Annotated in this window: 55 protein-coding genes (1 of these 55 cut by a window edge); 30 read left to right on the plus strand and 25 right to left on the minus strand. The window is 73.8% G+C overall.

The genetic code is table 11. The annotated features are described in order from the left end of the window. Positions 1-262, plus strand: a 262-nt coding sequence (locus MUE36_12475) for a hypothetical protein (GenBank protein MCU0311742.1), incomplete at its 5' end; no start/stop codon positions are given. Between the two features lie 24 nt (positions 263-286). Here the strand turns inward: MUE36_12475 and MUE36_12480 are convergent. Further along, positions 287-982, minus strand: coding sequence for a YcnI family protein (locus tag MUE36_12480; GenBank protein ID MCU0311743.1), 696 nt, complete (start codon positions 980-982; stop codon positions 287-289). A 28-nt stretch (positions 983-1,010) separates the two neighbouring features. Then, complete coding sequence (locus tag MUE36_12485) at positions 1,011-2,852, minus strand: copper resistance protein CopC/CopD (protein MCU0311744.1); 1,842 nt, start codon at positions 2,850-2,852, stop codon at positions 1,011-1,013. A gap of 166 nt (positions 2,853-3,018) precedes the next feature. Between MUE36_12485 and MUE36_12490 the strand changes: the two genes are divergently transcribed. After that, positions 3,019-4,626, plus strand: coding sequence for an MFS transporter (locus MUE36_12490; GenBank protein ID MCU0311745.1), 1,608 nt, complete (start codon positions 3,019-3,021; stop codon positions 4,624-4,626). Here the strand turns inward: MUE36_12490 and MUE36_12495 are convergent. Beyond that, positions 4,608-5,408 carry a hypothetical protein gene (locus tag MUE36_12495; protein MCU0311746.1) on the minus strand — a complete coding sequence of 267 codons (801 nt, stop codon included), beginning with the start codon at positions 5,406-5,408 and terminating at the stop codon, positions 4,608-4,610. The genes MUE36_12490 and MUE36_12495 overlap by 19 nt on opposite strands. Before the next feature lie 57 nt (positions 5,409-5,465). Between MUE36_12495 and MUE36_12500 the strand changes: the two genes are divergently transcribed. Both MUE36_12500 and MUE36_12505 read left to right on the plus strand, forming a co-directional pair. Continuing rightward, positions 5,466-6,761, plus strand: coding sequence for a cytochrome P450 (locus MUE36_12500; GenBank protein ID MCU0311747.1), 1,296 nt, complete (start codon positions 5,466-5,468; stop codon positions 6,759-6,761). Beyond that, on the plus strand, positions 6,758-7,180 hold the full coding sequence (locus MUE36_12505; protein ID MCU0311748.1) for a hypothetical protein: 423 nt from the start codon (positions 6,758-6,760) through the stop codon (positions 7,178-7,180). Before MUE36_12500 ends, MUE36_12505 begins: the two co-directional genes overlap by 4 nt. On the opposite strand, the gene MUE36_12510 is transcribed toward MUE36_12505, so the two are convergent. Genes MUE36_12510 through MUE36_12520 form a run of 3 tightly spaced genes read right to left on the minus strand, consistent with a single transcriptional unit; the run spans position 7,167 to position 9,008 of the window. After that, positions 7,167-7,778, minus strand: coding sequence for a hypothetical protein (locus MUE36_12510; GenBank protein ID MCU0311749.1), 612 nt, complete (start codon positions 7,776-7,778; stop codon positions 7,167-7,169). The two genes, MUE36_12505 and MUE36_12510, sit on opposite strands and share 14 nt — an antisense overlap. A gap of 18 nt (positions 7,779-7,796) precedes the next feature. Next, the gene (locus tag MUE36_12515; GenBank protein MCU0311750.1) at positions 7,797-8,381 is read right to left on the minus strand and encodes a hypothetical protein; all 585 of its coding nucleotides are present in this window, start codon (positions 8,379-8,381) and stop codon (positions 7,797-7,799) included. A gap of 6 nt (positions 8,382-8,387) precedes the next feature. Then, positions 8,388-9,008 carry a nitroreductase gene (locus MUE36_12520; GenBank protein ID MCU0311751.1) on the minus strand — a complete coding sequence of 207 codons (621 nt, stop codon included), beginning with the start codon at positions 9,006-9,008 and terminating at the stop codon, positions 8,388-8,390. A gap of 159 nt (positions 9,009-9,167) precedes the next feature. Here MUE36_12520 and MUE36_12525 point away from each other — a divergent pair, with 159 nt between their 5' ends. From MUE36_12525 to MUE36_12545, 5 genes are read left to right on the plus strand one after another with little or no spacing between them, the layout of a single operon-like run. After that, on the plus strand, positions 9,168-10,424 hold the full coding sequence (locus MUE36_12525) for a M15 family metallopeptidase (GenBank protein ID MCU0311752.1): 1,257 nt from the start codon (positions 9,168-9,170) through the stop codon (positions 10,422-10,424). A gap of 45 nt (positions 10,425-10,469) precedes the next feature. Continuing rightward, positions 10,470-10,706 (plus strand): DUF3039 domain-containing protein, encoded by a 237-nt coding sequence (locus tag MUE36_12530; GenBank protein MCU0311753.1) that lies wholly within the window; start codon positions 10,470-10,472, stop codon positions 10,704-10,706. Then, the gene (locus MUE36_12535; GenBank protein MCU0311754.1) at positions 10,661-11,752 is read left to right on the plus strand and encodes a glycoside hydrolase family 76 protein; all 1,092 of its coding nucleotides are present in this window, start codon (positions 10,661-10,663) and stop codon (positions 11,750-11,752) included. The genes MUE36_12530 and MUE36_12535 overlap by 46 nt, the downstream gene beginning before the upstream one ends. Before the next feature lie 58 nt (positions 11,753-11,810). Continuing rightward, the gene (gene prmA / locus MUE36_12540) at positions 11,811-12,698 is read left to right on the plus strand and encodes a 50S ribosomal protein L11 methyltransferase (protein ID MCU0311755.1); all 888 of its coding nucleotides are present in this window, start codon (positions 11,811-11,813) and stop codon (positions 12,696-12,698) included. A 9-nt stretch (positions 12,699-12,707) separates the two neighbouring features. Then, positions 12,708-13,085, plus strand: coding sequence for an FKBP-type peptidyl-prolyl cis-trans isomerase (locus MUE36_12545; protein MCU0311756.1), 378 nt, complete (start codon positions 12,708-12,710; stop codon positions 13,083-13,085). On the opposite strand, the gene mftF is transcribed toward MUE36_12545, so the two are convergent. The 6 genes from mftF to MUE36_12575 all read right to left on the minus strand — a co-directional run bounded on the left by mftF (position 13,072) and on the right by MUE36_12575 (position 20,141). Then, entirely contained in the window at positions 13,072-14,532 is a 1,461-nt protein-coding gene (gene mftF / locus MUE36_12550) for a mycofactocin biosynthesis glycosyltransferase MftF (GenBank protein MCU0311757.1), read from the minus strand. The two genes, MUE36_12545 and mftF, sit on opposite strands and share 14 nt — an antisense overlap. Continuing rightward, on the minus strand, positions 14,529-15,215 hold the full coding sequence (gene mftE / locus MUE36_12555; protein MCU0311758.1) for a mycofactocin biosynthesis peptidyl-dipeptidase MftE: 687 nt from the start codon (positions 15,213-15,215) through the stop codon (positions 14,529-14,531). Before mftE ends, mftF begins: the two co-directional genes overlap by 4 nt. Before the next feature lie 40 nt (positions 15,216-15,255). Then, positions 15,256-17,334, minus strand: coding sequence for an acyltransferase (locus MUE36_12560; protein ID MCU0311759.1), 2,079 nt, complete (start codon positions 17,332-17,334; stop codon positions 15,256-15,258). A gap of 70 nt (positions 17,335-17,404) precedes the next feature. After that, the gene (locus tag MUE36_12565) at positions 17,405-18,220 is read right to left on the minus strand and encodes a VWA domain-containing protein (protein MCU0311760.1); all 816 of its coding nucleotides are present in this window, start codon (positions 18,218-18,220) and stop codon (positions 17,405-17,407) included. Positions 18,221-18,363: 143 nt separating this feature from the next. Then, on the minus strand, positions 18,364-19,326 hold the full coding sequence (locus MUE36_12570; GenBank protein MCU0311761.1) for a MoxR family ATPase: 963 nt from the start codon (positions 19,324-19,326) through the stop codon (positions 18,364-18,366). After that, entirely contained in the window at positions 19,323-20,141 is an 819-nt protein-coding gene (locus MUE36_12575) for a mycofactocin-coupled SDR family oxidoreductase (GenBank protein MCU0311762.1), read from the minus strand. Before MUE36_12575 ends, MUE36_12570 begins: the two co-directional genes overlap by 4 nt. A 131-nt stretch (positions 20,142-20,272) precedes the next feature. Between MUE36_12575 and MUE36_12580 the strand changes: the two genes are divergently transcribed. Next, positions 20,273-21,679, plus strand: a complete 1,407-nt coding sequence (locus MUE36_12580) for a site-specific DNA-methyltransferase (protein ID MCU0311763.1) — start codon at positions 20,273-20,275, stop codon at positions 21,677-21,679. 77 nt (positions 21,680-21,756) lie between these two features. Further along, on the plus strand, positions 21,757-22,212 hold the full coding sequence (locus tag MUE36_12585; protein MCU0311764.1) for a hypothetical protein: 456 nt from the start codon (positions 21,757-21,759) through the stop codon (positions 22,210-22,212). Positions 22,213-22,226: 14 nt separating this feature from the next. Here MUE36_12585 and MUE36_12590 read toward each other — a convergent pair whose 3' ends face one another. After that, a complete protein-coding gene (locus tag MUE36_12590) occupies positions 22,227-22,724 on the minus strand; it encodes a nuclear transport factor 2 family protein (protein MCU0311765.1) in 498 nt (165 codons plus the stop codon). A 120-nt stretch (positions 22,725-22,844) separates the two neighbouring features. On the opposite strand from MUE36_12590, the gene MUE36_12595 reads away from it, so the two are divergent. Beyond that, on the plus strand, positions 22,845-23,954 hold the full coding sequence (locus MUE36_12595; protein MCU0311766.1) for a hypothetical protein: 1,110 nt from the start codon (positions 22,845-22,847) through the stop codon (positions 23,952-23,954). Here the strand turns inward: MUE36_12595 and MUE36_12600 are convergent. Then, entirely contained in the window at positions 23,944-25,104 is a 1,161-nt protein-coding gene (locus tag MUE36_12600) for a DUF1214 domain-containing protein (protein MCU0311767.1), read from the minus strand. The genes MUE36_12595 and MUE36_12600 overlap by 11 nt on opposite strands. A gap of 208 nt (positions 25,105-25,312) precedes the next feature. Between MUE36_12600 and mftD the strand changes: the two genes are divergently transcribed. Then, positions 25,313-26,488: a mycofactocin biosynthesis FMN-dependent deaminase MftD gene (mftD, locus tag MUE36_12605; GenBank protein MCU0311768.1), complete on the plus strand. Its 1,176-nt coding sequence runs from the start codon at positions 25,313-25,315 to the stop codon at positions 26,486-26,488. Between the two features lie 57 nt (positions 26,489-26,545). Here mftD and mftC read toward each other — a convergent pair whose 3' ends face one another. Genes mftC through MUE36_12625 form a run of 4 tightly spaced genes read right to left on the minus strand, consistent with a single transcriptional unit; the run spans position 26,546 to position 29,197 of the window. Further along, a complete protein-coding gene (gene mftC / locus MUE36_12610) occupies positions 26,546-27,679 on the minus strand; it encodes a mycofactocin radical SAM maturase (protein ID MCU0311769.1) in 1,134 nt (377 codons plus the stop codon). Beyond that, positions 27,676-27,990, minus strand: a complete 315-nt coding sequence (gene mftB, locus MUE36_12615; protein ID MCU0311770.1) for a mycofactocin biosynthesis chaperone MftB — start codon at positions 27,988-27,990, stop codon at positions 27,676-27,678. The genes mftC and mftB overlap by 4 nt, the downstream gene beginning before the upstream one ends. A 28-nt stretch (positions 27,991-28,018) precedes the next feature. Continuing rightward, the gene (mftA, locus tag MUE36_12620; protein ID MCU0311771.1) at positions 28,019-28,183 is read right to left on the minus strand and encodes a mycofactocin precursor MftA; all 165 of its coding nucleotides are present in this window, start codon (positions 28,181-28,183) and stop codon (positions 28,019-28,021) included. A 48-nt stretch (positions 28,184-28,231) separates the two neighbouring features. Continuing rightward, positions 28,232-29,197: an NAD-dependent epimerase/dehydratase family protein gene (locus MUE36_12625; protein ID MCU0311772.1), complete on the minus strand. Its 966-nt coding sequence runs from the start codon at positions 29,195-29,197 to the stop codon at positions 28,232-28,234. Between the two features lie 124 nt (positions 29,198-29,321). Here MUE36_12625 and MUE36_12630 point away from each other — a divergent pair, with 124 nt between their 5' ends. Both MUE36_12630 and MUE36_12635 read left to right on the plus strand, forming a co-directional pair. Continuing rightward, positions 29,322-30,023 (plus strand): TetR/AcrR family transcriptional regulator, encoded by a 702-nt coding sequence (locus MUE36_12630; GenBank protein MCU0311773.1) that lies wholly within the window; start codon positions 29,322-29,324, stop codon positions 30,021-30,023. A gap of 63 nt (positions 30,024-30,086) precedes the next feature. Further along, entirely contained in the window at positions 30,087-30,998 is a 912-nt protein-coding gene (locus tag MUE36_12635) for an amidohydrolase family protein (protein MCU0311774.1), read from the plus strand. A gap of 9 nt (positions 30,999-31,007) precedes the next feature. On the opposite strand, the gene MUE36_12640 is transcribed toward MUE36_12635, so the two are convergent. Continuing rightward, positions 31,008-31,808 carry a hypothetical protein gene (locus MUE36_12640; protein MCU0311775.1) on the minus strand — a complete coding sequence of 267 codons (801 nt, stop codon included), beginning with the start codon at positions 31,806-31,808 and terminating at the stop codon, positions 31,008-31,010. Between the two features lie 62 nt (positions 31,809-31,870). On the opposite strand from MUE36_12640, the gene MUE36_12645 reads away from it, so the two are divergent. Next, the gene (locus tag MUE36_12645) at positions 31,871-32,590 is read left to right on the plus strand and encodes an SDR family oxidoreductase (protein ID MCU0311776.1); all 720 of its coding nucleotides are present in this window, start codon (positions 31,871-31,873) and stop codon (positions 32,588-32,590) included. 44 nt (positions 32,591-32,634) lie between these two features. Next, a complete protein-coding gene (locus tag MUE36_12650; protein ID MCU0311777.1) occupies positions 32,635-33,804 on the plus strand; it encodes an epoxide hydrolase in 1,170 nt (389 codons plus the stop codon). Between the two features lie 2 nt (positions 33,805-33,806). Here MUE36_12650 and MUE36_12655 read toward each other — a convergent pair whose 3' ends face one another. Both MUE36_12655 and MUE36_12660 read right to left on the minus strand, forming a co-directional pair. Further along, positions 33,807-34,220 (minus strand): nuclear transport factor 2 family protein, encoded by a 414-nt coding sequence (locus MUE36_12655; GenBank protein MCU0311778.1) that lies wholly within the window; start codon positions 34,218-34,220, stop codon positions 33,807-33,809. A 7-nt stretch (positions 34,221-34,227) separates the two neighbouring features. Continuing rightward, positions 34,228-34,572 (minus strand): hypothetical protein, encoded by a 345-nt coding sequence (locus tag MUE36_12660; protein MCU0311779.1) that lies wholly within the window; start codon positions 34,570-34,572, stop codon positions 34,228-34,230. Positions 34,573-34,814: 242 nt separating this feature from the next. On the opposite strand from MUE36_12660, the gene MUE36_12665 reads away from it, so the two are divergent. The 7 genes from MUE36_12665 to MUE36_12695 all read left to right on the plus strand — a co-directional run bounded on the left by MUE36_12665 (position 34,815) and on the right by MUE36_12695 (position 43,059). Next, the gene (locus tag MUE36_12665; GenBank protein MCU0311780.1) at positions 34,815-35,114 is read left to right on the plus strand and encodes a Dabb family protein; all 300 of its coding nucleotides are present in this window, start codon (positions 34,815-34,817) and stop codon (positions 35,112-35,114) included. 82 nt (positions 35,115-35,196) lie between these two features. Continuing rightward, positions 35,197-37,602: a CoA transferase gene (locus MUE36_12670; protein ID MCU0311781.1), complete on the plus strand. Its 2,406-nt coding sequence runs from the start codon at positions 35,197-35,199 to the stop codon at positions 37,600-37,602. Between the two features lie 31 nt (positions 37,603-37,633). Continuing rightward, the gene (locus MUE36_12675) at positions 37,634-38,830 is read left to right on the plus strand and encodes an amidohydrolase (GenBank protein MCU0311782.1); all 1,197 of its coding nucleotides are present in this window, start codon (positions 37,634-37,636) and stop codon (positions 38,828-38,830) included. Position 38,831: 1 nt separating this feature from the next. Next, a complete protein-coding gene (locus tag MUE36_12680; protein MCU0311783.1) occupies positions 38,832-39,623 on the plus strand; it encodes an enoyl-CoA hydratase/isomerase family protein in 792 nt (263 codons plus the stop codon). A gap of 121 nt (positions 39,624-39,744) precedes the next feature. Further along, on the plus strand, positions 39,745-40,143 hold the full coding sequence (locus MUE36_12685; GenBank protein ID MCU0311784.1) for an SHOCT domain-containing protein: 399 nt from the start codon (positions 39,745-39,747) through the stop codon (positions 40,141-40,143). Positions 40,144-40,220: 77 nt separating this feature from the next. Next, positions 40,221-42,782, plus strand: coding sequence for a glycoside hydrolase family 3 C-terminal domain-containing protein (locus MUE36_12690; protein ID MCU0311785.1), 2,562 nt, complete (start codon positions 40,221-40,223; stop codon positions 42,780-42,782). A 61-nt stretch (positions 42,783-42,843) separates the two neighbouring features. Further along, a complete protein-coding gene (locus MUE36_12695) occupies positions 42,844-43,059 on the plus strand; it encodes an RNA-binding S4 domain-containing protein (protein ID MCU0311786.1) in 216 nt (71 codons plus the stop codon). A gap of 23 nt (positions 43,060-43,082) precedes the next feature. On the opposite strand, the gene MUE36_12700 is transcribed toward MUE36_12695, so the two are convergent. Next, a complete protein-coding gene (locus tag MUE36_12700) occupies positions 43,083-46,238 on the minus strand; it encodes a DUF4981 domain-containing protein (GenBank protein MCU0311787.1) in 3,156 nt (1,051 codons plus the stop codon). Positions 46,239-46,321: 83 nt separating this feature from the next. On the opposite strand from MUE36_12700, the gene MUE36_12705 reads away from it, so the two are divergent. Next, entirely contained in the window at positions 46,322-47,497 is a 1,176-nt protein-coding gene (locus tag MUE36_12705) for a hypothetical protein (protein ID MCU0311788.1), read from the plus strand. Here MUE36_12705 and MUE36_12710 read toward each other — a convergent pair. Continuing rightward, on the minus strand, positions 47,488-48,033 hold the full coding sequence (locus MUE36_12710) for a DUF6328 family protein (protein ID MCU0311789.1): 546 nt from the start codon (positions 48,031-48,033) through the stop codon (positions 47,488-47,490). The two genes, MUE36_12705 and MUE36_12710, sit on opposite strands and share 10 nt — an antisense overlap. A gap of 35 nt (positions 48,034-48,068) precedes the next feature. Between MUE36_12710 and MUE36_12715 the strand changes: the two genes are divergently transcribed. The 4 genes from MUE36_12715 (at position 48,069) to MUE36_12730 (ending at position 53,141) form a co-directional block, all read left to right on the plus strand. Then, the gene (locus MUE36_12715; protein ID MCU0311790.1) at positions 48,069-50,171 is read left to right on the plus strand and encodes an FAD-dependent oxidoreductase; all 2,103 of its coding nucleotides are present in this window, start codon (positions 48,069-48,071) and stop codon (positions 50,169-50,171) included. Between the two features lie 149 nt (positions 50,172-50,320). After that, on the plus strand, positions 50,321-51,829 hold the full coding sequence (locus MUE36_12720) for a DEAD/DEAH box helicase (GenBank protein ID MCU0311791.1): 1,509 nt from the start codon (positions 50,321-50,323) through the stop codon (positions 51,827-51,829). 30 nt (positions 51,830-51,859) lie between these two features. Then, positions 51,860-52,825 (plus strand): patatin-like phospholipase family protein, encoded by a 966-nt coding sequence (locus MUE36_12725; protein MCU0311792.1) that lies wholly within the window; start codon positions 51,860-51,862, stop codon positions 52,823-52,825. Positions 52,826-52,883: 58 nt separating this feature from the next. Further along, positions 52,884-53,141 carry a hypothetical protein gene (locus MUE36_12730; GenBank protein MCU0311793.1) on the plus strand — a complete coding sequence of 86 codons (258 nt, stop codon included), beginning with the start codon at positions 52,884-52,886 and terminating at the stop codon, positions 53,139-53,141. Positions 53,142-53,162: 21 nt separating this feature from the next. Here MUE36_12730 and MUE36_12735 read toward each other — a convergent pair whose 3' ends face one another. Then, positions 53,163-54,719: an acetolactate synthase large subunit gene (locus tag MUE36_12735; protein MCU0311794.1), complete on the minus strand. Its 1,557-nt coding sequence runs from the start codon at positions 54,717-54,719 to the stop codon at positions 53,163-53,165. Beyond that, positions 54,716-56,104 carry an FAD-binding oxidoreductase gene (locus tag MUE36_12740; protein ID MCU0311795.1) on the minus strand — a complete coding sequence of 463 codons (1,389 nt, stop codon included), beginning with the start codon at positions 56,102-56,104 and terminating at the stop codon, positions 54,716-54,718. The genes MUE36_12735 and MUE36_12740 overlap by 4 nt, the downstream gene beginning before the upstream one ends. Positions 56,105-56,219: 115 nt before the next feature. On the opposite strand from MUE36_12740, the gene MUE36_12745 reads away from it, so the two are divergent. Further along, a protein-coding gene (locus tag MUE36_12745; GenBank protein MCU0311796.1) for a sulfite exporter TauE/SafE family protein crosses the window boundary here: on the plus strand, positions 56,220-56,773 show its 5' portion. 265 nt of this gene lie beyond the right edge of the window; the window shows 554 of its 819 coding nt (coding positions 1-554); its start codon is at positions 56,220-56,222; its stop codon lies beyond the right edge, outside the window.

Here is a 56,773-nt window from a genome sequence, read left to right on the forward strand (position 1 = left end):
CGAGGGGCGGACGTCGGGGGACCTCGCCCGGTTCCTGGGCGTCACCGAATCGCGCGTCAGCCAGCTCCGCTCCGAGGCCCTGGAGATGCTCAAGGTCGGCATCGAGGCGCAGTACGAGCCGACGGGCGGTGGGGGCGGGACCCACCGCCGGGTCGGTGTGCGTCTGTCGCAGCGGCGGGCCGACTACGCGGCCGCCATCGCCGACGCGTCGCCGTGGCAGTCACGCCTCGATCGTCGCTTCGACCAGGCGGGCCGCCGCTGATCTCCCGGGTCCGTCGGCTCGGCGTCAGCCGGGACGGCGGCGGTGGCGGAAGTAGAGGATGATCCCGCCGCCGACGATGACCGCCATCACGACGAGGAAGACCACGAGCCCTGCGGTGCTCTGCTCGGTGGCGGTCGAGGAGATGGGCGAGTCCTGGAGCGGGACCCTGGTCGTGGGCGGGGCCGTCGTCGGGGCAGGCGTCGTGGACCCGACGGGCTCGGGGGCGAGGGCGGCGTCCGGAGCGGCGCCGACGACGATCTGCGGGGCGGGGTACTCGGGTTCGGGGTTCGCGGCATCGGGAACCTGGATCCACGCCGACTCGGCACCGGGGCAGCCCTGGATCGTCGGGAATCGGACGACGGTGCCCTCGGGCTGGTCGATGGTCATGACGGCGACGAAGCTCGCCACCTGGGCGTCGGGGATCGATCCGCCCTCCCAGCGCATCTCCTCGTCGGTGACCGTCGATGTCCAGCCCGGTGGGTCCTCGGTGACGACGTCGCGGACCCCGGCGGGGATCTGGACCCGCAGGGAGGTGGTGGGCTGACCGGCGCAGCCGTGGTCGAAGCTGAACGTGACGGGGGTCCGACTGCCGGCTGCGACCGGTTCCTCGGACGACTGCACGTGTGCGCCCGCCGGGGCGGCGAGGACCGTCGTGGCGACGACCACGGCGAGGAGGGCGGGGAGGCGTCGACGCCGGCGCGTCGGATCCGTTCGGCTCATGATCGGGGGCTCACAGACGTCGGTCGGGTCAGCGGATCTCGACAGCGAACGGCGTGCGGAGTTCGCGGAAGTCGGAGGGACGGACGACGAGGTCGATCTCCCACTCACCGGGGATCGACAACTCGGATCCTTCCAGGACGAAGCTACCCGGGCCGACCTTCACGACCTCGCGCGCGATCGGGCCCAGTCCGGCGGCGGGAAGGCTGAACTCGGCTCGGAGGGTGGTCGCCACGTCCAGCACCCCACCGGCCTCGTCGAGGTACTGGACCCGGATCGTGTTCACCCCGGCCGCGGCGGGCGTGACCGTCATCGTGACGGTCCCGTCGTCCGCCGGTGCGGTGAGCTCGACCACGGAGGCTGCGCTGGCGACGGCGTTGCGGGCGGGCACCACGTTGACGAGCACGGCGGTCACGGCGAGGGCGGCGAGGAGCACGACGACCTCGCCGAGGACGTTGCTGCGCAGCCGCCGCCAGTCCGCCGTCGCCGTCCCGGGGTCGGCAGGTCGTCCGGCCGTGGCCTCGACGGCGCTCTCGGCCGGGCCCGGCTCGTCGTCGTTCGTGGTCAGGCGGGGAACCAGGCGGTAGCGGTTGTGGGCGGCGAGGGCGAGGACGACCACCACCAGTCCCACCTTGGTGAGCAGGAGCCGGCCGTAGGTGGTGCTCCACAGCGCGGTCGGGTCGCCGCCGGACTGGATCCAGGTCATGGCCACGCCGCTGACGAGCAGGACGACCACGCTGACCGCCGCCGCGGTGGAGAACCGGTCGAGCACGCCGAGTGTGGATGTGAGCAGCTCGCGGCGGGGGGCGGTCGTGGTCTCGACCTCGGGCCGGGTCGAGAGGGCGACGCCGCCACCGCCCGGCTCGACCGCGGGTGGATCCGGGGTCGCCTCCCCGGCGAGTCGGGACGCCCGGTGTCGCAGTGTGAGGGCCAGGCCCACCAGGCCCCCGAACCAGATGGCGGCGGCGGCCACGTGGGTGCCGTCGGACAGCACCGAGAGCCACCGGTAGGGCGACTCGATGGCGTGGCCCCACAGCACGAACGACACGGTCACGGCCAGTCCGCCGTAGAACGCACACCCCTGGGCGAGCAACAGGCGGTTCGTGTCGGTGGAGAGGTGCACCAGGGCGAGGCCGACGAGCAGGACCACCGCCGACCAGCCCAGGGTGTCGACGAGCACGGTACGGATCACGTCGAGGTCGGTCACGGCGTCGAGACCCCGACCGGTGGCCAGCGCGGCCTGGGCGGCGATGGAGCCGCCGATCCCGAAGAGCCCCGTGAGGGCGGCGATGCGCACGATCGGGGCGATGGACCAGCGATCGGAGCGTTGGTCGTGGAGGAACGCGAGGTAGAAGGCCAGACCGGCGGCCAGCAACGCCGCCACGAAGGTCACGAAGCGGGCGACGGCGCCGATCACCTCCCACGTGGGGTCGGTCCGGGCGCTGAGCCCGCTGACACCGGCGGCGTCGACGGGAACGCCGACCGCGAAGAGCACCGAGCCCGAGATGGCGTGGCCGTCGGTCGACACGACGCGCCAGGTGCCTACGTAGGTGCCCTCGTCGAGGTCGGGACGCAGCGCGACGCGCAGCACCCGGCCTCCGTCCCCGGTGACCGTCTCGCCGTCGTCCACGCGGTTCCCGTCGCCGTCGAGCACGCTCAACCCGCCGAGCTCGACGTCGACCGGCTCGCTGAACGTGACCGTGAACTCCGCCGGTGACTCCGGGACGGACTGGCCGTCGGTCGGCGTGGTGGTGAGCACGGACGCGTGGGCGGCGGCCGGACCGGTGGTCGCGACGAGCACGGCGAGGACCACCCCCACGAGGGTGGCCACGGCGAGGGCGCTGTGCCCCGACGCGGAGATGCGGCTCGTCACATCCCCATCCTCGCTCATGGTCCCCTCGGGATGCCCCTCGCGACCGGCTGCTCCGCCGCAGGGGGTTCAGGGGGGTGTCAGCGTGAGCGGTCCCGGCGACGGTCCGTGCCGGGTGGTCGATCCGTGGTCAGGGCCCGATCTATCGTCGAGCGAGGGGTCACCGAGCATGCAGACCGCGTCGCCAACCGGGGGTTCCGCCACGTCGGGCGGCCCGGCGCGGGCCGGCGCCGTCCTCGGCACCCTCATCGTCGTCGCTGCGATCGCCAACCTCCCGCTGGCGGTCGCCAACGTGGCGCTGCCGTCGATCGGGCTCGCCTTCGACGCGTCGCAGACCCAGCTGAACCTGGTGGCGGTGGGCTACTCGTTGGGCCTCGCGGCGTCCGTCCTGTGGCTCGGCGCGGTGGGGGACCGCTACGGCCGCAAGCGGATGTTGCTCATCGGCGTCCTGCTCTCGTTGCCGGCTGCGCTGGCGTCGGCGTGGGCGCCGGGGATCGAGCTGCTCATCGCGGCGAGGATCGTCGGGGGCCTGGCGGCCGGCATGGCCTATCCCACCACGCTGGCCCTGATCACCGCCCTGTGGCGCGAGGGGCCGGGGCGCACCCGGTCGATCGCGCTGTGGTCGGCGATCGGTGGCGCCGTCTCGGCCCTCGGCCCTCTCATCTCCGGCCTCCTGCTCTCCGACTTCTGGTGGGGTTCGGTCTTCCTCGTCACCCTGCCCCTGATCGTCGTCGCCGTCCCGCTGATCCACCGGCTGGTCCCCGCGCACGTCAACGAGGGCACCGAACCGGTCGACAACCTGGGTGGCCTCCTGTCGGTGATCCTCGTCGGTGCGCTGATCCTGGCCATCAACTTCGCCACCGTGCCCGACGCCGGGACCCTGGCGCTCGGGTTGACCTTCGTGGCGGCGGCGGCGGTCATCGGGTTCGTGATCCGGCAGCGAAGGGCCGCGAACCCACTCTACGACCTCCACGTCGCCGGACGACGCATCTTCTGGGTGGCGGCGTGTGCCGGCATCATCGTGTTCGGCTCGCTCATGGGCGCGATGTTCATCGGCCAGCAGTTCCTCCAGAACGTGCTCGACTACTCCACGATCGAAGCCGGGCTCGCAGTGCTCCCCGCCGCCGTGTTCATGGTCGTCATCGCCCCTCGCTCCGCGAAGCTCGTCGAGGCCCGGGGTGCACGGTTCACCCTCCTGGTCGGTTACTCCTGCGTGCTCCTGGGCTTCGTCACGATGCTGGTGACCTGGCGCGACGGGGTGTCCTACCTGCCGATCGGCATCGGGTACGCGCTCGTCGGTGCGGGCGTGGGCTTCGCGGGTACGCCGGCGTCGCGCTCGCTCACCGGGTCGGTGCCCGTGACCCGGGCGGGCATGGCCTCGGGCACCGCCGACCTCCAACGCGACCTCGGTGGGGCCATCCTCCAGTCGGCGATGGGCGCGCTGCTCACCGCGGGGTACGCCTCCGCCATGGCCGGGCTGATCGGCACCTCCCCCGACGCCGCGCAGGTGACGACCTCGGTGGAGGGCCAGCTCACGAAGTCGTTCAGCGGCGCCGAGGCCATCGCCGCCCAGTACCCCCAGTACGCCCAGCAGATCGTGGCCGGCGCCCGCCAGTCGTTCGTGGAGGGCCAGGACTGGGCGTACGTGGCGGGCATCGCCTTCGTCGTGGCGGGTGCCGCGCTCGTGTTCCTCCTGTTCCCGAAGCGTGACGCCGAGAGGGCCCTGCTCGCCGAGTACGCCGCCGAGGACGCCGCCGGTCAGAGCGCGGCGGCGTGACCGGCGAGGCAGGCGACCACGGCCTCGTGCACCAGGCCGTTGGTGGCCACCCCCGACACGGGCGCGCCCGGTGACAGCACCGGCTCGCGTCCGGCGGGATCGGTGAAGCGGCCCCCCGCCTCGGCCAGGATCACCGGCATCGGGGCGAGGTCCCAGAGCGAGACGAGACCGTCGACCATGGCCTCGATGGCTCCGGTCGCCACCATGGCGTAGCCGAAGCCGTCACCCCAGGTGCGCACCTGGAACCCCGCGTGCTTCACGGCGAGCAGATCGTCGTCGGGCCAGCGCGTGACGTCACTCGTGGAGAGCACCGACTCGGACGGGTCGACGCGTCGGGACACCCCGGTGGGCCGACCGTCGAGGAAGCATCCCCGACCACGGCCGGCCCACACGGTGTGACCGAGGGCGGGCAGGTCGATCACCCCGATCGCCGGTCCGTGCTCGTCGTGCACGGCCAGCAGGCTCGAGTAGAGCGGGATCCCCCGGGTGAAGGCCTTGGTGCCGTCGATCGGGTCGATGATCCACGTCCGTCCCGAGGTGCCGAGCAGGTCGGGCTCCTCCTCGCCGAGGACGGTGTCGTTCGGGTGCGAGCCGGCGAGCCGCTCCCGCACCAGGCGCTCGGCGGCGCGGTCCGCCTCGGTGACCGGGGTGCCGTCGCCCTTGGCGTCCACCGCCAGTCCGGGCTGGGCGAACCACCGCAGGGTGTACGCGCCTGCGGCCCGTGAGATGCTCACCGCCTCGTCGAGCAGGTCGACGTCGACGGGAGGGACGGTGACGGACATGCCAGCATCGTGCCACGGGCGCGGTCTCGTCCCGATCGCCCTGCCCGAGGAGAGCCGATGCCCGACGACGTCCACCTGCCCGACGCGCCGCTGCCGGTCTTCGACCCGTTCGCCGCAGGGTTCTTCGACGACCCGTACCCCACCTATGCCCGTCAGCGCGAGGCGGACCCGGTTCATCTCAGCCCGCTCGGCCCGTGGATCCTGTTCCGGCACGGGGACGCCTCGGCGCTGCTGCGCGACCCGAGCCTGAGCGTCGACGTCCGCAAGGCGGTGGAGATCGATCCCCGCTCCCGTCGCCGCCGGGACGAGATGCTCGACGACCTCTTCCCGGGCCGGGAGCGCCGGGAGGACACCTCGATCCTCAACGTCGACCCGCCCGACCACACCCGGCTGCGACGGTTGGTGTCGAAGGTCTTCACGCCGCGGCGTGTCGAGGACCTGCGGCCGCTGGTGCGCCGACTGGTCGACGAACGTCTCGATGCCGTCGCCACCGACGGTCGGATGGACGTCATCGCCGACCTCGCCTTCCCACTTCCGTTCGCCGTCATCAGCGAGATGCTCGGGATGCCCGAGGGCGACCGTGACGAGCTGCGGCGCTGGTCCCACTCGGTCGTGCAGCTCCTCGACATCACCCTCACCCCCGACGAGGTGCGCGAGGGCGTCGTCGCGGCCGAGAGGATGCGCGCCCACGTCGCCCGGGCGATCGCCTGGAAGCGGGAGCGCCCGGCCGACGACCTGCTCACGGCGCTCATCACCGCCGAGGACGAGGGCGATGTGCTCTCCGAGACCGAGCTCGTGGACCAGATCGTGCTGTCGTTCATCGCCGGCCACGAGACGACCGTGAACCTCATCGGGAACGGCACCCTCGCGCTGCTCCGCCACCCCGAGCAGCTCGAACGGTGGCGTGACGACGTCACCCTCGACGCCAACGCCGTGCACGAGCTGCTCCGGTTCGACTCCCCGGTGCAGTTCTCCCGGCGGATCGCACTGCACCGGTTGGAGATCGGCGGCCGGGTCATCGAGCCGGGCCGCTTCGTGATGACCTGCCTCGGGAGCGCCAACCGCGACCCGGCGGTCTTCGGCCCCGACGCCGACGTGCTCGACCTCGGCCGGCCGTCCGCCCCGTTGCACCTGTCGTTCGGCAGCGGCACGCACTACTGCCTCGGGTCGGCCCTGGCCCGGCTCGAGGGGGCCGAGGCCATCGGGGCGCTGATCCGGCGCTTCGACGGGCTGCGTCTGGCCACGGACCGCCCGATGTGGAACGGGCGCCTGGTGCTGCGGGGCCTCGACGCCCTGCCGGTCACCTTCTCGTCGGCCCGGTCGGTTCGGTCCGTCGCCGCGGTGCTCTCGTGACCGGCTCCGGCGGTTCCCCTCCCGGACGCATCGTGGGGCTGGTCGGTGTGTACCACGCCAACGGGTCGCTGACCGGCGAGCTGGCCTACTGGGTGGGGGCGCGCCTCGGCCGGGCCCACTGCGCCCTGTGCGACATCACCCACGGGACGTTCCGGGCCAAGCCGGAGTTCGCGCGCTGCCGCGCCGATCTGGCGGTGCCGTTCGAGACGGTGCACCTCGACGAGCGCAGCGCGGAGCTGGCGGTGGTCACCGAGGGCCACACGCCGTGCGTCGTGGCCAGGGTCGACGAGGGGGACGGTGGCGTACGCCACCGGGTGCTGCTCGGTCCAGACGCCCTCGAGGCCTGCCAGGGCGAGCCGGCGGCGCTGATGGGGGCGATCGAGGTGGCCGCCGCCGCGTCCTCGCTCAGCTGGGCCTGACGCCGACCTCGCGCAGCTGCCGGTACCACTCGCCGGCGACGAGGACACCGACACCCACCTCGGCGATGTCCCATCCCGGGACGAGGTCGAGCACGTGGGTGGTGTCGCCCTGGAGGAGCACGAGCTCGGGGCGCCACAGGGTCGGCGCCGGGCCGAGGCGCAGCTCGTGGGGTTCGGCGTCGAGCAGCACCATCGGCGGGCCGCGGCGGTCGGCGCCCGACGGCGTCGCGTCGGCGACGAAGCTCAGTCGGCCCGCGGCCCAGGTGAGCCGGCCGACCTGGCGGCGCCGCTCCCGCGCTCTGCGTTCGGGTGCCCAGGTGGCGTCCACGGCGACGGGGTCGTGGTCGGGGCCGGCGCGGAGGAGACGCCCGGGTGAGAGTGTCGTCTCCTCGGGACCGCGCCGCTGGGCCAGGGCGACGGTGTTGGCCCCGGCGAGCGCGCCGATCGCGCCGAGCGGGATGACGAGGAACCAGGGGCCGCCCGCCCCCAGCCCGACGGCGAGGGCGACGACCACCACCCATCCGATGGCCAGCTCGACCTCGCGACGCCGCCGACCCCGGGCCCGGAGCTCGCCGGGCTCGGGGTTCGCCGTGGTCATGGGTCGGTCACGGGGCGATCAGGCCGGCCCCGACGCCCCGGCGGCCTCGAGCTGGAGGCACCACTCCTGGGCGACGGTCGGTCCGACGAAGGTGGCACCGAGGTCCCAGACGGGGAACAGCCGGATGGTGTGGACGCCGCTCGCCAGCTCGACGTCGAGCTGGGGGCGCAGGAAGCTCGGGACGGTGGGGAGGCCGATCTGGGTGATGGCCACGTCGAAGCCGGTGTCGCCGTCGGCGGTCTCGAACGACAGCCGCCCGGCCGCGGCACGCAGGACGCCCGACTGGGCGGTCCCCGGACGGGCCCCGCCCGGCGGGACCCACTGGCCCGGGGCGGTGACCGGCCGGCCCTTCCGGGACGCCGCGATCGCGCCGGGCGCGGGCGTGAAGCGCTCCGGGGCCCGGGCGGAGAGGGCCAGGCGCGTGGTGGCGAAGGCGCCGAGGGCGAAGCCCACCGCGGGGATCCAGAAGACGAACTGGCCGACGACGACCGCGTTGTAGACGAACACGCCGACGAAGATCCACCAGAGGATCGTGGAGTACACCCGGCGCTGGCGGGCGCGGGTGGCGGCGGTGGGCCCGACGGGGGAGGGGGAGCGGGCCATCGGGGCTCAGCGGGCGGCGCGGGGGTCGTGGTCGAGGTGGGCCACGGCCGGCGCGGGACGCTCGGCGGGCGCGGTCGGCTCCGACACCGGCCAGCCGAGGTATACGAGGCCCACCAGCGTGTCGTCGCCCGAGAAGCCGCACAGCTCGATGATGCGGCGCGACCGGGCCGCCGCGCCGGTGGACCAGAGGGTGGCCAGCCCGGCGGCGGTCGCGCCGAGCAGGAGGGTCTGCACCGCGGCGGCGACGGCGTCGCGGTTCTCGGCGGTGGTGACCGGGTCGGAGCCGGCTGCGGACGCCACGACGAGCACCACCGGCGCCCGGGTGTACTTGGTGCGGGCTTTGGCGATCTTGGCGGCGTGGTCCTCGCCCGCCTCGAGGAGGTCCTCGGCCAGAGCCTCGCCGATGGCGTGGCGGCCGTCGCCGGTGACGGCGCAGAACCGCCATGGGGCGGTGCGATGGTGGTTCGGGGCCCAGGAGGCCAGTCGGCACAGGCGGTCGAGCAGCTCGGCGGGCACCGGGCGGTCGGGGTCGACCCGCAGGTTCGACCGGCGGCGCCAGGCCACGTCCTCGAGGCCCGCCAGGGTGAGCTCCCCGGCCTCGGCCGCCGGCTCTGACGTCGTCGGCATCTCGCGACGGTAGCGGTGCAGATCGACCCCTGGTGCAATCCGGGCGGCCGCGGTACGGTGTGCGGGCTCCAGGGCGGAGTGTGGGTCTTCCTCGCGATCGACGACGTGCGATCCCGAGAGGTTGCGATGTCCCCGCTGCCCCCTGAAGTCCGACGACCGGTGCGAGCTGTCGTGATCGGCGCGCTCGTGGTGGCGGTCGTGGCCGGGGGCGGCGGACGGGTCGGGGCCGAGGACGTGCGCCAGGAGCGGGCGCGGGTGCAGGCCGAGCGGGCCGAGGTGGCCACGCAGGTGGACGTCCTCCAGGCCGACCAGGCCCGGGTGAGCGAGGCCCTGGCGGCCATCGAGGCCAACGTCCGCACACAGGAGCAGGTCGCCGCCGAGGCGGCCCGTGCCGCCGAGACCGCGGCGGCCGAGGCCGAGAGTGCTCGCGTCGCCGCCGAGGCCAGCGAGGCCGAGCTGGCCGAGCTGCGCGTCCGGCTGACCCGCCTCGCGGTGTCCGCCTACGTCGACCCCCCCGGCGAGGACCTCCTGCGCCGCTTCGAAGCGGGCTCGGCCCAGGAGGACGCCACCCGTCGGGCGTTCATGGCGATGCGCTCGGGGCGCGACGTCGACGTGATCGACCAGGTGCGGGCGGTGCAGCGCCGGCTCGAGGACGAGGTCCGCCGTGCCGAGGCCGCCCGGGTCGAGGCCGAGGCCACCCAGGCGTCGGCCCAGGCCGCGGTCGAATCGCTCGGCGAGGCCCGGAGCGCCCAGCAGGGCTTCGCAGAGCAGGTCCGCCAGCGTCTCGGCTCGAGGCTCGCCGAGGCCGCCGCGCTGGCCGGCCTCGACGCCGGCCTCGCCGACCGCATCGCCGCCGAGGAGGCGGCCCTCGCCGCGGCGGTGGCCCGCGTCGCTCCGCCCGCCGAGGCCGCCGCGCCCCCGACGGGTGGTCAGGCCCCGGGCCCGGCTCCCGGGGGTGGGCCCGCCCCGGCCCCCGCCCCTGCGCCCCCGCCCCCGACGACCCGTCCGGTGCCCCGCCCGCCCACCCCGTCGCTGCGGACCGTGGGAGGCATCACCGTCAACGTGGCCATCGCCGACCAGCTGGCCGGTCTGCTCGACGCCGCCCGGGCCGACGGCATCGTGCTCGGCGGGTCGGGCTACCGGGACATCAACGCCCAGATCCAGCTCCGGCGACAGAACTGCGGCACGTCCGACTACGCCATCTGGGACATGCCGCCCGACCAGTGCAGCCCCCCGACGGCACGCCCGGGGCTGTCGCTGCACGAGCAGGGTCTGGCCGTCGACTTCACCGCCAACGGCCGGTTCATCACCAGCCGCAGCGATCCCGGGTTCGTCTGGTTGGCGGCCAACGCCGGCCGCTTCGGCTTCCGGAACCTCCCGAGCGAACCCTGGCACTGGTCGCTCAGCGGGGGATGACCCTGCGGGACCGGGAGGCGTCGACCTGCTCGGTAGGGTGACGCCGTGAGCCCCGAGGTCATCGAACGACCCGACACCCGCCCCTCCGACCCTGATCTCGAGGAGGGGAAGGTGGCGCACATCATCCGCAAGGACGACCAGATGCGTGGCTACGTGATGGGTGAGGAGGTCGTCGCGCTGTGCGGCGTCCGGTTCGTGCCGACCCGTGACCCCGAGCGCTATCCGGTGTGCGACGCGTGCAAGGCGACGCTGGCCCGGTTGCGGGGGAGCGGCGGCAACTGAGCGACGCCGACCGGGCCGGGGCGGCGTGGTCGGCGCTGGTCGACCTGTACCTCGACCGCGGGCGGGGAGGTCGGGTGAAGGTGCGCGACCAGCCGGGGAGCTTCTCCCCGGTGGCGGCGCTCTGGCCGCTGACCCAGGTGATGGCCGGAGCCCTCCACGTCGCCCGGCTCCACGGTGACGACGAGCTCGTGGCACCCCTGTTCGCCCTGCTCGACGGGTACCGGCCCCGCCGGAGTGACGGCTACCTGCCGTTCCCCGGCCGGCCACCGCTCTACTACGACGACAACGCGTGGGTGGGCCTGGTCCAGGTGCAGGCGGCGTTCCTCGCCTCGGCCCGAGGGGACCGGGCGGCCGCCGACGGCTTCGGCGCCGCGGCGTTGCGCACGTTCCACGTCGTGGCGGCCGGGCAGCGCCCGGACGGGGCGGTCCGGTGGCGGGATCGGCCCGACAGCCCGGTGAACACCTGCGCCACCGCACCTCTGGTGCAGCTGGCGCTGCGGCTGGCGGCGCACGACGAGCCCGGCGAGCGCCGCGACCGGCTCGTTGCGGTGGCCGCCGCCGCCGACGGCGCGCTCGCCCGGCTGCTCCGGCGCGACGACGCCCTCTATGCCGATCACGTCGAGCCCGACGGTCGGGTCGATCCCGCCGTCTGGGCCTACAACCAGGGGACCCCGGCCGGGGCCGACGTGTCGTGGTGGCGCCTGACCGGCGACGAGTCCCGTCTCGAACGGGCCGCGGCCACGGCCACCGCGTCGCTCCGGCTCTTCGCCGGCGAACGGCTGTGGGTGCACCCACCGGTGTTCGTGGCGGTGTGGTTCCGCAACCTGTTGACCCTCCACGCCGTTCGCCCCGTGCCCGGGCTGCTCGACGCACTCGACGGCTATCTGGACCGGGTGTGGCGGGAGGCGCGCCATCCGGGGTCGGGGGCGTTCGGCGGCGGCGGCCTGGGGCGCTACGGCGACGGTGGGGTGATCGATCACGCCGGCCTCACCCAGCTGTACGCCCTGCGGGCCTGGGACCCGCGGTGGTGGCCCGAGATCTGCTGAGCGACGGCGTGGGGGCGGCCTCGGCGCGTGGCGGCCCGCGGCTCCTACCCTGCCCGACGTGGGCGACGCGAACCGGTGGTGGACGGTGCGGGTGGTCGTGCCGGCCCCCGACGCCGAGGCGGCCGTCGCCGTGCTGTGGTCGGCGGGGGTCGCGGGCATCGAGGAGCGCCCCGGCGGCGACGCCCCCACCGGCGAGCGGCATCTGCTGGCCGGCGTCGAGGGAGCCGCGGTGGACGCCGTCCTCGATGCCCTGGGCGCCCGCTGGGAGGTCGAGGTCCTCCCCGTCGCCGGCGACGAGTGGCTCGACGAGTGGCGTCGTTGGGCCCGGCCGTGGCGGGCGGGCCGGCGCTTCGTGGTGGTGCCGAGCTGGCAGGAGCCGCCGCCCTGGGCGGGTGACGACGACGTGGTGCTGGCCATCGACCCGGGCCGGGCCTTCGGCAGCGGTGCCCATGCCACCACCCGGCTCTGCCTCGCCGTCCTCGAGGACCGGGTGGCGCCCGGTGCCCGGGTCGTGGACGTGGGGTGCGGGAGCGGTGTGCTGGCCGTCGCCGCGGCGCGGTCGGGCGCCGCCCACGTCGAGGCCGTGGACGTGGACCCCGAGGCGGTCCGCGTGACCGCGGTCAACGCGGCGCGCAACGGGGTGGCCGACCGGGTGCGCGCCTCGTCGAGCGGGGTCGACGAGCTGACCGCGACCGCCGACGTCGTGGTGGCCAACATCGGCGCCTCGGTCCTGGTGGCGCTGGCCCCGGCTCTGGTGAGGGCCACCGCCCAGGGGGGCTCGCTGGTGCTGAGCGGACTGCTGAGCGACCAGCTCGGCGGCGTCGCGACGGCGTTCGCCGCCGCCGGGGCCGCCCCGGTCGACGACGGGGTCGAGGGGGAGTGGCACGTCCTCGTGCTGGAGCATCGACCCAGCCGGGGCGGATCAGGGCCGCGGGCGCGCCGATAGGTTGGCGTGATGAGCGAACCCACCAAGCCCGAGGTGTCCATCCCCGACGAGGCGGCTCCTGTCGAGCTCGTGATCGAGGACCTCGACGTCGGTGACGGCGCCGAGGCCGTCGCCGGGTCCAACGTGACCGTCCACTACGTCGGCGTGGCCTGGAGCACCGGCCAGCAGTTCGACGCCTCGTGGGACCGCCGGGACACCTTCGAGTTCCGCCTCGGGGCCGGCCAGGTCATCACCGGGTGGGACGAGGGCGTGCAGGGGATGAAGGTCGGGGGCCGTCGGCGTCTGACGATCCCGCCCCACAAGGGCTACGGCGACCGCGGCGCCGGCGGGGTGATCCGGGGCGGCGAGACGTTGGTCTTCGTCGTCGACCTCGTCAACGTCGGGTGAGCGACGTCCGCCATCTGGTGTAGCGGCCCGGCCGGGGCCAGCTCGTGAGCTCCGGCACCAGCGGATCGGCGGTGCGCGCCCGGGCCGAGCCCGCCCACACGCCCGCGGCATAGGCGGCCTGGTCGGCCAGCCGGAACGCCACCCATCGCACCGGGTCGAGCGGTGGTCGCGTCCGTGCCCAGTCCCACAGCGGTGGGCCCACGGCGGCGGCCACGACCACCCGGCGGCCCCGGCGTGACGTCACCCCGATGGCGACGGCCAACGGCCACCACGGGCGCACCACCGCGTCGCTCAGCATGCGGGCGGTGGCGAGGTGGGCCTGCGCGGCGATGCGCGACGCGACGGGGAACGGGTGGTCCAGCGACGCCAGTCCGCGGGCCAACAGGTCCACCGTCGTCGCACCGGCGACCGCGGCGGCCAGGGGGTGCCCGGTGCCCAGCAGACCCCACACGGCGATGCTCCACGGCGACGCCTCGACGGGGGCGAGGGCGCCGGGGTGGCGAACGGCGAGGGGCCCGGCCGAGGTTCCGTAGTCGAAGCGCCGGCGCAACCACGCCGCCGGGGCCGTGCGGTGGTGGTGGACGACCTCGACGGTGGGCTCGTAGCGCACCGACCACCCGGCCTCGTCGAGCCGCCACACGAGGTCGACGTCCTCCCCGACCGCCATGGTCTCGTCGAAGCCGCCCAGGCCGCGGACCACGTCGGTCCGTGCCACGAGCGCCGCGGAGGGCACGTAGGCGACCCGGGTCCGGGCCCGCACCCGTGACGGGAGGGCGCCGAGGTCGAGTGGGGAGCGGTTCGCCTCGTAACGGGCCAGCGCGGGTGCGCCGGTCGTGTCGGGCGACGTGACCCGCGGAGCGACGGCGGCCACGAGGGGATCGCCGAAGTGGCCGACCAGCCCGTCGAGCCAGGTCGTGTCGGGGACGCAGTCGGCGTCCACGAACGCCGTCAGCGGGGTCCGCACGTGCCCCAGACCGGTGTTGCGAGCCGCGGAGGGCCCTCCGCAGGTCTCGCGTCGCACCACTTCGACGGCGCCGCCCGGGCCGGCCAGCGGGGTCTCGCTGGCGTCGTCGACCAGGATCACCCGGGTGTGCCCCGACGCCGCCACGAGCTGCTCGGCGAGGGTCGGGTGGAGCCGGCCTCGCACCGGGACGACCACCGTGACGTCGTCCCGGTCGAGCCCGCACCGCGGGAGGTCGGGGTGGGCGAGCCCACCGTCGAGGAGGCGGCGGGCGAGCTCGGTGGCCGCCCGTCCGGCGGGGACGGGCTCGCCGACGGCCAGGCGGTGCACGAGCGCGGCACCGTGCTCCGTGAGGCGGGCGAGGCGCAGTGGCGACCCTCCGAGCAGCACCCGGCCGTCCTCGATCACGCGCACCGAGGGGTCGAGGGTGAGGGTGAGGCCCTCGAGGTCGTCGGCGGGGAGGGGGACGGCCCTCGGGTCCGTCACGGGTGTGCGAACCCGTCGACCACGCCGCCGAGGTCGGCCACGAGGCCGTCGAGCAGTCGGGCTCCTTCTTCGGCGGTGGCCCCGGCGGGGTCGCCGAGGACGCCGTTGGCGGCCACCGAGATCACTCCGCCCCGGCGGAGGTCGTCGATGACGTCGGCCAGTGGCGCGGTGATCCCCGCCTCGGCCCGGTCGAGGCGCACCGCCGCGGGGTCGACGGCCAGCATGATCGACGTCTCGGTGCGGCCGGCGTGGTGGTCACCCCCGGGCACGGACGCGTGCCAGGCCCGCACGGACCGGCCCTCGGCGCGGAGGGTGGCGACCGCCCGGGCCAGCGGCTCGGCGTTGCCGCCGTGCCCGCAGACGACGACCACACCGCGGAAGTGGTCGGCCGACCGGCACAGCTCGACGACGACCAGCTCGAGCGCCGCCCGGCCGATGGAGAGGGTGCCCGGGAAGCCGGCGTGCTCGCCGCTCGATCCCACGGGCAGCGCCGGCGCCACCACCACCCCGGGGCGGGCGCGGGCGACGCGCTCGGCGACGACCGCGGCGATGCGGGTGTCGGTGTCGAGGGGGAGGTGCGGGCCGTGCTGCTCGGTGCTGCCGAGGGGCACCAGCAGCAGAGGGGCCGGTTCGAGCGCCTCGACGTCGGGCCACGTCAGCCCGGCGAGGTGGGACGACGTCATCGCGGCCAGCTTCGCGCCCCGGTCCGCGAGGGTGCGTCGATCATCCGGCCGAGGCGGCGGCCTTGGCGCCCAGCACGTCGATGACGGTGTTGGCGATGGCGGTGGCGGCGCGTCGCTCACCCGCGGCGGCTTCGGGGCGGACGCATCCCCGGGCCGGGAAGTCGGCGTCGGTGCAGAAGTGCAGGCCGTCGACGAAGCGGACCGGGACCGTGCCGTCCTCCCGGCACCCGGCCTCGTCGGGTCCGGCGCACGGCATCCGCCACAGGTAGGTGCCGTCCACGTCGCGCAGGAAGCGTCCCGCGTCGACCAGGGTCACGTTCTGGGGGTCGGCGAGCGCCAGGAGGCCGTAGTGCTCGACCTCGAGGTCGATGCCGGGCTGCAGCTCCTCCATCCCCCCGGCGGGGATGGACACGCTCGGCACGAGGAAGACGTGGGTGCCCTGGGACGTCCAGGTGGCGACGAGCTCGTCGACCGTGCGGTGCCAGGGGTCGCCGCAGCGGTCGTCGTAGGCGACGAACAGGAAGAGGATGGCGGCATCGGGGCGGGTCTCGGGATCGGTGGCCTGCTCCCGGATGGCGGCCGCCTCGTCGCACAGGAGGAAGTCGGGTGGGTTGACCGTGACCATCTCGACGCCCCGACGGCCGAGGATGTCCGTCAGGCACGGCCGTACTTCGCCGGCGAGGGAGTTCCCGATGTGGGTGACGGTCAGCGTCCCGTCCGGCGACAGCGGTGCGACGTCGGGTTCGGCGACGTCGCAGCGGGGGCTGGTGGCGTAGCTCCCCGTCGTCGTGACCAGCTGCGCCGAGGGTGCAGGGCCTTCGGGGGCCACGGGGATCGCCGGGTTCGCGATCACCGGTACCAGGAAGCCCAGGCTCAAGGCCGCGACGGCGACGGGCGTGACCCACAGTCGCCGTCTCCCGCCCCAGTCGAGCCCCCGGTGGCGGATCGGCTGCTCGACGAGGTGGTAGCTGGCCAGCGAGGCACCGAGGGTCAGGGCGCTGCGCAGCGCGAAGAGGGCCGGTTCGCCGAGCCCGGTGGACTCGGCGGTCACCCACACGGTGATCGGCCAGTGCCAGAGGTAGACGCCGTAGGAGATCAGCCCCATCCCCACGAGCGGACGGACACCGAGGACCCGGGCCAGCGGGTTGCGGCCCCCTTGGCCGGCTCCGAGGAGCACCGCCCCGAAGACGAGGGCGATCACGGCGTAGCCGCCCGCGTACAGCCACTCGTCGGAGGTCTCGACCCGGAACGTGGCCACGAGCAGGGCGACCACCCCGAGCGAGCCGAGGGCGATGACCGGGATCCTCCACGGACCGGGCACCTGGGGTCGGCCGGCGGTCACGGCGCCGATGGCGGCGCCGACGAGGATCATGAAGACCCTCGTGTCGGTGCCGTAGTAGAGCCGGTCGAGGTCGGCCCCGTTGCGGTACAGCGCCACCATCCAGCCGGCCGAGGCGACGGCCAGCACCGCGGACACCACCGCCAGGGCCGGACGCACCGACGGGTGGCCGTGGCGACCTCGCGCCCCGAACCGGCGGACCGCCGCGGCGGTGGCGAGGGCCACCAGCGGCCACAGGACGTAGAACTGCTCCTCGATGGCGAGCGACCACATGTGGCGCAGCGGGCTCGGATCGCTCTGGATGAACTGCATCACGTAGGACTGGCCGCTGGCGATGAAGCGCCAGTTGGCCACGTAGAAGAGCGATGCCAACCCGTCGAGGCCGAGTTGGTGGTTCTCGCTCGGCGTGGCGAAGACGAGCCCGTGCACGGCGACGACGGCGAGGACGAGCAGCAGCGCGGGGAAGAGCCGGCGGGCCCGGCGGATCCAGAACCGGCCGAGGGCGATCCCCCCGTTCGAGTCCCACTCCGACACCAGCAGGCTGGTGATGAGGAAGCCGCTGAGCAGGAAGAACAGGTCGACGCCGAGGAACCCGCCCGGGGTCGCGCCGGGGGTGAAGTGGGACAGCACGACCACCACGACGGCCAGCCCCCGGAGGCCGTCGAGGGCGCGCAGGTGGGGGAAGCGCGCCGGCGTCGGGGTGGCCGGTTCCGAGGTGGTCGGCGGCTCCGGGTCGGGCGTCGTCGGATCGCCGGTGAGCGTGGTGGGGGGCGAGCTCATGAGGTCGGTCGAGGTTACCGGGGCGACCGGGGCCGGTCCCAGGCGGCACCCGGCCGGCCGGGCGGGATCGTCAGCCGGCGAAGGCCTCGGTGAGCACCTCGGGGACCGCGCTGGGCCCGTCGAGCGTGTGGCACCGCGCGCCCACCGCCGCGGCCAGGCGCCGGGCGTCCTCGGCGTCGTCGGTGGGCGCCACCAGCACGAGCTCGTCGAGCGCGGCCGCCGCCGCCGTCGGGTCGTCGCCGAGGGTGGCCCGGGCGTCGGACAGGACGACGGCGACGCGCCGCGCCGCGGTCGAGCGGTCGAGCTGCTCCCTGGCGGCGCGCAGCGCGGCGGCGAGGTCGGTCGGGCCGTGGCCGCGCAGGCAGAACAGGTCGTCGACGACCTCCTCCACCGGCCGGGCCGATCCTTGTGGCGCCAGCACGACGACCCGCTCGGCGAAGGCCAGGACCGACGTGTCGAGGGGGGAGCGCCACCTGCACGCCGCGGCGGCCATGGCCGCCGTGGCCAGCCGGGCACCGCCCATCGAGCCCGACCGGTCGACCACGAGGCAGACGGCCAGCTCGGGACGTCCCCACTCGCGCGCCCGCAGGTCCGCGAGGTTCGGTGCGCTGCCGGTGGCACGGGCGTCGACCAGCGCGTCGATCGACCGGTCGAGGTCGACGTCGGCGAGGGCGCGATCGGCGGCCACGTCGCGCAGCCGTCCCACGCCTCGGCGGCGCACCGCGCCGGTGCGACCGAGGTCCACGACGAGGCGACCGGCCAGTCGGCGGGCCGTGGCCCTCAGGCGCTCGTCGGTGGCGCCGGTCAGCTCGGCGAGCAGGGTCAGGGCGGCGTCGGGGTCGTCGGCGAAGGCGTCGTCGAGGGCGGCCTCGTCCAGGACGCCCACCTCGGGGGAGACCTCTGCGAAGTGAGGTCGGCGGGCCAGCTCCCGGCGGGACGTCGTGCGCCGCCGGGCCTCGTCGACGGCCTCGCGGCCCGCAGCGCCCTCGTCGACCCGGTCGTCCCCCGTGCCACCCCCCGCGTGGGGGGTCAGGCTTTTCCCGCGTCGGCGCGGCCGCTCCCGGTGTCCGGGCGGGTCGTGCCGCCCCCGTCGGGGTCGGCGGCCGACGCCGCCCACAGCTCGCGGACCAGGTCCTCGGCGCTGCGGCCGCACCCCTCCCGCATGCGGATCCGACCCGAGAGCGCCGCCAGGGCGGCGTCGAGGCCGGTGGCGTCGTCGTCGGAGCCGGTGCTCCGGAGGGCGGCGAGGCGATCGGCCACCGTCACGAGGTCGATGGCCCCCCGCACCGAGGAACCGACCCGCACGTCGGGGTGGTCACGTGTCGCCCGCACCACGCGAACCGCCCGTCGCACCAGCGGCTCGACCGCCGTGGGATCGGCCCGGCGGACGATCTCGCGTTCCGCGTCCTCGTCCTGGTAGCCCATGGCCACCCGGCACACCCGGTCGTAGACCGCCGAGGAGATGCGGGCGGTGCCGATGGCGTCGAAGGGGTTCATGGCGGCCACCACCCGGAACCCCGGCGCCGCCTCGACCCGGCCGAGCCGCGGGACGTGGAGCTCGCCCTCGCTCATGGCGGTGATGACGACGTTCAGCGTCTCCTCGGGGACCCGGTTGATCTCCTCGAGGTAGAGCAGGGCCCCGGTGCGCATCGCGTCGATCAGCGGGCCGTCGAGGAACACCTCGGGCCGGTAGCCCTCGGCCAGCACCCGGGCCGGATCGAAGGATCCGGTCAGGCGGGCCGGGGTCAGCTCGGCGTTGCCCTCGACGAACACGAGGTCGAGGCCGGCCGCGCCGGCCAGCGCCCTCAACAGGGTGGACTTGCCGGTGCCGGGGGGACCCTCGAGGAGGACGTGGCGTTCGGCGGCGAGGGCGGCGAGCACGACCTCGATCTCGGGGCGTCGCCCGACCATGGTGGCGTCGAGGTCGTCGACGACGGCCTTCGTGAGGGCGATGCCGGTCGGGGCGGCCGGCGGCTCCTCCGGCGCGCTCACGGGCGGAACCCGCCGTCGACGTCGAGCACGGCGCCCGTGAGCGCTCCCGGGGCGTCGGTGCACAACCAGGCGATGGTGGCGGCGATCTCGTCGGGGTCGATGGCCCGCTGGATGCGGGTCTGGCGAGCGAACGACCCGGGCTCGGACAGCCCGTAGATAACCGCGCTGGCGTGGAGCATCTCGGTCATCGTCGACCCCGGGGCCACGGCGTTGGCCGTCACGCCGGTGGGGCCCAACTCGGCGGCGAGGGCCTTCACCAGCCCGGCCACGCCGTGCTTCGACGCGCTGTAGGCGGCCAGGCTGGGCAGGCCGTGGTGGGCGGCGCTCGAGGCCACGGCCACGAAGCGACCCCGGCGCGGCTCCGGGCGGGCCAGCAGGTGCGGCACACCGGCCCGGGCCAGGTGGAACACACCGGTGAGGTTCACGTCGATCATGGCGTGCCACGCGGCGTCGTCGGTCTCCCAGGTCGGCGGCCCGCCCGCCACCGCGCCGGCGGCGGCGACGAGCGCGTCGATGCGGCCGTGGGTCTCCGCGACGGCGTCGACGACGGCGCCGAGGGCGGCGGCGTCGCGGACGTCGACGGCATGGGCTTCGGCGGCGGGCCCGCACCTCTGCGCGGCGGCGTCGAGCTCGGCCCGCGTGGCCGGTCGGTAGGGCCCGGGAAGGTCGGTGGCGCCGGGCTCCGCGGAGCCGGCGGCCAGATCGAGGAGGGCGACGCGCCAGCCGGCGGCCACGAGGCGCGAGCCGGTGGCCGCGCCCATCCCCCGCGCCCCGCCGGTGATGACGGCCACCGGCGCCGAATCGGGACCGGTCACGGGTGGAAGGTGCAGGTCGGGGGCATCGCCCGGGGATCCTACGGCGACGGCGACCGCCGTCCCCCGTCCTCGCCGGTCGACGGTGCCCGGGGGTCGCGCGGGTGTTCGGAGCGTGACGGTACGGTGGCGGCGTGGCCGCCGCACCGAGCAACGAGCCCACCCGGCGCCGGCCGACCACGACGTCGAATTTCGGGGTGTCCCGGCGTGAGAGCCACGACGCCTCGGGCTTCTACGGACGCTTCCGGCCACCCGAGCTGTCGACGGACAGCGCGGTGGCTCCTCCGCAGCCCGTCGACGAGCCCTTCGTGTGCGGCGACGCTCGCCGCATGACCTCGGTCGGCGACGCCAGCGTGGCCCTCGTCGTGACCTCGCCTCCCTATTTTGCCGGCAAACAGTATGAGGAGGAGCTCGGCCGCGACGGCGTGCCGGCGTCCTACATCGAGTACCTGGCGATGCTGCGTGACGTGTTCGCCGAGTGCGTGCGGGTGCTCGAGCCGGGTGGCCGGATCGCCGTCAACGTGGCCAACCTGGGGCGCAAGCCGTACCGGTCGCTGTCCGCCGACGTGATCGGACTCCTCCAGGACGACCTCGGTCTGTTGCTGCGGGGCGAGGTGATCTGGCAGAAGGCCGAGGGGGCCAGCGGCTCGTGTGCGTGGGGGTCGTTCCGCAGCGCGGCGAACCCGGTCCTGCGCGATGTCACCGAGCGGGTCGTGATCGCCAGCAAGGGCCGCTTCGACCGGGCCCTCTCGACGAAGCAGCGGGCGGCGGCGGGGCTCCCCAGCGAGAGCACGGTGGGCACCGACGACTTCATGGCCCTCACCCTCGACGTGTGGTCGGTCCCCACCGAGAGCGCGCGCCGCGTCGGCCATCCCGCCCCGTTCCCGGTCGAGCTGCCCGAGCGGCTCATCCGGCTCTACACGTTCGCGGACGACCTGGTCCTCGACCCGTTCATGGGGAGCGGGTCCACCCTCGTCGCGGCCGCGACCACCGGCCGCCGCTACGTGGGCTACGACCTCGATCCGGCCTATGTCGCGTTGGCGCGTGAGCGGGTGGCGGCGTCGGTCGGCGGCGACGGCGGTCACCCGGACCGGTTCGGCGCGGCCCCCGCCGGCGGCGAGGGGCGTTCGTCGCGGGCCTGGGCCGAGGACGTCCTCGTCGATGCAGGCTTCGCGGTCGTCGGCCGAGATCGACGTCTCCGGGGGGCCGGCGTCTCGGCGGACCTCGTGGTCCGCGGCCACGACGGGACGGAGTGGCCGGTGCTCGTCGCCGGTCCGGCGTCCGCCCACCGCCCGGGCCTCTCCCGCCTGTCCACGGTGCTCGAGGTGCTCGGTCGGGCGACGGTGGTGCACGCGTCGACCGGCGGCCGGGTGCTCGTGGCGACCCCGGACGCCCCCCGACCCGGCACGGACGGCGATCGAGCGATGCGCACCGCCGCGGCGTCGGTCGGCGTCGATCTCGTGGTCCTGGGCGATCCCGGCACGCCGCGGGCGCTCGCGCGACGTTGTCAGGGGTCCCACGGGGCCACGCCGGGGGTCTGACGCGGACGGCACCGCACGTGCGCCGGTCCAGGGTCCCGGTGGTTCGCGACCGGACGCCGGGCTGGCAGGCTGGGCCGGTGGCCGCCCCACTGCACGTCGTCCTCGACCTCGCCGATCCCGACACGGTGGGGGTGCTCAACGACGTCGTCCTCGCCATCCGTGGCCACGTCATGGGATCGGACGCACCGGTCACCGCCACCGTGGCCGCCCCCGAGGGGTGGCACCGGGTGATGATCACCGCCATGCCCGGCGGTCACGTGGTGCTCGGTGTCCGCTTCGTCGGGCTCACCCGGAGCCGGACCAACAACGTCGCCGAGGCGCTCGACCGTCGGGGCTGGCAGCTCGACGAGGACGGGGAGGGCGCCACCCACCGTCACCCGCCGGGGACCGATGCCATGACCATCGCCTTCGAGGTGCTCACCATGGTCGGCGCGGCCGGCGCCCCCCGAACCGCCCGTCGGGTCACCGCGGTCGACCCCGCCGGGTCACCGGTGGCCGTCGGCCTCGACGCGCGCCTCGACCTCGGCGAGTAGGGCGTCGGCGGCGTTCAGAGCTGGTCGAGGTCGAACACCGGGAGCGGGAAGACGTCCTGCTCGACGTCGGAGCCGGGGGCGGCCGTGCGCGAGAAGCTGCCGTAGCGGCGGCGGGCGATCCACCAGCGACCGTCGGCGTCGCGCTCGAAGTGGTCGTGGTACACGCCGTAGGCGTTCGTCCGCCGGCCCCCGTCGACGTCCTGGCGCAGCTCCTGCATGTACAGGCGGGCTCCTGCGGTCCCGGCTTCCACGTCGACCTTCACGACCGAGTTGAGGATCACGAATTCGAAGAAGGAGAAGCGCTGCAGCTCGGTGCCGATGAACGACCCGATGGCGTCGGGCCCGTCGAAGCGCATCGTGCGGTCGCCGAGGTCGAGGTCCAGCGTGCACGTCGGTCGCATCACGTCGTGGAGCTCGGTCCATGCCCGTCGGGTCACGATGTCGGCGTAGGCGTTGTGCAACCGCCGCACCGCCCACTCGTCGAGTGCCTCGGCCAGTCGTCGTTCGTCCATCCGGATCCCCCTGGTGCTCGCCGTCGCCGCGGATGCGCCCGGCGACCGTAGCCCGGCGTCGGCAGGGCGCCTCCCGATCCGCGAGGATGCACGCACGCCGATCCGATCCCTGGGGGAACGATGACCGAACTGCAGTCGCGAGCGGCCTTCGACGAGCTCCTCGAGACGTTGCGTGCCGCGGCCGACACCTGGGTGGTGCCCGGCCCGGCCATGAGCGACGACGACGTCGCGGAGGGCTTCCGGAACCTCACCCACATCCTCCAGAGCGCCCTCTACTCCCATCAGGAGTTCGACCCGGAGCGCCCCGTCTTCCACCGCATCGTCTCGCCCACCCGCAGCTTCACCGGCGACAACAGCGATGCCGTGTACTACGAGACGCCGGTCGCGCCCGGGCTCGAGTACGTCGTCCGGGGCAACCTCGCCGGCGCCGTCTACACCTCGTTCACGATGGAGGCCGGTGCCGCCGACGGCGCGTACGCGACGCACAACTCCGGCGTGCTGAACGACAACGACATCGACGTCGACGCCGAGGGCAACTACGAGATCCGCCTCGGCGGCCAGCCGGCCGACCGCAACTGGATGGACATCGGCGAGAACGGGGGCCGGATCACCACCCGCCACTACTTCGAGACGGTCGAGTCCGCCTCGGCGTCGCAGACGCTGCACGTCCCCATCAGCATCGAGGTCGTCGACCCGCCCCCGCCCCCGCCCCGGTGGAACGACGAGCGGGTGGCCGCCGCTCTGCGCCGGGTGAACCGCCACGTGTACGACAAGACCGTCGGTCAGCCGGCGCGTGACGACGTGGGCTCGATCCCCTTCGTGTCGACGGTGCCCAACGAGTTCCCCAAGCCGGTGGTGCCCGGCGACATGGCGTTCGCGGCGGCCGACGCCGCGTACTCGATGGCCCCGTACCTGATCGGTCCGGACGAGGCTCTCGTGATCACCGGCCGGTGGCCGGCGTGTCGTTTCGCCAACGTGTGCCTCTGGAACCGGTGGTCGCAGATGTACGACTACGTCAACCGTCAGGTGTCGTTGAACCGGGTGCAGACCCACCTCGAACCCGATGGGTCGTTCCGGTTGGTCCTGGCGCACGAGGATCCGGGCCTGCCGAACTGGATCGACACCGAGGGACGGGCGCTGGGCACTGTCTTCTTCCGGTTCTTCCTCCCGGAGGAGGACGTCGAGACCCCGGTGGCGACCGTCGTGAAGTTCGCCGAGCTCACGCCCTGACGGCGTCGAACGCCACGACCTCGGTGGTGAGGTCGGCGATCGGCTCGGTGGGCAGCAGGAACCGCCAGAACATCGTGCCGTGGGGCAGGCCCCGGGTGTCGAGCCAGTTGGGCACGCCGGGGTCGCGGTGGGCGAGGACCATGCGGAACGAGCCGTCGTCCTCGTGGACCGTCTGCACCCGGTTGAGCGACACCGCCCGCCGGTCGTAGGGCAGCGTCTGCATGTGGTTGTTGAACAGCACGACGTTGGCGAACCGGCAGCGGGGGAACCGCCCGGCGATCACCAGCGCCTCGTCCGGACCGAGCTCCCAGCGGGCGCTGCGGTACACGTTGTCGGCGGCGGCATAGCCGATGCCGAGGTTCCCGTCGTCCGGGGGCGGGTTGGTGAACGCGTTGGGCTCCGACGAGACCCACGGGATGGCGCCGGGCGGCATGGGGTGGTGGCCCCAGTCGACCGTGACCGAGCGCAGGAAGGTGACGACCCGACGGATGTCGGCGGCGGTGGCCTCGTCGTCGGGGACGGGCGGAGGTCCGGGGTCGTCGAGGGGCACGATCGACAGCGGGACCTCGAGGGTGGGGTCGAGTGCCGCGCAGCGGGCCCACTCGAAGTAGTGGCGGGTGGTGATCGACCCGGCGTCGGGGGCCAGGGGCAGCCAGTTGCGGCCGTGGTCGCCGGGACCGTCGGCCTCGGGTCCGACGAGGAGCTCGAAGCTGCCGTCGGCGGCCACGTCGAACTGGTCGTCGTTGAGCGTGTGCCCGAGGCGCTGCGACATGGCGCCACCGGCGGTGCCCATCTCGACGGTGAACGACGTGTAGCAGGCGTTGGCGGTGTTGCCCCGCAGCCGGTACGACCGGGTGGGGTCGATCACCGTCCCGTAGTAGACGGTGTCGGGGTTGTCGCCGAGGAGCTTCAGGCTGGGCGTGAACCAGCGGTGGAACCACGGGCGGGCGGGGTCGGCCTCGAGCCAGAACTGCAGGCCGTGGTGCAGGGCGTGCATGGCGAACCGGCGGTACGACGCCCGGTCCTGGTCGGTGGTGAAGTCCCATCGGGGGTGGTCGGCGTCGGCGTTCACCGCCGCCACCAGCTCTGCCAACTCGGCCATCGCCGCCGACGCGGCGCTGCTCGCGTTCGTGTCCGTCCCGACGTCCATCGGCCACCCCCGGTCTCGGGCGGCCGGAGCCGCCGGACGACGACCCCCGTCGTCCTCTCGTCCCGTCGATCCTGCCAGACCTCGCGGTCGGTCCCCGCCCGCCGTCGACGGTGGGAGCGCACCGAGGGACCCTCACCTCGGCCGGCACGCCTTGGGGCCTCGGGGGCACCGGAAGTAGGGTGCCCCCGTTCCCGAGGGAGGGCGATCGATGGCTGGTGCGTGGTTCGAGACGGTGGCCGTGGCGCAGAAGCGCGCCAAGCGACGCCTGCCGTCGTCGGTCTACGGCGCCATCATCGGCGGCGCCGAGAAGGGCGTGTCGCTCGAGGCCAACCTCGGCTCCTTCGACCGCTTGGGCTTCGCTCCCCACGTCGCCGGCCTCCAGCCCGAGCGCTCGATGGGAACCCGGGTCATGGGCCTCGACATCTCGATGCCGGTCGTCATCTCGCCGACCGGGGTCCAGGCCGTGCACCCGGACGGCGAGGTGGCGGTGGCCCGCGCCGCCGCCAACCGGGGCATCCCGATGGGGCTCAGCTCCTTCGCCTCCAAGTCCATGGAGGAGGTGGCGGCGGTCAACGACCAGCTGCTCTTCCAGATGTACTGGTCCGGGGGCCGCGAGGTCATGGTCCAGCGCCTCGAACGGGCGAAGGCGGCCGGCGCCAAGGGCATCATCCTCACCCTCGACTGGACCTTCTCGAACGGCCGTGACTGGGGCAGCCCGTTCATCCCGGAGAAGATCGATCTCAGGACCGCCCTGAAGCTCGCCCCCCAGGCGCTGTCCCGCCCGGCGTGGTTCGCCGCCTACCTGCGCCAGGGCCACATCCCCGACCTCTCGACCCCCAACATGGCCAAGCCCGGCGAGGCGCCGCCCGCCTTCTTCGGGGCCTACTACGAGTGGATGCAGATGCCGCCCCCCAGCTGGGACGACGTGGCGTGGCTCCGCTCCCAGTGGGAGGGCCCGTTCATGGTCAAGGGCGTCTGCCGCGTCGACGACGCCAAGCGGGTGCGCGACGCCGGGTGCACCGCCCTGTCCGTGTCCAACCACGGGGGCAACAATCTCGACGGCACGCCGTCGCCGATCCGGGTGCTGCCGTCGATCGTCGACGCTGTCGGCGACGAGATCGAGGTCGTGCTCGACGGCGGCGTGCGGCGCGGCTCCGACGTGGTCAAGGCGGTCGCCTTCGGCGCGAAGGCGGTGATGATCGGGCGGGCCTACCTGTGGGGGCTCGCCGTCAACGGCCAGGTCGGGGTCGAGAACGTGCTCGACATCCTGCGCGGGGGGATCGACGCCTGCCTGCTCGGCCTCGGCAAGGCCAGCATCGCCGAGCTGTCGGCCGACGACATCGTGGTGCCGAAGGACTTCTTCCTCACCCTCGGCGACAAGTAGCGACCCGCCCCCGAGCCGACCGGGGGACCCGGGCGCCGGGCCAAGGGCACCGTGGGCTCAGAGCACCGTGACGGGGATGCGGCGACGGCCGACGCCGAGGGGCTTGGAGTGGTCGGCGCTCACCGTGGGGCGGTCGACGGGGCCCCGCGCGGCCAGCTCGGCGAGGGCCTCCTCGCCGTGGCCGAAGACGCACTCGGGGTCGGGGGCGTCGAGGGGGAGGCCGGTGAAGAACTTGGCGGCCATGCAGCCGCCGCCGCAGGCGTCGTAGCTGCCGCACGAGCCGCACGCGCCGGGCGAGGAGGGCTCGCGCAGGGACGTGAACAGATCGCTCGTGCGCCACACGGCGGCGAAGCCGCCCTCGTCGCGCACGTTCCCGGCCTTGAACTCGTCGTGGAGCACGAACGGGCAGGCGTAGACGTCGCCGACGGGGTCGATGAGGCAGACCACCCGACCGGCACCGCACAGGTTGAGCCCGGGGAGGGGCTCGCCCAGCGCGGAGAGGTGGAAGAACGAGTCGCCGGTGAGGACGTGGGGCCGGGCCAACAGCCAGTGGTACAACTCGCGCTGCTGTCGGGACGTCGGGTGCAGGTCGTGCCAGGTGTCGATGCCGCGACCCGAGGGCCGGAACCGGGTGAGGCGCAGCTCGGCGCCGTACTCGGCGGCGAGGGCCTCGTACGCGTCGACCTGCTCCACGTTGGCCCGCGTCATCACGACGCTGAGCTTGAACGACCCGAAGTCGGCGTCGCGGAGGTGGTCCATGGCCCGGCGCACCCGGGCGTGGGTGCCCTCGCCCCGGATGACGTCGTTGGTCGCCTCGTCGATGCCGTCGAGGGAGATCTGGATGTCGACGTAGTCGAGGGCGGCGAGGCGGCGTGCGTTCTCGGCGGTGATGCGGCCCCCGTTGGTCGAGAACTTCACCCCGACCCCCCGCTCGACGCAGTACTCGACGATCTCGAAGAAGTCGGGACGCAGCATCGGCTCGCCGCCGCCGATGTTGACGTAGAAGACCTGCATCTCGGCGAGCTGGTCGACGATGGCGCGCATCTCGGCGGTGGTCAGCTCGTTCGGATCGCGCCGTCCCGAGCTCGACAGGCAGTGGACGCAGGCGAGGTCGCAGGCGTAGGTCCACTCCCAGGTGAGGCAGATGGGGGCGTTGAGGCCGAGCGTGAGCTCGTCGGTGAGCGCGGTCATGCGCGGTCCTCGGGTTCGGGGGGCGTGGGCACGATGAAGTCGCCGGCGGCGAGCGAGGTGAGGGCCCTCTCGAACGAGGGCCACCGACGGTCCTCGAGGCCGGCGGCGGCGAACGCCGTCCGGGCGTCGGGCGCCTCCCCCAGGCCCTCGACGACCGCGACGAGGTCGGGGGAGCGCAGGAACGTGAGGCGCCGGTTGCCGTAGTGGTACGCGAGCGCCCCGAACGGTTCGGGGCGCAGCGCCACGCGGTCGTGCAGGCGCCACGGCCGGCCGGCGTCGAAGCCGGTCGTGTCAGGGGTGGTCGTGGTCATGGTCGGCGAACCGGGACCGGGTTCGGGCTCAGTAGACGCCGCACATGCCGTCGATGGAGATCTCCTCGACCAACAGCTCGTCGTCGGTGGCCTCCGCGTCGGTCTCGGCGGCCGGCGTGGTCTCCGGGGCCTCGGTGGCCTCCAGGGTCTGGTCCATGGTGTTCCCCTCGTGGGCGGTGGCGACGGAGCTCATCCTACCGATGGTGCCGAGGGCGCCCGCCAGCGGCGCCCCGGTGCTCGTTCACGTCGTTGGGGTGTCGACCTCTGGCGGCCCGGCGAGACGGTCGCGCCACCAGGCGACGGTGGTGGCGGCGGTCTCGGCGAGCGGCGTGGCCCGCAACCCGAAGACGGCCTCGGCGTCGCTGGCGTCGATGACGAAGGGGTGCTCGAACTGGTACGCGGTCTCGCGCAGCTCCTTCATGAGCGGGGAGAACCATCCGAGCGCCACGAGCACGCCTCGCGGGACGCCCGAGACCGGGGGGGCGGGGACGCCGGCGGCGTCGGCGAGGACCCCGACGAGCTCGCGCACCGAGCACGCCGGCGCGGTGGGGACGTGCCAGGGCCGTCCGAGCGCCCGCTCGTCGGTGCCCAGCACGGCCAGGGTCCGGGCGACGTCGTCCGTGGAGGTCCAGCTGTGGGCGGCGTCGGGGTCGCCGATGGTGCGGACCCGCTTCCCGGCGAGGACCATGGGGACCACCCGCTCGCCCATGGCGGCGTCGACGACCCCGGGCCCGATGAAGTCCGACGCCCGCGCCTCGGTCACCCGGACCCGACCGGCCTCGTGGGCCGCGAGGGCGTCCTGCCACATCCGTGCCCTCACCCGCCCTTTGGTGCCGATGGCGGCGAGGGGGAGCTCCTCGGTCATCGGTTGCGCGCTGCCCGGGCCGTAGGCGTAGAGGTTCGACATCGTGACCAGCACGGCGTCGTTCGCCTCGGCGGCGGCCAGCAGTGCGGCGGCGATCGGCGGCCAGGTGGTGGCCCAGGCGGCGTAGGGAGGGTTGACGCAGTTGTAGACGGCGTCGGCGCCGATCGTGACCTCGACCATCCGTTCGGCGTGGCTCGCGTCGGCGGCCACCGCGTCGATGCCGTCGTGGGCGACGGTCGTCCCTCGCCGGGTCACGAGCCGCACCTCGTGGCCGCTCTCGGCCAGGCGCACGGCGGTGCCTCGCCCGGTCGGTCCTGCGCCGATGACCACGTGTCGTCCCATGTCGAGCCTCCGCTCCGCCCACTCTGTGAGCACTGCTCTCATCTTGGGGCACTGATCGGCCCCCGTCAAGAGCAACGCTCTCGACACGGTGCACCGCTCGCGAGAACGTGCCAGGATGGCGGTCGTGAGCGCCCCCAGAACGGCCCGGCAGCGGGCCCGCGCCGAGATCACCGGCGAGATCCTCGCCACGGCCCGCGCCCACCTCGCAGCGCGCGGCCCGGCCGACCTGTCGCTGCGGGCCGTCGCCCGCGACCTCGGCATGACCTCGTCGGCGGTGTACCGCTACTTCGCCAGCCGCGACGCGCTGCTCACCGCGCTCATCGTCGAGGGCTACGAGGCGATGGGCAGCGCGGTCGAATCCGCCGAGGCGAGGGTTCGACGGCGCGACCTCGCGGCGCGGTGGCGCACGGCGTCGACCGCCGTCCGGACCTGGGCCCTGGCCCATCCCCACGAGTACGCGCTGCTCTACGGCACCCCGGTGCCCGGCTATGAGGCGCCGGCGACCACCGTCGACCCGGCGACCAGGGTGGCCCGGGTGCTCGTCGCCATCCTGGCCGACGCCGCCGCTTCGGCCCCGACCGATCCGCCGCCCCAGTGGTGGCCCCCGCTCGTCGCCCACCTGCGCGCCGACGTGGTGGCGGGCGCCGGGGCCATCGCGCCGGACGTCCCCCCGGCCTGGCTCGCCCGCGGCCTCCTGGCCTGGATCGGGCTCTACGGCTTCGTCTCCTTCGAGCTCTTCGGGCACCTCGTCGGTTCGGTGGAGGACCCCGGACTGCTCTTCGAGCAGTTCCTCCTCGACTCCACCGTGGCGCTCGGCCTGCGCTGAGCGGGCGCCTCGCGCCGACGCCCTACGATTCCCCGGCCGGAGGAGGGGGCGACCGCCGGACGGGTGCGCCGACGCGTGCTGCGACGCCGCCCGAGCGAGGAGACCATGGCCTACCCCGACGGCATCGGTGCGATCGACCTGATGATCGGCTTCCCCTTCCGCGACAAGAAGGCGGTCTACGAGTACCTCGGGGCAGGCCTGAAGGACCCGGGCTCCGACTCGCTCGAGATGCCGGCGGGCTACATGTTCAAGGACGTGCCCGAAGAGGCCGCCGACGAGGTCGACCCGATCGACGTGACCTTCGGTGAGATGGACCGGTGGGGTGTCGCGGCCGGGCTCTTCGGGGTGTCCGAGCAGTCCGTCGAGGCCCGTCGCCGTCACCCCGGACGGGTGTTCCTCTCCCTCGAGGTCGATCCCAACGACATCACCGGCTGCGTACGGCGCATCCGTGACACCCACGCCGAGCACGGCCTGAGCGCGGTCACCACGTTCCCCGCCGGCTGCAACCCCCAGGTACCCGTCAGCGACCGCCGCTACTACCCCGTGTACCAGACCTGCATCGACCTCGACATCCCGATCATCGCCAACGCCGGCATCCCCGGGCCCCGCTTCCCGGCCGAGTGCCAGCACGTGATGCACTTCGACCAGGTCTGCTACGACTTCCCCGAGCTGCGGATCGTGATGCGCCACGGAGCCGAGCCGTGGGAGGACCTGGCCGTCAAGCTCATGCTCAAGTGGCCCGGGCTCCACTACATGCCGAGCGCGTTCGCCCCGAAGTACTACCCGGAGGCCATCGTCCGCTACGCCAACAGCCGAGGCGCCGACAAGGTCATGTACGCCGGCTACTACCCGGCCGGCCTGACCCTCGAGCGCATCTTCACCGAGCTCCGCGACGTGCCCCTTCGCGACCACGTCTGGCCCAAGTTCCTGCGGGAGAACGCCATTCGGGTCTTCAAGCTCGACGGCGTCGCCTGAGCGGGCTCGTCAGCCGCCGGTGCGGCTCGCAGCGATCTCGGCGCTCAGCACCGCCACCCCGAACGGCGTGCAGGCCGTGTCGAGGTAGCCGACCGCCTCCACGAAGCACTCGGCGACCACCTCGAGCGACTGCATCGAGTTCGGGTCGAGCCCGAGGGTGACCATGACGCGGCGGAACCGCACCGGGTCGTCCATGTGCCAGGCGTGGCCCACCTCGTGCACGATCACCCCCACGACCTCCCGCTGGCACCGACCGTCGACGGTGCGCTGGGCGACGTGCATCACCCGGGCGACCGGCGGGCCCCCCATCTGGGCGCAGACGTGATCGGCGTGCGTGACCCCGGGGACGTCGAGGACGATCTCGCAGCTCGCCACCGAGACCTCGTCGGGGGTGAAGCCCGAGCGGGCGAAGCCCTCGGCGAAGGGCTCGGCTGCGCACCCGACGCCCGTCACCGCCGCGCCGGCGAAGGCCAGCAGCGGGCCGCCGACCGGTGGTTCCGTCACGGCGGTCGCCGCCGGAGGGACGCTCGTGGGGACCGGCGCAGGAGCCACCGCCGCAGGGGGCGGTGCGGTCGTCGGCGGCACCGCCGCCGCTCCCGCTGCCGTGGGCGGGGTGGGATCGGCCTGCGTCGCCGCAGGGCGGGAGGGGGCGGAGGTCGCCCGCGGCCCGGCTGCGGACGTGAGGTCGGCCGCCATCGGCGCGGCGGCCCGGGCCGGATCCGTCGGGGCGTCGCTCGTGGCCGAGCGCACCAGGTTCACCCCGGCCAGGAGGGCCAACCCGGCCATGAACACGGCGGCTGGTCGGGGCATGTCGCCAACTCTGGCACGATCAAGGAAGGCTGCCGTCGCGGGCGGACGAGGAGGAGTCGACGATGGGGATCGCCGTGGTCACCGGTGCCGGGCAGGGACTCGGTCGGGCCACCGCCGAACGGCTGGCTCGCGACGGTCACCACGTCGTGGCTCTCGACCTGGACGGGGAACGAGCCGCGGCGACCGCCGCGGCGGTCGACGGCGACTGGCGGCAGTGCGACGTCACCGACCCCGACGCGGTGCACGCCGTCGCGGCGTCGCTCGACGGCTGTCAGATCCTCGTCAACAACGCCGGGATCTGGGCGTTCCACTCGATCCTCGAGATGTCGCCGGACGACGCCCGCGCCGTGATCGAGGTCAACGTGCTCGGCGTCGTCTGGTGCACCCAGGCCTTCGCCCCGCTCATGAAGGCCGGCGGCGGAGGGAGCATCGTGAACCTCTCCTCGGGCGCGGCGTACACGAACTCGCCGGGCCTCGGGACCTACCCCGCCACCAAGGCCGCGGTGGAGTCGCTCACGCGGACCATGGCCCTCGAGCTCGGCCCCTCGGGCATCCGCACCAACGCCGTGGGGCCCGGCCTGATCGTCAGCGACGGGACCGCCGCCAACTACCAGGGCGATCGGGCCGCAGAACGGGCCAAGGGGGTGCCGCTCGGGCGGGTGGGCACACCCGCCGACATCGCCGACGTGATCGCCTTCCTCTGCGCCGACGACTCGCGGTACGTGAACGGCCAGGTGATCTACGTCGACGGCGGGATCACCGCCGGCCGCATGCCCATGTAGCGGCGCGGCGCGGGCGCCCCCGCCGCTGGGCCAGCATGGCGGGCATGCCCACCCCGGAGCCCTTCACGATCGCCGTCCCCGACGAGGTCCTCGACGACCTCCACCGGCGACTCGACAACGCCCGCTGGCCGGATCAGCCCCCCGGTGAGCCCTGGTCGTTCGGCATCCCCGTGAGCGAGGTGCGGGCCGCCGTCGACCACTGGCGCCACCGCTACGACTGGCGGGCCCGCGAGGCGGCCATGAACCGCCGGCCCCAGTTCCTCACCGAGGCCGAGGGCGAGACCGTTCACTTCCTGCACGTCCGCTCGCCGCACGACGGCGCCACGCCGCTGCTGCTCACCCACGGGTGGCCCGGCTCGTTCGTCGAGTTCCTCGACGTGATCGAGCCGCTCACCGATCCCGAGGCCCACGGCGGGACGGCCGCGGACGCCTTCCACGTCGTCATCCCGTCCATGCCGGGCTACGGGTTCTCCGGACCGACCCGCACCCCGGGGCTCGACGCCCGACGGGTGGCGTCGGCCCTCGCCGAGGTGATGACGCAGCTCGGGTACGACCGGTTCGTGGCCCAGGGCGGCGACTGGGGGGCCGTCGTGACCCGGTGGATGGGTCGCGACCACGCGGAGCGCCTCATCGGCCTGCACGTGAACATGATCTTCGCCTTCCCCGACGCGGATGACCCCGACGCCATGGCGGGGGTGACCGAGGCCGACATGGCCCGCTTCGCGGTGGCCGGCGAGCGCATCGCCGACGGCACCGGCTACATGGCCATCCAGAGCACCCGGCCCCAGACCCTCGCCTACGGCCTCACCGACTCCCCGGTCGGGCTCGCCGCCTGGATCCTCGAGAAGTTCCACGTCTGGAGCGATCTCGACGACGCGAGCATGGCCGCCACCTTCGGCTGGGACCGCCTCCTCGACAACCTCATGGCCTACTGGGTCACGAACACCGCCGGGTCCGCCGCTCGCCTCTACGCCGAGTCGGCACGCGCCGGCACCTCACCCACCGACCCGGTCGGCGGCCGGGTGGACGTGGCGACCGGGCACACCGTCTACCCGTTCGAGCTGCTGCAGACCCCGCGGGCGTGGGCCGAGAAGGCCTACGACCTCGTGTACTGGGGAGAGCAGGCCCGAGGCGGGCACTTCGCGGCCTTCGAGCGGCCGGGCCCCTTCGTCGACGAGGTCCGAGCCTTCGGGCGGGTCCTGCGGGAGCGCTGAGCTCAAGCCCCGCCGGTGGGGCTCGCCGCCGGGTTGTAGTACTCGCGTTGACGGACGATGCGGCCGTCGCGGAACCCGAACACGGCGATGTAGCGGTTCGCGTAGGCCGACCCGGTCGGCCGGTGGCGGCCCGTGCCCGAGAACTCCACGACCAGCTCGTCGGGGTCGAGCCCGGCGTGGACCTCGTCGATGACGAGGTCGAGCTCGAAGGCACCGAGGGCGGCGCCGAGGTAGGCCAGGGCGGCGTCCTTCCCCTCCACGCGCCTGGGTGGCGAGGCGTAGGGAAGTTCGATCACCAGGTCGTCGGTGTAGTGCTCCAGCTGGCGGGCGGCGTCACCGGCACCGATGCCCGCGAAGGCCCCCTCGACGGCGGCCAGGTTGCGGGCCCGGTGCGCGTCGAGCGGTGCGGCGACCACCGTGCGGTCAGCCGTTCCCGTTGGCGTCGCCGTCCCGACGGGCCCGGCGCCGGTCGGGGACGAGGCCCTCGAGCCGATCGCCGACGGACTCGATCACCGCGTCGGGCGGGGTGACGTCGTCGACGACGAGGCCCAGCAGCGCCTCGTGCTCCTCGGCGCTGAGGACGAGCAGGCGGCCCTGGTACTTCGACGCGCTGGCCTTCGTGAACTGCCGCGGGTTGCGCAGCTTGGCCATGATGGCGTCGAGGACGTCCTCGTCGGCGTCGCCGGGCTCGTCGCGGACGAGGTCCAACAGCTCCCAGATCTGGCGGGGCGTGAGCACGACGCCCAGGAGCGCGGTATCGGTCATCATCTCGGCTGCACACTCCGGTGCTCGGCGACCCTTCGGGCCGATCTCTCCGTCACATCGACGCTCGGCGAGGCCCTCGCATTCCCGGCACCTGGTGCCGTGGCCCGAGCGAACCCGCTGACGCCGCCTTTCCTACTCCTCCCCGGGGCGCGACACAACCCTCTGCGAGGCCGGTCTCGACGGGGTGGGGCCCACAGGGGTGGGTCCGGGTGGAGTGCCCGGCGGGGTTCGGCCAGGCTGTGCCCATGTCCTTTCGCCACGTGGTGCTGTTGACCTTCCACCCGGGCACCGGCGCCGACGAGGTCGACGCCGTCGTCGAGGCGCTCCGGGCGTTGCCCGAGCAGATCCCGATGCGCGACTACGTGGTCGGGCTCGACCTGGGCCTGGGGGCGGACAACGCCTCCGTGGCCGTCGTCGCCGACTTCGACGACCGGGCCGGATGGGAGCTCTACCGCGACCATCCCGCCCATCGTCGGGTGGTCGACCAGCTGATCGCGCCGAGGCTCGCCGCCCGGGCCGCCGTCCAGCACGAACGACCCGACTGACCACCGCGGCTCCCCGGTGCCCGCCCCGGCCGCCGTCGGGCCTGGGTGGACACGTTCCAGCGCCATCGTTACGGTCCCGACGGTGGGGGACACCGGCTCGCCAGCCCGACCGATCGCGCCGCTGCGCGGGATCCGGGTGCTCGACACCTCCGACGGCCTCCCGGGGGCCTACTGCGCCAAGCTCCTCGGCGACGCCGGCGCCGACGTCGTCCGCGTCGAGCCGGTCGACGGCGACCCGCTCCGGCGCTGGCGCTGGGGCGCCGATGCGCCCTCCGGAGAGGACGGCGCGCTCTACCGGTACCTCCGGCACGGCCACCGCTGCGTCCCGAGCGGCGACCTGGACCGCTGGCGTCGGGAGGCCCACCTGGTGGTGGTCGGCGGGCCGACGACGTCCCCCGATCCCGAGCGTCTCGCCGCCTGGCGTCGTGACGACCCGGCGCTGGTGATCGCCGCGGCCACCGTCTACGGCCTCGACGGGCCGTGGGCGGGACGGCCGGGCACCGAGTTCACGGCCCAGGCCGAGAGCGGGGGCCTCTCGATCCGAGGTGGACCCGAGCGTCCTCCCATCCAGGCCGGAGGCCGCATCGTCGACTGGGTGACCGGTGCCTACGCGGCGGTCGGCGCCCTGGCCGCGGTCCGCCGTGCGCTGGGCACGGGTGAGGGGGAGCTGGTCGACGTCAGCGTGCACGACATCGCCAACCTCACCTGCACCGTCTTCAACGACCTCTTCCAGTCGCTGGCCGGGCGTCCGCCCTTCGACCCCGCTCTGCCCTCCCGCCAGTTCGAGACGCCGTCCATCGAGCCCACCAGCGACGGCTACGTGGGTTTCAACACCAACACCCGCGACCAGTTCGACGCCTTCCTGGTGCTCATCGAGCGCCCCGATCTGCTCGGCGACGACGAATGGGCGTCGCTGGCCACGCGGGTCGCCCGTCGCGTGGAGTGGAACGAGATCGTCCGGGCCTGGACCACGCAGCACACGACAGCCGAGATCGTCGACGCCGCCGCGCTGCTGCGGATCCCGGTGGCCCCCGTGAGCGACCCGACCCAGGTCGCCTCGCTCGACCAGGCCGTCGAGCGAGGCGTCTTCGGTCCCGATCCGACCGGCACGTTCCTCATGCCCCGCCGCCCGTGGCGGATCGACGGTCAGGATCCCCCTCCGCCGCGTCCTGCGCCGCTCGCCGGCGAGCACGCGGGCGGGGACTGGACCACCGACGAGCCCGCCGCGCCCACCCGACCCCGTCCTCGCCCCGCCGAGCTGCCGCTCGTGGGGCTCAAGGTCCTGGACCTCACCGCCTGGTGGGCCGGACCCTCGTCGACCGCGCTGCTGGCCGGACTCGGGGCCGACGTCGTGCACGTCGAGTCCACCCGTCGCCTCGACGGCATGCGCCTCACCGGCGGAGCCTTCGCCGCCCTGCCGCAGTGGTGGGAGCGCAGCGCCTTCTTCCTGCAGGCCAACGCCAACAAGCGCGACCTCACCCTCGACCTCGACGACGAGCGGGGACGGGCCCTCGCCCTCCGTCTCGTCGAGTGGGCCGACGTCGTCGTCGACAACTTCACGCCCCGCGTCCTCGAGTCCTTCGGGCTCGACTGGGACGTGGTGCACGCCACGAACCCGGCGGCCGTCCTCGTCCGGATGCCCGCGTTCGGGCTGAGCGGCCCGTGGCGGGATCGCCCGGGGTTCGCGCAGACGATGGAGCAGGTGACGGGGCTGGCGTGGGTGACGGGCCACCCCGACGATCAGCCCCGCATCCAAAGGGGACCCTGCGACCCCAACGGCGGGGTGCACGCCGCGTTCGCGACCCTCGTGGCCCTCGCCCACCGCGACCGCACCGGCGAGGGGTGCCTCGTCGAGGCCCCGATGTTCGAGGCCGCGCTCAACGTCGCCGCCGAACCGGTGCTCGAGTGGAGCGCCTACGGCCACGTGGTCGAGCGCGACGGCAACCGCGGCCCCGAGGGGAGCCCGCAGAACCTCTACGCGTGCGCCGGGACGGAGCGCTGGCTGGCCCTCGCGGTGGTCACCGACGACCAGTGGCAGGCGCTCACCGCGGTGATGGGGCGTGACGACCTCGCCGCCGACCCGGCGCTCGCCACCTCCGCCGGCCGGCGGGCGGCCCATGACCGCATCGACGCCGAGGTGGCGTCGTGGGCGGCGGGCGTCGACCGCGACGCGGCCGTCGAGGCCCTCGTCGCCGCGGGTGTGCCCGCCGGGCGCAGCGTCGACCCACGGGCCAGCTCCGACCACCCGCAGTACGTCCACCGCGGGACCTTCGAGCACTCCGAGCACCCGGTCGCGGGCACGCACCCGGTGATGGGCCTGCCGTTCCGCTACGCCGGCGTCGAGCGCTGGATCCGCACGCCCGCGCCGCTCCTCGGGCAGCACTCGCGTGAGATCCTCGTGGACCAGCTCGGACTCGACCCGCACACGTTCGAGGAGCTCGAGGCCGACGGTGTCACCGGCACCTGGCCCCAGGGAATGCCCCGTTGACCGCCGCCCCCACCACCCACTGGAGCGCACCATGACCCTCACCGCGGACGCCGACACCACCACCGGCGATCTCTTCGACCGCCACCGGGTGATCGACGTCGACACCCATCTCACCGAGCCACCCGACACGTGGACGCGAGCGTTCCCCGCGTCGCGTCACGACCAGGTCCCCCACATCGAGCGCATCGACGGCCGCGACACCTGGGTGGCCGGCGGCGAGCGGATCGGTTCGCCGGGTTACTACTCCATGGCCGGGCACGACGGCATCATGCCGGCGTCGATCCCCGAGACGTTCGACGACATCGCCCCGGCGATGTACGACCCCCACGCCCGCCTCGAGTTCCTCGACCGCGAGGGCATCGACGCCCAGGTGCTGTACCCCAACGTGGGCGGGTTCGGCAACGGCTACTTCCTCCGCCTCGGCGACCGTGAGCTCGTGGCCCAGTGCGTGCGGGCCTACAACGACTTCCTCGTCGACTGGTGCTCCGCCGACCCCGACCGGCTCATCGCCATCACCGCACTGCCCTTCTGGGACCTCGAGCTGTCGATCGCCGAGATCGACCGGTGCCTGGCCAACGGGCACCGCGCCATCAACTTCTGCAACCAGCCCCAGGACTACGGCATGCCGCCGCTCGCCCACCGCCACTGGGACCCGATCTGGGCGCGGGCGCAGGAGGCCGGCATCCCCGTCAACTTCCACGTGGGGGGAGGGTCGATGGGAACGATGTTCAACGACGAGGCGGACATGGGGTGGATGACGAACTTCGCCAAGGTCAGCTCGCTCATCTTCCTCGACAACATGCGCTGCGTGGCCGACCTCGTCTTCGGCGGCGTGTGCCACCGGTTCCCGGACCTGAAGTTCGTCTCGGTGGAGAGCGGCGTCGGTTGGGTGCCCGGCGCGCTCGAGACGTTCGACTGGCAGTGGCGCAACGGCGGCATCCGCCTCGAGCACCCCGAGTACGACCTGCTCCCGAGCGAGTACTACCGCCGTCAGATCTACGGCTGCTTCTGGTTCGAGGAGCAGGTCGCCCGCGACGCCATCACGGCCTACCCGGACAACATCCTCTTCGAGACCGACTACCCCCACCCCACCTGCCAGCACCCCGGACCCCAGACGCCGGCGCAGCGTCCCCGGGTCTACGCCGAGCGGGTGATGGGCGGTCTCGACGACGCGGTCGTCGAGAAGGTCCTGTGGAGCAACGCCGCCGCGCTGTACGGGCTGGACTGACGTGAGCGACGACGACCTCCAACTCGAACTGCCCGACTTCGGTACCCGCTTCATCGTGGCGGAGCTGCGCGGGCGGGTGCTGCACCTGCGCATCGACCGCACCGAGCGGCGCAACTCCTTCACCCAGGACATGTACCGGGCCCTGAAGCGGGCCGCCATCTGGGCCGACGGCCAGGCCGAGCTCGACGCCGTCTGCCTGACGGGCACCGACGAGTGGTTCGGGGCCGGTGGCGACATGGCCGGCAACGCCGAGGACACCGAGGGCCTGGCCGTCGAGTGGGACTCCACCGACCAGTTCCCGTTCCGTCACATCGAGCGGTGCCGCAAGCTCTGGGTGGCCAAGGTCAACGGCCTCTGCCACGCCGGCGGCCTCGACCTCACCTTGTGCTGCGACGTCTCGGTGGCCTCCGACCGCGCCCGGTTCCGGGTACCGGAGCTGCTGCGGGGCATCCCCGATCCGGTGATGGTGGCCCGGCTCGGCGAGGTGGTCGGGCTCGCCCGGTCGCGCTACCTGCTCTTCACCGCCGGGGAGATCGACGCCACCGAGGCGGCGGCGATGGGGCTGGTGGGCAAGGTGGTGCCCCACGAGGAGCTCGACGCCCACGTCGACTGGGTGCTCGAACAGATCGCCCTCACCGGTCCGAAGGCCCGCATCGAGGTGAAGCACAGCATCAACCAGCGCCTGCCTCCGGTCGACCAGGGCATGTTCCACCGGGCGATGATGACGCCCGAGATGATGGAAGGGCTGGCGTCGTTCGTGCAGAAGCGCCCCCCGGAGTGGCCCCGCGGGTGACCGGTGGACCGGCGGGCCGCGGAATCGCCCGAACAGGGTGACGCACCGGGCCTGACGGCGGACCTACAGTCTCGCCTGGCCGTCTGCACCACCGCACGGCACGACGCAAGGGAGCAACCACATGTTCGCAGCCGAATGGGGCACCGGTGAGGTGTTCCTGTCGATGGTCTACTTCTTCTTGATCTTCATCTGGATCATGTTGCTGTTCCAGGTGTTCATCGACCTGTTCTCCGATCGCGAGACGAACGGGTTCGCGAAGTTCCTCTGGGTGCTGTTCGTCCTCGTGCTCCCGTACCTCGGGGTGTTCATCTACCTCATCGTGCGCGGCGGGGGAATGGCCGAGCGCCGGATGGCCGCCGCCCAGGCGCAGCAGAAGGCCATGGACAGCTACATCCGTGAGACCGCGACCGGGGGGTCGCCGGCCGAGCAGCTCAAGCAGCTGTCCGACCTGCACGACGCGGGCAAGCTGAGTGACGAGGAGTTCGCCTCGGCGAAGGCCAAGATCGTCAGCAACGCCTGACCCTTCCCACTCCGTCGGGACGGCCGGGGCCACGTGCCCCGGCCGTCGCCGTTTTCGGGTTGTCGTAGGGTGGGCCCGTGGCCCGGGACCTCGTCGCTGTCGTCGCACAGCTGACCGTCGCCGAGAAGGCCGCCCTGCTCGCCGGTGCCGACCTCTGGTCGACGGTGGCCGTGGACCGACTGGGGATCCCGTCGGTGCGCGTCACCGACGGTCCGAACGGGGCCCGGGGAACGTCGTTGCCCGGCCTGGGCGCCGAGGCGTCGACGTCGGTGTGCATCCCGTGCGGCGCCGCCCTCGGGGCCACCTGGGACGTCGAGGTCGTCGAGGGGCTGGGCGCGCTGCTCGGCGAGGAGACCCGGGCCAAGACCTGCCGGGTGCTGTTGGCCCCGACGGTGAACCTGCACCGCTCCCCTCTGGGCGGTCGGAACTTCGAGTCGTACTCCGAGGACCCCCTCCTGGCCGGGCGGCTGGCCGCGGCGTTCGTGCGGGGGGCCCAATCGCAGGGCGTGGCGACCACGGTGAAGCACTTCGCCGGCAACGAGTCCGAGCTCGATCGCATGAGCGCCGACACGGTGGCCGACGAGCGCACCCTCCGCGAGCTCTACCTGTTGCCGTTCGAGATGGCGGTGCGCGACGGCGGGGCACTCGGGGTGATGACCGGCTACAACCGGCTCAACGGAGAGTTCTGCGCCGACAGCTCGTGGCTGCTCCGCGACGTCCTGCGCGGCGAATGGGGCTTCGAGGGGTTCGTCGTCAGCGACTGGTTCGCCCTCGCCGACACCGAGGCGGCCATCGCCGCCGGGCTCGACCTCGAGATGCCCGGCACCGGCCGGGCCTACGGCCCGGCCTTGGCCGCGGCCGTCGGGGCCGGCCGCGTCGACGAGTCCCTCCTCGACGCCGCGCTGCTCCGGCTCCTCGGGGTGTTCGATCGCCTCGGGGCCCTCGACGACCCGCCGGGGGAGGCGCCGACGTCCGTCGACGATCCCGTCCACCGCGCCCAGGTCCGGGAGGCGGCCGCGGCGGCGGCGGTGCTCCTGGTCAACGACGGGATCCTCCCCCTCGAGCCGGCGGCCCTGCGTCGCGTGGCCGTCCTCGGGCCGAACGCCGACCGGGCCCAGATCATGGGCGGTGGCTCGGCCCAGCTCCCCGCGCACTACCTGCGCTCGCCCCTCGAGGCGCTCGCCGACCGGCTCGGGCCGGGCGTGGAGATCGTGCACGAGCCCGGTGTCGACATCTCGCTCACGACACCCGAGGTCCCCTCCGAGTGGCTCACGCGGCCCGACGGCGAGCCCGGCCTGTTGGTCGAGTACTTCGCCGCCGACGACCTCGGGGGCACGGTCGTCGGCCACACCCACCGTGACGCCGCCACGCTCCTCGCCCTCGGTCCGCCGACGGCCGGCGTGGGGAGCGCCTATGCGCTGCGGGCCTCCGCACGCCTGCGGCCGCCGACGGCCGGGCGGTGGTTGCTGTCGCTCGTCCAGACCGGCCCCGCCCGCCTGCTGGTCGACGGGGAGGTGGTGATCGACGGCACGGGCCCGCCGCGGCCACCGGGCCACGACTTCTTCGGCTTCGGCGGCCTGGAGCTGACCGCCGAGCTCGAGCTGGACCCGGACCGGCCCCGCGACATCGTCGTCGAGCTCACGAACGCCGACGGTGCGTTGATCTCCGGGGTCAAGCTGGGGGCCCGTCCCGCGGCCCGGGCGGACGGCATCGAGCGGGCGGTCGCCGCCGCGGCGTCGGCCGACGCCGTGGTGGTGGTCGTCGGCACCGACGCCGACTGGGAGTCCGAGGGTGCCGACCGGGTGTCGATGGACCTCCCCGGTCGCCAGGACGAGCTGGTCGAACGGGTGCTGGCGGTGGCCCCCGACGCCGTCGTCGTGCTCAACACCGGTTCCCCGGTCACCCTGCAGTGGGCCGACCGGGTGCGGGCACTCCTGCAGATCTGGTTCGGGGGCCAGGAGATGTCCGAGGCGCTCACCGACGTCCTCCTCGGCGACGCCGAGCCGGGCGGCCGCCTTCCCACGACCTTCCCCGAACGGCTCGAGCACAACCCGTCGTGGGGGAACTTCCCGGCCGAGAACGGCCGCATCGTCTACGGCGAGGGTGTGCTGGTGGGCTACCGCTGGTACGACGACCGCCACCTCCCGGTCCGGTTCCCGTTCGGGCACGGGCTGTCGTATTCGTCGTTCACGGTGGGCGAGCCCCGCCTGTCGGCGGCCACGTTCACCGCCGGCGACACCCTGGTGGTCGAGGCCGACGTGACCAACACCGGACATCGTCGGGGGAGCGAGGTCGTCCAGCTCTACGTGGGGTCGCGGGCACCGCTGCTGCACCGACCACCCAAGGAGCTCAAGGCGTTCGCCAAGGTCGTGCTCGACCCGGGGGAGACCACGACCGTGCGCCTCGAGCTCGGCGACCGGGCGTTCGCGTACTGGCAGGCGGGTGACCCCGACGCCGAGTCGATCGGGGAGCGCCTGGTCACGTCGGTGGCCTGGATGAAGCAGCCGTCGGCCAAGGGACGGGTGCGGGGCTGGGCCCTCGACGCCGGCCGCCACGACCTGTTCGTCGGTCGTTCCGCGACGGCCATCGACCACGTGGTCGCCGTCGAGGTCACCGCAGCGGCGACGCTGCCGTTCTGACCAGTGGGCGCCCGCCACCCCCGCCCTCGGTGGAGCGGGGCGGCGTCGGGCAGGATGTGACGTGCGCGACGTGGCGATACGGGACGAGGGCATCCGGCTCGGGCAGCTCCTGAAGCTGGCCGGATTCATCGACACGGGGTCCGACGCCAAGGTGCTGCTCGAGGACGGGGCGGTGACGGTGAACGGTGAGGTCGAGCACCGGCGGGGTCGCCAGCTCCGGGTCGGCGACGTCGTGGCGCTCGACGGCGAGTCGGTGCGGGTCACGTCGGCCGGCTGACACCGAGCGGGCCGGTGCCGGAGTCAGATCGTCCGGATGGACCAGGCCCAGCGGTGGACACCGGGGCGCACGAGGTACTGGGGCAGGGTGTCCGGCCCGCAGCTGGCCGTGCCCAGTCCCCGGTGGGCGGCGTCGAGGTGCACGATGGCCTCGGGCCGGTGGACCAGCTCCTCCTGGTGAGTGGCGGCGGCCAGATCGGCGGCCCGATGGCGGGTGACCGAGACCTGCCGGGGGCGGTCGAGATCGATGCGCACGCCGTGGCCGGCGGCGTCGGTGACGGTGAACCAGCGCACGTCGGCCCGCCCGCCGGTCTCCTGGGGCGTGATGTAGGGGAAGGCCATCTCGTCGACCGGGAGCGAATGGCGTCCGATCCAGCCCGCCCGCCGCCGGTCGGGGTACGTCTCGTGCGGCCCCCGGCCGAACCAGGTGACGGTGTCGAGGCCCGGGACCAGGTCGAACGTGGTGCCCACCCGGGGCAGGTCGTGGAAGCCGTCGGGGATGGTCACCTCCTCCTCGACCACGACGGTGCCGTCGGCCAGCGTCGTGACCACTTGCGTGTGGGGCACGACCGTTCCGTCCCCGGTGATCCACTCGGCGGTCACGACCGTCGATCCGCTGTCGCCGTCGGCGACGGTCACGAGTCCGCGTTCGAGGCGATCCAGCCCCCACCGCCGCCAGGCCCGCGCGGGCTCGGGGTCGTTGTCGGTCGGTGCCCTCCACAGGGACAGCGATGGTCCCGTCGCGAGCATCGGACCGGTGAGTCCCACCTCGGGTTCGATCCGCAGGGTCGGATCTGGTCGACCCCTGAGTTCGTCGGTGGTCGTGGTCGGTCGGGTCAGGAGACCCACGACATCGGAGCGATCGGCGAGGTCCCCCGAGCGGGGCACGGCCACGGTGGGGAAGGAGGGGCAGCTGGTGGCGAGCACCGTGCCGGCGGGGGCCCACGGGGTGTCGATGGCCGTGCTCACCGTGAGGACCACGCTCGACTCGGCGGGTCGGTGCAGGGCAACGTCGAAGGTCGCTGATTCTCGGGGTCCGAGGTCGTTCAGCTCTGCTTCGCCTGCCCCGAGGACCGTCTCGCCGTGACGCTCCTCCCAGGTGACCCGCAGCCAAGAGGTGTCTCGGAACCACAGGTTGTTGCGTGCCTTCAGCACGCGAGTGATGGGCATCGGAGTGCCCAGAGACCAGAAGAACCCGCCTCGCTCGTCCACGTCCGCCCACTCGAAGGTCAGCGGGGCGGCGAGGGCCTGGTGCTCGTAGAGGGCGGGTTTGGGGGTGCGGTCGGGGAGGACGAGGCCGTCGACGCAGAAGTTGCCGTCGTTGGGCTCGTCGCCGAAGTCGCCGCCGTAGGCCCAGCGCTCGGTGCCGTCGGGGAGCGTCTGCACGAGACCGTGGTCCCACCACTCCCAGATGAACCCTCCCTGCAGGCCGTCGGTGGTCTCGAAGGCCTCCCAGTACTCGGCCAGGCAGCCGTTGCCGTTGCCCATGGCGTGGGAGTACTCGCACAGGATCACCGGCCGGGTCTGCTCGCCGCTCGTGGCGTGGCTCACCAGCTGCTCGATCGAGGCGTACATGGGCACGGTGAGATCCGACGCCGCGGCGCCGGCGTTCCACCCGTGGGCCAGCACACCCTCGTACTGCACCGGTCGGGTGCGATCGGCGTGGCGCACCCACGCCGCGGCGGCGTCGTGGTTGGGTCCGTAGCCGGCTTCGTTGCCGATCGACCAGATGATCACCGACGGGTGATGGCGGTCGCGGCGCACCATGCGGGACACCCGGTCGACCCACGCCGCCAGGTACCGGGGCTCGGCGGCCAGCTGCGGTTCGGCGTGGGCCTCGAGGTTCGCCTCGGCCACCACGTACAGGCCGAGCTCGTCGCACAGGTCGAGCAGCACGGGGTCGTTCGGGTAGTGAGAAGTACGGAGGGCGTCGAACCCGAAGCGCTTCATGGCCACCAGGTCGGCGCGGATGTCGTCGGCGGTCACCACCCGGCCGGTGCGGGGGTGGAAGTCGTGGCGGTTCACCCCGTGGATCAGGATGGGCCGGCCGTTGACCAGGAGGCGGTTCCCGTCGATCTCGACCCGTCGGTAGCCGACCCGGTAGCTCGCCCGCTCGTGCTCGTGCCCCGAGGGGTCGAGGAGGCGGACGATCACGTCGCTCAGGCGGGGCAGCTCCGCCGACCACGGCTCCACGTCCGACATCTCGAGGTGCAGCTGCACCCGACCGGCCGGGGCACGGGCGATGCGGGCCAGCAGGAGGCGCGTCGCCGGGGGCGCGTCGACCGCTTCCACGGCGGCCTCGAAGGAGCGGCCGGCGCCCATGGCCTCGCCGATCCACGCCATCACGACCGCCTGCTCGTCGTCGGTGAAGCGCAGCGGCCCCCTCGGGAGCCATCCGGGCACAGGGGTGCGAACGGGCTCGTCGAGGCCGCCGACCTCGACCTCCACGACCCACCCGTCCCCCAGCGGTCCCCGCCGGTCGGCGACGAGGACGTCGACGGCGAGGGCGCCGGTGACGAGGTCAGCCTCCAGTGACGGCGTGAGACCCACCTCGGCGAGGTACACGGTTTCGGTGGCGTACAGGAAGACCGATCGGGTGATGCCGCCGTGCCACCACTGGTCCTGGTCCTCCACGTAGTTGGCGTCGGACCACTTGGCCACCCGGAGCTCGATCGTGGCTCGCCGACCGGGTGTGACGTGGTCGGTCACGTCGAACTCGGCGGCCAGGTGCGAGTCCTTCGACAGACCGACGACCGTTCCGTCGATGCTCACCAGCAGGGCGCTCTCGGCGGCGCCGACGTGCAGGACGATCCGACGGCCCTCCCACCCGGCGGGCACGTCCACGGTGCGGCGGTAGAGGCCCGTGGGGTTCTCGGCCGGCACGAGCGGGGGCACGCCGTCGAAGGGCATGGCGATGTTCGTGTACTGCGGTCGGTCGCCGACGTCCTGCATCGTCCAGCAGCCCGGTACCTCGATCGGGCGCCAGTCCGGCCCGGGGTCGGCGTCCGGGGACGTGACCAGCTGGAAGTCCCACTCGCCGTCGAGCGTGAGCCGCTCGGGGTGGGGGACGGCGTGGAGAGGGAGCCGGCCCCATGCCGTGAGCTCCGGCGTCTCCCACCACCGCATCGCCGCGGGCGGGCACCATCGCATCGCCGTGGGCGGATCGCCGGTCTCGGGCACGGCCGTACGTTACCGACGACCCCGTCGCCGGCCCCGGGACGCCGCCCCGGCACCGCGCGTCGCCGTGGCTACCGTGACCGGCCATGGACGATGCCGAGGTGCGCCGTTGCCTGGAGGCCGGGCTCGCCGAGCGGGAGGGCGAGCCGGTCGAGGTCACCGTCCTCGCCCCGCACCGTGCGCCGGCCGTCGAGGCTGACGAGCCCTGGCTGGAGGCCAAGTACGGCGCCGGCGGGGGCTGGAACGGCGTCGTGCCCGCCACCCTCGCGTGGCGCACGGCGAGCGGCCGCGACGCAGCCGTCCGTGAGGTGGTGGTCAAGGTCTCGCCGCCCCGAGGGCTCGCCGAGGGCCTGATCCCCTGGATCGTGGAGCGGTACGGGATCCCGCTCCCCCGCCCCTACGGGGCCTGGCGGGCCGCCACCGAGACGACCGGCACCGCCCGCCGCGAGCTCGAGGCGCAGCGCCTCGGGGGGCCGGTCGTCACCCACGGGCCCGGCCTGGTGGCCACCGCGGTGGGCGGGTCGGGAGAGGGCGTGGTGGTCCTGGACCTGGTCAGCCCGCTGGCGGCGTGCGACGTGGCCGGCCGGCTCGACGGATGGACCCCCGACCGGGTCGACGTGGCCCTCGCCGCCGTGGCCGAGGTCCATGCTGCCCACTTCCCGACCGCCGAGCACCTGATCTGGGCCGGGCCGCGCCGACGCACCGACGATCGCGAGGCGGACGCCGCGCTCTGGGGGGCGATCCTCGACGACGCCCGGCGGCGCTTCCCCGACATCGTCGACGACCGGCGGTGGCGGCGCCGTCGGGCGCTCGTCGAGACCATCGGCGCCTGGCACCCGGCCCGTGACGTCGTGGCGACCACGCTCGTCCACGACGACTTCAACGTCCGCAACGTGGGGTTCCGCACCGACGGTCGAGCGGTCGTGTTCGACTGGGAGCTGGCCTCACGCGACACCCCCTGGCGTGACGTCGTCGAGATGCTGACCTTCGCGCTCGAACCGACCGTCGAGCGGACCACCGTCGATCGGCACCTCGGCGCGTACCTGCGTGCCCTCGACGCCGCCTGCACCGATCGCGGGGTGGGCCCCGACCTGCGTCCCGGGCCCGACCTCGAGGCGTCGCTCCCGGCGATCGCCGCCGAGGTGCGCACCGAGGCCGTCGACCGGATGAGCATGCAGTTCCTCTTCGGGGCGGCGTTCCCGCTCCTCTACCTCGGTCGGATCAACGCCACCGTCGATCGCCTCGTCGAGCTCTACCCCTGATCGTCGCGGTCGGGTCGGGTCGAGGCGGGCGGCAGGTGTCGGTGCCGGGACGCCCGCAGCGGGATCACCACCCAGAACACCGCCATCGCCAGGGCGATCGCACCGACGAAGACGACCGCGACGGCCGTGTCGAACACGAACCGGGTGACGAGCAACGAGCCCGACAGCAGCGCCAGGGCGAGGAACGCCAGTCCGGCCCGGGTGCTGCGGATCCCCATCACCAGCCGCTCGGCGCGCAACGTACGCCCGCCGACGCGGTGGAAGACCGTCGGGGACACGAAGCTGATCACCGCCATGAGCCCGGACCCCAGCGCCACCCCGTAGAGGCGCCGACCGGTGGTGTCGAGCTCCTCGAAGCCGAGCGCGAACGGCACGGTGAGCAGGAACCCGACCAGGACCTGCACGCCCGGCAGGAGGACGCGGAGCTCCTGGAGCAGCCCGTAGTAGCGCTGGCGGAGCTCCTCTTGGTGGTGCTCCTCGACGAGCTGGTGCGCCGACATGTCGCCGTAGGCATCGGCATCGGCGCGGTCGGTCATCACCGCCTTTCTACCCCGGCGTAACGTCGGGAGGAATGGATCACACCGCCCTGCTCTCGCCCGGCCGCATCGGCTCGTTGAACCTTCCCAACCGCATCGTCATGCCGGCGATGGACCAGAACACCTGTGACGACGGTGAGATCACCGACCTCACGATCGCCCACTACGAGGCCCGCGCCCGTGGCGGGGTCGGCCTGTTGATCCTCGAGACCTCGGCCGTGGCCTGGCCGGTGGGCGCCACCTCCCGCCACCAACCGGCCCTCTCCGACGACCGCTTCGTCCCCGGCCTCACCCGGCTGGGTGAGGCCGTCCACCGCCACGACACGAAGCTGATCGTGCAGATGTGCCACCACGGCAAGACCGCGGGAGTCGACGCCCAGGACGATCGACCTCAGCTCGTGCCGTCGGTCCCCCTGCCCGAGGACGAGCTCGACATCAGCGCCATCTCGATGGACGAGCTGATGAAGATGGCCGTCCAGACGGGTGGGAAGCGCCCCACGCACCGCGCCGCCACCACCGACGACCTCGCCTGGGTGGTCGACGCCTTCGCCGACGCGGCCGCCCGGGTCCAGGCCGCCGGCCTCGACGGCGTGGAGATCCACGCCGCCCACGGCTACCTGCTCTCGACGTTCCTCTCGCCGCGGTTCAACCGCCGGGACGACGACTACGGCGGATCGGTCGAGAACCGGGCCCGCCTCCTCACCGAGGTCGTCACCGCCGTACGTCGCCGATGCGGCGCGTTCGCCCTCGTCGTGCGCCTCGACGGTCGTGAGTACGCGGCCGGCGGCATCACCCCCGACCTCGCGGCCCGCTACGCCCGCTTGGCCGAGATCGCCGGAGCCGACGCCGTGCACGTGAGCGCCAGCTCGCCCAACGCCATGGGGACGGGGTTCACCGACGGGCCGTTGCCCTGGCAACCGAACCAGTACGTCGAGCTCGCCCGACAGGTCAAGCACTCCGTCGGCGTCCCGGTGATCGCCGTCGGGCGGATCCTCCCCGACGCCGCCGAGGAGCTCGTCGCCGACGGCGTCTGCGACTTCGTGTCGATGGGCCGCCAGCTCCTCGCCGACCCGGAGATCCCGCTGCGCCTCCGCGAGGGCCGTCCCGACCTGGTGCGCACCTGCATCAACTGCTTCGTGTGCGTCGCCCAGAACTTCTGGGACGGCACGCCGGTGTGCGCCGTCAACGCCGAGCTGGGCCACTACGACGAGGGCCCCCTCGAGGCGGCACCGACCCGACGCCACGTCGTCGTGGTCGGGGGCGGCCCCGGCGGCATGGAGGCCGCCCGCGTGGCGGCCACGCGTGGCCACCGGGTCACGCTCCTCGAGAAGAGCGGCCACCTGGGCGGCACCGCCCGCTTCTCCTCGCTCACCACCCCGATAAACGCCGAGCTGGTGCGCTACCTCACCGCGGCCGTCGCCGACGCGGGCGTCGAGGTCCGCCTCGACACGCCGGTCGACGAGACGGTGCTGCGCGGGCTCGCCCCCGACGTCGTCGTCGTGGCCACCGGCGCCCGCCGATCGCGACCCGACGTGCCCGGGGCGTTCCTGCCCCACGTGCTGTCCGGCGACGACCTGCGGGCCCTGCTCACCGGTGACGATCCCCGCGTCACCCGCCGCCTCGCCTGGTACCAGCGGATCGTCGTCGGCGCCGGCCGCCGTCTCGGGCTCACCCGCGACATGGCGACGGTGCGGCGGCTGTCGCGGCGCTGGATGCCCCTCGGCCGCGACGTGGTGGTCGTCGGGGGTGGCCTCGTCGGGGTGGAGCTGGCCGAGTTCCTCGCCGAGCGAGGCCGCCGTGTCACGGTGCTCGAGGAGGGCGAGAAGCTCGGTCTGGAGATGGCCCATCCCCGCCGGGCCCGGGCGCTCCACGAGGCGAGGGCCCACGGCGTCCGCTTCGTGACCGGTGCCGAGCTGTCGGAGATCCGCAGCGGCGAGGTCGTCTACCGGGAGGGCGGACGCGACGAGGTGGCGCCGGCCGACCAGGTGATCCTGGCCAGCGGCGTCGAGGCCGACACCGACCTCGCCGATGCGCTGCGGGCCTCCGGATTCGACGTGGAGGTGGTCGGCGACGCCGCGACGGTGGGCTACATCGAGGGTGCGGTGCGCTCCGGGTACCTCGTCGGTCGCTCGGTCTGATCGCCGGCATGGCGCGCGGGCGCGTCGATCGACCGGTAGCGTGTCATGGTCGTTCCGATCAGGGAGCGGCGCCGCTGCGCTGAGAGGCCCCACCGTCGAGGTGGCGAGGTCTGGTCCGCCACGCGGACCTCACCCGAAGGAAGTCAGCCATGGCGCCCCGTCGCCCCCACGTGTCCTCGTCCCCCACCGCGTCCCCGGCGCCGGTCAGATCCCCCCACGGCGGCGAAGCCACCTTCGCCGACCTCGGTGTGCCCGACGAGCTCTGCGTCGCCCTGTCGCGGCTCGGAATCACCCTCCCGTTCCCCATCCAGACCGCCACGCTGCCCGACTCGCTCGCCGGCCGCGACGTCCTCGGTCGCGGCCGCACCGGTTCGGGCAAGACGCTCGCCTTCGCACTCCCGGTCCTCACCCGGCTCGCCGCCGACCGCCGGGACCGCAAGCCCGGTCGGCCCCGGGCGCTGATCCTCGCCCCCACCCGTGAGCTCGTCAGCCAGATCGAGGAGACGATCCGACCCCTCGCCCGTCCTCTCGGACTGCGCACCCTCACCGTCTTCGGCGGTGTCGGCCAGGGCCCCCAGGTGAGCAGCCTGCGTGCCGGTGTCGACATCGTCGTCGCCTGCCCCGGCCGCCTCGAGGATCTCATCGGCCAGGGCCACGCGTCGCTCGACCGCATCGAGATCACCGTGCTCGACGAGGCCGATCACATGGCCGACCTCGGGTTCCTCCCCGTGGTGAAGCGCCTCCTCGACCGCACCCCCCAGGTGGGCCAGCGGATGCTCTTCTCGGCGACGCTCGACAACGGCATCGACGTGATCGTGCGTCGGTACCTCACCGACCCCGTCACCCACTCGGTCGATGCCGTGGAGTCCCCGGTGGCCACGATGGTCCACCACGTGCTGCACGTGAGCACCGCCGACCGCCTGCCCGTCCTCGTCGACCTCACCTCGGCCCCCGGGCGGACGATGGTCTTCACCCGCACCAAGCACCGCGCCAAGCAGCTCACCCGCCAGCTCAACGCCCACGGGGTGCCGGCCGTCGAGATGCACGGGAACCTCGCCCAGAACGCCCGCACCCGCAACCTGGCCGCGTTCGCCGACGGCCGCGCCACCGCCCTCGTGGCCACCGACATCGCCGCCCGGGGGATCCACGTCGACGACGTCACGCTCGTCATCCACGCCGACCCGCCGGTCGAGCACAAGGCGTACCTGCACCGGTCGGGGCGCACGGCCCGCGCCGGCGCGGACGGCACCGTGGTGACGCTCGCCACGGAGAGCCAGCACGGCGACGTCCGCCAGCTCGCCCGCAAGGCCGGCATCGACCCCACCACCACGACGGCCCACCCCGGTCACCCGCTGCTCGCCGAGCTGGCCCCCGGTGCCCGGTCCCGCCGCTCCGCGGCCGAGATCGCCGACGCTCTCGACCGGCCCGCCCCCGACGGCGCGGGGCGGGGTGGCGCACCGAACTCGCGACGTCGTACCACCAAGGTCACCGCCACCGGCGAGGCCGCCGGGTCGCCGTCGTCGCGTCGACGTCGCTCCGGTGGAGCGGGCCGGCCGGAGGGCTCGGGACGCGGCGGTCGCTCCCGCAGCGGTGGACCGGGGTCGTCGTCGTCGGGTCGGGGCGGCGGGCACGGTGCACGCGGCTCCCGCCGAGGCTGATCTGCGGGTCGCGGCGGGTACCTTCTCGCCGTGACCGACATCGCCGGCCTGGCCGCCCAGGGGGCCGCCACACCGCCAGAGCCCGACGGGCTGGCCCTGCCCCGTGACTTCGAGGCCGCCTACGGGCGGCGCCTCGGTTCGACCCTGTGCCTCGGAGGCGGCGGCCTGTACTTCGTGGCATGGCAGATCACCTACCTCCACGAGCTGTCCGAACGGGGCATCGACCTCGGCGGCGCCGAACGGGTGGTGGGCACGTCGGCGGGTTCGCTCGTCGCCTCGGTCCTCGAGGCCGGCAACATCGGCCGGCTCCGCAAGGAGCTGACCGTGTTGGCCAAGCTCCCGAAGCTCATGGGGGCGCTGGCGCCGGCTGACGGGCTCGGACCGAGCCAGCAGCGCGCCCTCGAGGCGTTCGCGACCGCGACCGACGCCGAGCCCGACACCATCCGCCGGATCGGCCACGCCGCGCTCGCGGCGCGGACCCCCTCCCCGGCCACCATGACCCGGAACCTCACCGCGGTGCTGGCGGCGCGGGGGTGGCCCTCCGATGCGTTGCACCTCACGTGCGTCGACGCCTACACCGGCGAGCGGTGCGTCGTGACGAGGGCCGCGAAGGTCCGCACGGCCAGGGCGGTCGCGGCGAGCAGCGCCGTGCCCGGTCTCTTCCCGCCCCAGCCCGTCCTCGACCGTCGCTGCATGGACGGGGGCGTGAGCGGCACGGGGCTCCACCTCGATCTCCTCGCCGGGTCGCGCCGAGCCGTCGTCCTGGCCCTCAGCGACGGCGCCGGGGTCGAGGAGGCGATGATGACCCACGGCCCGGGGAGCATCGTCGCCGAGCTCGACGCGCTGCGGGCGACGGGCACCGCGGTGTTCGTGCGCACGCCGGAGACCATGGACGTCCTGACCCTCATGGACCCCCGCGCCGTCCCCGACGCCGTGGCGATGGCCCGCCGTCAGGCCGCCGCCGACGCCGACGAACTGCGGGCCTTCTGGTCCTGAGGCCCGCGGCGCCGGCCGGGTTGGTCCCCCGCCGGCTCCGGTTGGCTAGGTTCGGGCCATGAGCTACGACGACATCCCCCCTCCGGAACCCAAGCCCATCGACGAGACGAACTGGCTCGAGCTGAAGGGCTTCATCGACCGGGCCGTCCTGCGCGGCGAGCCCCACGGGGACGAGAAGTGCGACAACTGCCTGTACTACCTCGATCCCGACGAGTCCCTCCACTACTGCTGGCACCCCCAGATCCGGATCCTGGTGGGCGGCGAGTGGTGGTGCCAGTGGTGGGAGCCGATCCCCGAAGAAGGCGCCTCCGCCTGACCGGTCGGTCCGTCGTCGCCCTCAGATGATCTGGGGGACGACGGCCTGGACCAGCGCGGGGCCACGTCGGGCGAGCGCCGCGCCCAGCTGCTCTGCGAACGCGTCGGCCGTGTCGGCCCTGGTGGCCGGCACGCCCATCGCCTCGGCCAGCGCCACGAAGTCGATCGCGGGGTCGGAGAGGTCGAACAGCGACCGGGCCACCGGCCCGGCCTCCCCGCCACCCACCCGGGCCAGCTCCATGTTCAGCACCGAGTACGACCGGTTGTCGTAGAGCACGACGGTCACGTCGAGGTCCTCGCGGGCCATGGTCCACAGCGCCTGGAGGGTGTACATGGCGCTGCCGTCGGCCTGCAGCGCCACGACCGGTCGCCCGGGGCAGGCGACGGCTGCGCCCACGGCGACCGGGAGGCCCTGGCCGATGGCGCCCCCGGTGAGCGTGAGCCAGTCGTGGGGTGGGCAGCCGGCGGTGTGCCCGGGTGCGAACAGCCCCGAGGTGTTCGACTCGTCGGAGACGATGGCGCCCTCGGGCAGCAGGGCACCGAGGGCCTGGGCGACGGCGTCGGCGGTGAGGGCCCCGGTCGGGAGGTCGGGGCGGAGGGGGGGTTGGAGCGGCGCGGCGCCGGGGGCGGCGCCGACTGCGTCGGCGAGGAGGGCGAGGCTGGCGCCCATGTCGATCTCCGGTCCGCCGAGGGTGTGCACGAGGCAGCCCTCGGGGACGAGGTCGCCGTCGACGCCCGGGTAGGCGAAGAACGAGACCGGCGAGGCGGCGTCGACGAGCACCAGGTGGCGCAGGCCGTCGAGCTGCAGCCGCGCGAACTCGGCGAGGTAGGCGAGCCGCTCGACGGCCGGCCGGCCGGCCCCGCGTTCCATCCGGGCGGGGAAGGTCTCCCCGAGGAGCCGGGCGCCCGTCGTGGCGGCCACCCGGGCGGCGTCGACGAGGGCCGGACCGTGGAAGGCCCGCCCGCCCACCAGCAGCGCGGCGGGCTCGCCCGAGCCGAGGACCGTGGCCAGGGTGGCGACGACCCCGGCCGCCGTCGGCGCCGCGGGGGTCGGGGCGGCCGGTGGCGCGGGCTCGGCGCCGTCGCCCCACGACACGTCGGCGGGGAGGACGAGCGTGGCGACCTGGCCGGGAGGCCCGGTGGCGGCGGCCACGGCGTCGGCGGCGTCGGCGGCCACGGTGTCGGAGGATCCCGACGAGCGGATCCAGGTGGACACGTTGCGGGCCACGGTCTCGATGTCGGATTGCAGCTGGGCGTCGTAGCGCTGGTGTTCGAGGGCATGGTCACCCACGATGTTCACGATCGGGGTGCGGGCCCGGCGGGCGTTGTGGAGGTTGGCCAGGCCGTTGCCGAGCCCCGGTCCGAGGTGCAACAAGGTGGCGGCCGGGCGGCCGGCCATCCGGCCGTACCCGTCGGCGGCGCCGGTGGCGACCCCCTCGAACAGGGCGAGCACGCCCCGCATCGCCGGGACGTCGTCGAGGGCTGCGACGAAGTGCATCTCCGAGGTGCCCGGGTTGGTGAAGCACACCTCCACTCCGCTGTCGACGAGGGTGTGCAGCAGGGCTCGGGCGCCGTTCACGTCGGGCCCTCGACGTCCCAGATGGCCCCCGGGTTGAGGATGCCGTGCGGGTCGAAGGCGTGCTTGATGCGGGCCATGAGGGCCAGCTTCGCGGGATTCTCGAGGTCGCGTAGGTAGGACCGCTTCTCGCTGCCGATGCCGTGCTCGCCCGAGATGGCCCCGCCCATGGCCACCCCGGCGGCGAAGAGGTCGTGGAGCACCCGGTCGCGCACCTCCGGGTCCGGTTGGAAGATCGAGAGGTGCACGTTGCCGTCCCCGGCGTGGCCGCATCCCGGGATGAACGACGCGGAGGCCTGGGCGAGCTCGGCGACCGTCGCCAGGTAGGCGGGGATCGACGCCCGGGGGACGACCATGTCGATGATGTCGTCGGCGCCGTTGGCCTTCGCGGCCCAGAACACCTTCTCCCGGGCGGCGATGAGCGCCGCTCCGGCACCGGGCGGGAGCGCGTAGACGTCGATGGCGCCCAGCTCGCCGAGCATCACGGCGAGCTCCTCGGCGTCCTCGTCGAGGCGGGCCTCGGAGCGGTCCTCGAGTACGACCACCAGGTACGCCAACGTCTCGGCGCGCACCTCCGGCGCCACGCCGATCTCGATCCCGCTGGCGGCCTCGATGCCGGCCATGGCCACGATGTCGATGTACTCGAGGATCATCGGCCCCACCCCGCTGGCCACGATGCGGGGCACGGCCTCGGCGATGGCCTCCATGGTGGCGAAGGGGGCGAGGATCGTGGCCGTGTGCTCGGGGCGCGGGTAGAGCCGCAGCGTGGCCTCGGTGACGATGGCCAGCGTGCCCTCGGAGCCGACGACGAGCTGGGTGAGGTCGTAGCCGCTCGTCGACTTCACGAACTTGCCGCCGCTGCGGATCACCTCGCCGGTGCCGAGCACGGCTTCGATCCCGAGCACCTGGTGGCGGGTGACGCCGTACTTCACGGCCCGCATGCCCCCGGCGTTGGTGGCCACGTTGCCGCCGAGGCTGGCGCTGTTCTCGCCGGGGAAGACCGGGTAGACGAGGCCGTGCTCGGCGGTGGCGGCGTCGAGCTGGTCGAGGGTCACGCCGGGTTGCACGACGGCCACGTGGTTGGCGAGGTCGATCTCGAGGATGGCGGCCATGCGCTCGAACGAGACGAGGATCCCGCCGTGGCGGGGGATGCAGGCTCCTGACAGCCCGGTCCCCGAGCCCCGGGCGGTGACCGGCACGCCGAGCTCGGCGGCCACCGCCACGACGGCGGCCACCTGGGCGGCGTCGGCGGGGCGGGCCACGACGTCGGGTCGGTGGGGGACGGCGGTGAGGGCTTCGTCGTGGGCGAGGTCGTCGCTGACGGCCTCGCCGTGCACGACGGCGTCGGGGCCGACGATCGCCGTCAGCCGTTCGATCAGGTCCCCCATGTGCGCCCCCCGGTGCCGTTCCGGTCCCACGGTACCGGTCCCTCCGCGGCGGGTGCCGGGTCCCGGCGGCGACCGGAGGTCCCCCCGGTCGCTCCGGCGCCGTTACCGTCGTCGCGTGAACCCCGTCGCGTTGGCCGTCGTCGCCGTCCTGACGGCGGCGCTGGGATCCCTCGGCGGCCTCGGCGGCGCGGTGTTGCTCGTCCCGATCCTGGTGATCTCCGGGGTCGACGCGAGGGTGGCGGCGCCGCTGGGACTGGTGCTCGTGGCGGCCTCGTCGCTGGCGGCCGCGCCGCGCCAGCTCGCCGATCGGATCGTCAACCACCGCCTCGGGGTCGCGACCGAGATCGTCGGCTCGTCGGCGGCCCTGGTCGGCGCCCTGGTGTCGGGCCTCGTCGGCCAGTCGGTGCTGGCCGTCGTGCTCGGACTCGTGGCCATCGCCTCCGCGGTCGTGGGGGCGCGGCGCAAGGGCATCCGGAACCGTCCCGACCCGACGCTCGACGCGGCGGCGGTGGGCGAGACGCCCGCGTCGTTCTCGGGGGTGTACCCCCTCGGCGACGGCTTCGTGCCCTACGCGGCCCGACGGGTGCCCGTCGGGCTGTTCGGGATGGCCGCGGCCGGGCTCATCGCCGGTCTGGCCGGGGTCAGCGGAGGGTTCATCAAGACCCCGAC

This window comes from Acidimicrobiales bacterium (genome assembly GCA_025455885.1).
Lineage (GTDB): Bacteria > Actinomycetota > Acidimicrobiia > Acidimicrobiales > Acidimicrobilacustridaceae > Rhabdothermincola_A.

Bases quoted from the DNA above. Each gene is read 5' to 3' on its own strand.
- MUE36_12480 (MCU0311743.1), bottom strand. From the start codon at position 982: ATGAGCCGAACGGATCCGACGCGCCGGCGTCGACGCCTCCCCGCCCTC.
- MUE36_12490 (MCU0311745.1), top strand. From the start codon at position 3,019: ATGCAGACCGCGTCGCCAACCGGGGGTTCCGCCACGTCGGGCGGCCCG.
- MUE36_12495 (MCU0311746.1), bottom strand. From the start codon at position 5,408: ATGTCCGTCACCGTCCCTCCCGTCGACGTCGACCTGCTCGACGAGGCG.
- MUE36_12500 (MCU0311747.1), top strand. From the start codon at position 5,466: ATGCCCGACGACGTCCACCTGCCCGACGCGCCGCTGCCGGTCTTCGAC.
- MUE36_12510 (MCU0311749.1), bottom strand. From the start codon at position 7,778: ATGACCACGGCGAACCCCGAGCCCGGCGAGCTCCGGGCCCGGGGTCGG.
- MUE36_12515 (MCU0311750.1), bottom strand. From the start codon at position 8,381: ATGGCCCGCTCCCCCTCCCCCGTCGGGCCCACCGCCGCCACCCGCGCC.
- MUE36_12520 (MCU0311751.1), bottom strand. From the start codon at position 9,008: ATGCCGACGACGTCAGAGCCGGCGGCCGAGGCCGGGGAGCTCACCCTG.
- MUE36_12545 (MCU0311756.1), top strand. From the start codon at position 12,708: ATGAGCGAACCCACCAAGCCCGAGGTGTCCATCCCCGACGAGGCGGCT.
- mftE (MCU0311758.1), bottom strand. From the start codon at position 15,215: ATGACGTCGTCCCACCTCGCCGGGCTGACGTGGCCCGACGTCGAGGCG.
- MUE36_12560 (MCU0311759.1), bottom strand. From the start codon at position 17,334: ATGAGCTCGCCCCCCACCACGCTCACCGGCGATCCGACGACGCCCGAC.
- MUE36_12590 (MCU0311765.1), bottom strand. From the start codon at position 22,724: ATGGACGAACGACGACTGGCCGAGGCACTCGACGAGTGGGCGGTGCGG.
- MUE36_12595 (MCU0311766.1), top strand. From the start codon at position 22,845: ATGACCGAACTGCAGTCGCGAGCGGCCTTCGACGAGCTCCTCGAGACG.
- MUE36_12600 (MCU0311767.1), bottom strand. From the start codon at position 25,104: ATGGACGTCGGGACGGACACGAACGCGAGCAGCGCCGCGTCGGCGGCG.
- mftD (MCU0311768.1), top strand. From the start codon at position 25,313: ATGGCTGGTGCGTGGTTCGAGACGGTGGCCGTGGCGCAGAAGCGCGCC.
- mftC (MCU0311769.1), bottom strand. From the start codon at position 27,679: ATGACCGCGCTCACCGACGAGCTCACGCTCGGCCTCAACGCCCCCATC.
- mftB (MCU0311770.1), bottom strand. From the start codon at position 27,990: ATGACCACGACCACCCCTGACACGACCGGCTTCGACGCCGGCCGGCCG.
- mftA (MCU0311771.1), bottom strand. From the start codon at position 28,183: ATGAGCTCCGTCGCCACCGCCCACGAGGGGAACACCATGGACCAGACC.
- MUE36_12625 (MCU0311772.1), bottom strand. From the start codon at position 29,197: ATGGGACGACACGTGGTCATCGGCGCAGGACCGACCGGGCGAGGCACC.
- MUE36_12640 (MCU0311775.1), bottom strand. From the start codon at position 31,808: ATGCCCCGACCAGCCGCCGTGTTCATGGCCGGGTTGGCCCTCCTGGCC.
- MUE36_12645 (MCU0311776.1), top strand. From the start codon at position 31,871: ATGGGGATCGCCGTGGTCACCGGTGCCGGGCAGGGACTCGGTCGGGCC.
- MUE36_12650 (MCU0311777.1), top strand. From the start codon at position 32,635: ATGCCCACCCCGGAGCCCTTCACGATCGCCGTCCCCGACGAGGTCCTC.
- MUE36_12660 (MCU0311779.1), bottom strand. From the start codon at position 34,572: ATGATGACCGATACCGCGCTCCTGGGCGTCGTGCTCACGCCCCGCCAG.
- MUE36_12665 (MCU0311780.1), top strand. From the start codon at position 34,815: ATGTCCTTTCGCCACGTGGTGCTGTTGACCTTCCACCCGGGCACCGGC.
- MUE36_12675 (MCU0311782.1), top strand. From the start codon at position 37,634: ATGACCCTCACCGCGGACGCCGACACCACCACCGGCGATCTCTTCGAC.
- MUE36_12685 (MCU0311784.1), top strand. From the start codon at position 39,745: ATGTTCGCAGCCGAATGGGGCACCGGTGAGGTGTTCCTGTCGATGGTC.
- MUE36_12705 (MCU0311788.1), top strand. From the start codon at position 46,322: ATGGACGATGCCGAGGTGCGCCGTTGCCTGGAGGCCGGGCTCGCCGAG.
- MUE36_12710 (MCU0311789.1), bottom strand. From the start codon at position 48,033: ATGACCGACCGCGCCGATGCCGATGCCTACGGCGACATGTCGGCGCAC.
- MUE36_12715 (MCU0311790.1), top strand. From the start codon at position 48,069: ATGGATCACACCGCCCTGCTCTCGCCCGGCCGCATCGGCTCGTTGAAC.
- MUE36_12720 (MCU0311791.1), top strand. From the start codon at position 50,321: ATGGCGCCCCGTCGCCCCCACGTGTCCTCGTCCCCCACCGCGTCCCCG.
- MUE36_12730 (MCU0311793.1), top strand. From the start codon at position 52,884: ATGAGCTACGACGACATCCCCCCTCCGGAACCCAAGCCCATCGACGAG.
- MUE36_12740 (MCU0311795.1), bottom strand. From the start codon at position 56,104: ATGGGGGACCTGATCGAACGGCTGACGGCGATCGTCGGCCCCGACGCC.